The organism is Verrucosispora sp. WMMA2121, assembly GCF_027460185.1.
In the GTDB taxonomy this organism is placed as follows: domain Bacteria; phylum Actinomycetota; class Actinomycetes; order Mycobacteriales; family Micromonosporaceae; genus Micromonospora; species Micromonospora palythoicola.
In genome coordinates, this window is the sequence record NZ_JAPZBH010000006.1 from 2,877,097 (window position 1) to 2,934,767 (window position 57,671).

At 68.3% G+C, this 57,671-nt stretch carries 48 protein-coding genes and 1 pseudogene (2 of these 49 only partly in view); 32 read left to right on the forward strand and 17 right to left on the reverse strand.

What is annotated here, in order from left to right; genetic code table 11:
- The 17 genes from O7605_RS21820 to O7605_RS21900 form a co-directional block, all read left to right on the forward strand.
- Positions 1-333 carry the end of an alpha-ketoacid dehydrogenase subunit beta gene (locus O7605_RS21820; RefSeq protein ID WP_269740867.1) on the forward strand. Its footprint begins 642 nt before the window's first position, so 333 of the gene's 975 nt are visible here — the last part of the coding sequence; the start codon falls outside the window, past its left edge; the stop codon is at positions 331-333.
- Between the two features lie 16 nt (positions 334-349).
- Positions 350-1,681 carry a dihydrolipoamide acetyltransferase family protein gene (locus tag O7605_RS21825; RefSeq protein ID WP_269740868.1) on the forward strand — a complete coding sequence of 444 codons (1,332 nt, stop codon included), beginning with the start codon at positions 350-352 and terminating at the stop codon, positions 1,679-1,681.
- Positions 1,682-1,908: 227 nt separating this feature from the next.
- Entirely contained in the window at positions 1,909-2,349 is a 441-nt protein-coding gene (locus O7605_RS21830; protein ID WP_269740869.1) for a nuclear transport factor 2 family protein, read from the forward strand.
- 19 nt (positions 2,350-2,368) lie between these two features.
- Complete coding sequence (locus O7605_RS21835; RefSeq protein WP_269740870.1) at positions 2,369-3,715, forward strand: ABC transporter substrate-binding protein; 1,347 nt, start codon at positions 2,369-2,371, stop codon at positions 3,713-3,715.
- 99 nt (positions 3,716-3,814) lie between these two features.
- Positions 3,815-4,648: an ABC transporter ATP-binding protein gene (locus O7605_RS21840; RefSeq protein WP_269740871.1), complete on the forward strand. Its 834-nt coding sequence runs from the start codon at positions 3,815-3,817 to the stop codon at positions 4,646-4,648.
- The gene (locus tag O7605_RS21845; protein ID WP_269740872.1) at positions 4,645-5,352 is read left to right on the forward strand and encodes an ABC transporter ATP-binding protein; all 708 of its coding nucleotides are present in this window, start codon (positions 4,645-4,647) and stop codon (positions 5,350-5,352) included. The genes O7605_RS21840 and O7605_RS21845 overlap by 4 nt, the downstream gene beginning before the upstream one ends.
- Complete coding sequence (locus O7605_RS21850) at positions 5,312-6,235, forward strand: branched-chain amino acid ABC transporter permease (RefSeq protein WP_269740873.1); 924 nt, start codon at positions 5,312-5,314, stop codon at positions 6,233-6,235. The genes O7605_RS21845 and O7605_RS21850 overlap by 41 nt, the downstream gene beginning before the upstream one ends.
- 65 nt (positions 6,236-6,300) lie before the next feature.
- Complete coding sequence (locus O7605_RS21855; protein ID WP_269740874.1) at positions 6,301-7,278, forward strand: branched-chain amino acid ABC transporter permease; 978 nt, start codon at positions 6,301-6,303, stop codon at positions 7,276-7,278.
- Positions 7,244-8,881, forward strand: coding sequence for a class I adenylate-forming enzyme family protein (locus O7605_RS21860; protein ID WP_269740875.1), 1,638 nt, complete (start codon positions 7,244-7,246; stop codon positions 8,879-8,881). Before O7605_RS21855 ends, O7605_RS21860 begins: the two co-directional genes overlap by 35 nt.
- Before the next feature lie 131 nt (positions 8,882-9,012).
- Positions 9,013-9,552, forward strand: a complete 540-nt coding sequence (locus O7605_RS21865) for a hypothetical protein (RefSeq protein ID WP_269740876.1) — start codon at positions 9,013-9,015, stop codon at positions 9,550-9,552.
- Complete coding sequence (locus O7605_RS21870) at positions 9,549-10,391, forward strand: SDR family NAD(P)-dependent oxidoreductase (protein ID WP_269740877.1); 843 nt, start codon at positions 9,549-9,551, stop codon at positions 10,389-10,391. Before O7605_RS21865 ends, O7605_RS21870 begins: the two co-directional genes overlap by 4 nt.
- Entirely contained in the window at positions 10,388-11,410 is a 1,023-nt protein-coding gene (locus tag O7605_RS21875; RefSeq protein WP_269740878.1) for a zinc-dependent alcohol dehydrogenase, read from the forward strand. The genes O7605_RS21870 and O7605_RS21875 overlap by 4 nt, the downstream gene beginning before the upstream one ends.
- Before the next feature lie 9 nt (positions 11,411-11,419).
- Positions 11,420-12,616 (forward strand): iron-containing alcohol dehydrogenase family protein, encoded by a 1,197-nt coding sequence (locus tag O7605_RS21880; protein WP_269740879.1) that lies wholly within the window; start codon positions 11,420-11,422, stop codon positions 12,614-12,616.
- Positions 12,613-14,091: an aldehyde dehydrogenase family protein gene (locus tag O7605_RS21885; RefSeq protein WP_269740880.1), complete on the forward strand. Its 1,479-nt coding sequence runs from the start codon at positions 12,613-12,615 to the stop codon at positions 14,089-14,091. Before O7605_RS21880 ends, O7605_RS21885 begins: the two co-directional genes overlap by 4 nt.
- A complete protein-coding gene (locus O7605_RS21890) occupies positions 14,088-14,855 on the forward strand; it encodes an SDR family NAD(P)-dependent oxidoreductase (protein WP_269740881.1) in 768 nt (255 codons plus the stop codon). Before O7605_RS21885 ends, O7605_RS21890 begins: the two co-directional genes overlap by 4 nt.
- Positions 14,852-16,060 carry an L-2-hydroxyglutarate oxidase gene (gene lhgO / locus O7605_RS21895; protein ID WP_269740882.1) on the forward strand — a complete coding sequence of 403 codons (1,209 nt, stop codon included), beginning with the start codon at positions 14,852-14,854 and terminating at the stop codon, positions 16,058-16,060. The genes O7605_RS21890 and lhgO overlap by 4 nt, the downstream gene beginning before the upstream one ends.
- On the forward strand, positions 16,053-16,493 hold the full coding sequence (locus tag O7605_RS21900; RefSeq protein WP_269740883.1) for an acyl-CoA thioesterase: 441 nt from the start codon (positions 16,053-16,055) through the stop codon (positions 16,491-16,493). The genes lhgO and O7605_RS21900 overlap by 8 nt, the downstream gene beginning before the upstream one ends.
- 63 nt (positions 16,494-16,556) lie before the next feature.
- On the opposite strand, the gene O7605_RS21905 is transcribed toward O7605_RS21900, so the two are convergent.
- The 5 genes and pseudogenes from O7605_RS21905 to O7605_RS21925 form a co-directional block, all read right to left on the reverse strand.
- Entirely contained in the window at positions 16,557-18,233 is a 1,677-nt protein-coding gene (locus O7605_RS21905) for a right-handed parallel beta-helix repeat-containing protein (RefSeq protein ID WP_269740884.1), read from the reverse strand.
- Positions 18,234-18,490: 257 nt separating this feature from the next.
- Positions 18,491-18,644: pseudogene (locus tag O7605_RS21910) on the reverse strand (YdeI/OmpD-associated family protein); the annotation flags it as partial.
- Between the two features lie 197 nt (positions 18,645-18,841).
- The gene (locus O7605_RS21915; RefSeq protein WP_269740885.1) at positions 18,842-20,560 is read right to left on the reverse strand and encodes a cellulose-binding domain-containing protein; all 1,719 of its coding nucleotides are present in this window, start codon (positions 20,558-20,560) and stop codon (positions 18,842-18,844) included.
- Positions 20,561-20,777: 217 nt separating this feature from the next.
- On the reverse strand, positions 20,778-22,253 hold the full coding sequence (locus tag O7605_RS21920; protein ID WP_269740886.1) for a family 43 glycosylhydrolase: 1,476 nt from the start codon (positions 22,251-22,253) through the stop codon (positions 20,778-20,780).
- Between the two features lie 264 nt (positions 22,254-22,517).
- Positions 22,518-23,957, reverse strand: a complete 1,440-nt coding sequence (locus O7605_RS21925; RefSeq protein ID WP_269740887.1) for an RICIN domain-containing protein — start codon at positions 23,955-23,957, stop codon at positions 22,518-22,520.
- A 299-nt stretch (positions 23,958-24,256) separates the two neighbouring features.
- On the opposite strand from O7605_RS21925, the gene O7605_RS21930 reads away from it, so the two are divergent.
- Positions 24,257-24,898, forward strand: coding sequence for a ThuA domain-containing protein (locus tag O7605_RS21930; protein WP_269740888.1), 642 nt, complete (start codon positions 24,257-24,259; stop codon positions 24,896-24,898).
- Positions 24,899-24,995: 97 nt separating this feature from the next.
- Here the strand turns inward: O7605_RS21930 and O7605_RS21935 are convergent, their stop codons facing one another.
- From O7605_RS21935 to O7605_RS21965, 7 genes are all read right to left on the reverse strand, one after another.
- On the reverse strand, positions 24,996-27,398 hold the full coding sequence (locus tag O7605_RS21935; protein WP_269740889.1) for a rhamnogalacturonan lyase: 2,403 nt from the start codon (positions 27,396-27,398) through the stop codon (positions 24,996-24,998).
- A gap of 274 nt (positions 27,399-27,672) precedes the next feature.
- The gene (locus O7605_RS21940) at positions 27,673-28,227 is read right to left on the reverse strand and encodes a hypothetical protein (RefSeq protein WP_269740890.1); all 555 of its coding nucleotides are present in this window, start codon (positions 28,225-28,227) and stop codon (positions 27,673-27,675) included.
- Positions 28,224-29,060, reverse strand: a complete 837-nt coding sequence (locus O7605_RS21945) for a carbohydrate ABC transporter permease (protein ID WP_269740891.1) — start codon at positions 29,058-29,060, stop codon at positions 28,224-28,226. The genes O7605_RS21940 and O7605_RS21945 overlap by 4 nt, the downstream gene beginning before the upstream one ends.
- Positions 29,057-30,013: a carbohydrate ABC transporter permease gene (locus O7605_RS21950; RefSeq protein WP_269740892.1), complete on the reverse strand. Its 957-nt coding sequence runs from the start codon at positions 30,011-30,013 to the stop codon at positions 29,057-29,059. The genes O7605_RS21945 and O7605_RS21950 overlap by 4 nt, the downstream gene beginning before the upstream one ends.
- A gap of 2 nt (positions 30,014-30,015) precedes the next feature.
- Positions 30,016-31,179: an ABC transporter substrate-binding protein gene (locus O7605_RS21955; protein WP_269740893.1), complete on the reverse strand. Its 1,164-nt coding sequence runs from the start codon at positions 31,177-31,179 to the stop codon at positions 30,016-30,018.
- A gap of 487 nt (positions 31,180-31,666) precedes the next feature.
- Positions 31,667-32,806: a substrate-binding domain-containing protein gene (locus O7605_RS21960; protein ID WP_269740894.1), complete on the reverse strand. Its 1,140-nt coding sequence runs from the start codon at positions 32,804-32,806 to the stop codon at positions 31,667-31,669.
- Positions 32,790-34,751: a heparinase II/III domain-containing protein gene (locus tag O7605_RS21965; RefSeq protein WP_269740895.1), complete on the reverse strand. Its 1,962-nt coding sequence runs from the start codon at positions 34,749-34,751 to the stop codon at positions 32,790-32,792. The genes O7605_RS21960 and O7605_RS21965 overlap by 17 nt, the downstream gene beginning before the upstream one ends.
- A gap of 345 nt (positions 34,752-35,096) precedes the next feature.
- Between O7605_RS21965 and O7605_RS21970 the strand changes: the two genes are divergently transcribed.
- From O7605_RS21970 to O7605_RS22020, 11 genes are all read left to right on the forward strand, one after another.
- Positions 35,097-37,082, forward strand: coding sequence for a DUF2264 domain-containing protein (locus O7605_RS21970; RefSeq protein ID WP_269740896.1), 1,986 nt, complete (start codon positions 35,097-35,099; stop codon positions 37,080-37,082).
- A 56-nt stretch (positions 37,083-37,138) separates the two neighbouring features.
- On the forward strand, positions 37,139-38,440 hold the full coding sequence (locus O7605_RS21975; RefSeq protein WP_269740897.1) for an ABC transporter substrate-binding protein: 1,302 nt from the start codon (positions 37,139-37,141) through the stop codon (positions 38,438-38,440).
- Between the two features lie 170 nt (positions 38,441-38,610).
- Positions 38,611-39,519 (forward strand): carbohydrate ABC transporter permease, encoded by a 909-nt coding sequence (locus O7605_RS21980; protein ID WP_269740898.1) that lies wholly within the window; start codon positions 38,611-38,613, stop codon positions 39,517-39,519.
- Positions 39,519-40,418, forward strand: a complete 900-nt coding sequence (locus O7605_RS21985) for a carbohydrate ABC transporter permease (RefSeq protein ID WP_269740899.1) — start codon at positions 39,519-39,521, stop codon at positions 40,416-40,418. Before O7605_RS21980 ends, O7605_RS21985 begins: the two co-directional genes overlap by 1 nt.
- A gap of 3 nt (positions 40,419-40,421) precedes the next feature.
- Positions 40,422-41,090: a hypothetical protein gene (locus O7605_RS21990; protein WP_269740900.1), complete on the forward strand. Its 669-nt coding sequence runs from the start codon at positions 40,422-40,424 to the stop codon at positions 41,088-41,090.
- A 76-nt stretch (positions 41,091-41,166) separates the two neighbouring features.
- On the forward strand, positions 41,167-42,351 hold the full coding sequence (locus tag O7605_RS21995) for a glycoside hydrolase family 88 protein (protein ID WP_269740901.1): 1,185 nt from the start codon (positions 41,167-41,169) through the stop codon (positions 42,349-42,351).
- Positions 42,352-42,400: 49 nt separating this feature from the next.
- Entirely contained in the window at positions 42,401-43,225 is an 825-nt protein-coding gene (gene iolB / locus O7605_RS22000) for a 5-deoxy-glucuronate isomerase (RefSeq protein ID WP_269740902.1), read from the forward strand.
- Positions 43,226-43,227: 2 nt separating this feature from the next.
- Positions 43,228-43,992 carry an SDR family oxidoreductase gene (locus O7605_RS22005; RefSeq protein ID WP_269740903.1) on the forward strand — a complete coding sequence of 255 codons (765 nt, stop codon included), beginning with the start codon at positions 43,228-43,230 and terminating at the stop codon, positions 43,990-43,992.
- 163 nt (positions 43,993-44,155) lie between these two features.
- Entirely contained in the window at positions 44,156-45,253 is a 1,098-nt protein-coding gene (locus tag O7605_RS22010) for a LacI family DNA-binding transcriptional regulator (RefSeq protein ID WP_269740904.1), read from the forward strand.
- Positions 45,254-45,440: 187 nt separating this feature from the next.
- On the forward strand, positions 45,441-46,853 hold the full coding sequence (locus O7605_RS22015) for an RICIN domain-containing protein (protein ID WP_443083999.1): 1,413 nt from the start codon (positions 45,441-45,443) through the stop codon (positions 46,851-46,853).
- A gap of 62 nt (positions 46,854-46,915) precedes the next feature.
- On the forward strand, positions 46,916-47,806 hold the full coding sequence (locus O7605_RS22020) for a family 43 glycosylhydrolase (protein ID WP_269740905.1): 891 nt from the start codon (positions 46,916-46,918) through the stop codon (positions 47,804-47,806).
- 132 nt (positions 47,807-47,938) lie between these two features.
- Here the strand turns inward: O7605_RS22020 and O7605_RS22025 are convergent, their stop codons facing one another.
- From O7605_RS22025 to O7605_RS22040, 4 genes are all read right to left on the reverse strand, one after another.
- Positions 47,939-49,981 carry a beta-galactosidase gene (locus tag O7605_RS22025; RefSeq protein WP_269740906.1) on the reverse strand — a complete coding sequence of 681 codons (2,043 nt, stop codon included), beginning with the start codon at positions 49,979-49,981 and terminating at the stop codon, positions 47,939-47,941.
- An 88-nt stretch (positions 49,982-50,069) separates the two neighbouring features.
- Entirely contained in the window at positions 50,070-51,410 is a 1,341-nt protein-coding gene (locus O7605_RS22030; RefSeq protein ID WP_269740907.1) for an ABC transporter substrate-binding protein, read from the reverse strand.
- A 60-nt stretch (positions 51,411-51,470) separates the two neighbouring features.
- Complete coding sequence (locus tag O7605_RS22035) at positions 51,471-52,394, reverse strand: carbohydrate ABC transporter permease (RefSeq protein ID WP_269740908.1); 924 nt, start codon at positions 52,392-52,394, stop codon at positions 51,471-51,473.
- A gap of 2 nt (positions 52,395-52,396) precedes the next feature.
- The gene (locus O7605_RS22040) at positions 52,397-53,314 is read right to left on the reverse strand and encodes a carbohydrate ABC transporter permease (RefSeq protein WP_269740909.1); all 918 of its coding nucleotides are present in this window, start codon (positions 53,312-53,314) and stop codon (positions 52,397-52,399) included.
- Positions 53,315-53,519: 205 nt separating this feature from the next.
- Here O7605_RS22040 and O7605_RS22045 point away from each other — a divergent pair, with 205 nt between their 5' ends.
- Together O7605_RS22045 and O7605_RS22050 are read left to right on the forward strand one after the other, a co-directional pair.
- A complete protein-coding gene (locus O7605_RS22045; protein ID WP_269740910.1) occupies positions 53,520-54,602 on the forward strand; it encodes a LacI family DNA-binding transcriptional regulator in 1,083 nt (360 codons plus the stop codon).
- A 278-nt stretch (positions 54,603-54,880) separates the two neighbouring features.
- Positions 54,881-55,342 carry a GNAT family N-acetyltransferase gene (locus tag O7605_RS22050; protein WP_269740911.1) on the forward strand — a complete coding sequence of 154 codons (462 nt, stop codon included), beginning with the start codon at positions 54,881-54,883 and terminating at the stop codon, positions 55,340-55,342.
- Between the two features lie 88 nt (positions 55,343-55,430).
- On the opposite strand, the gene O7605_RS22055 is transcribed toward O7605_RS22050, so the two are convergent.
- Entirely contained in the window at positions 55,431-56,477 is a 1,047-nt protein-coding gene (locus O7605_RS22055) for a LacI family DNA-binding transcriptional regulator (protein ID WP_269742719.1), read from the reverse strand.
- A gap of 312 nt (positions 56,478-56,789) precedes the next feature.
- Between O7605_RS22055 and O7605_RS22060 the strand changes: the two genes are divergently transcribed.
- A protein-coding gene (locus O7605_RS22060) for an ABC transporter substrate-binding protein (protein WP_269740912.1) crosses the window boundary here: on the forward strand, positions 56,790-57,671 show its 5' portion. The gene runs 396 nt beyond the window's last position; the window shows 882 of its 1,278 coding nt (coding positions 1-882); its start codon is at positions 56,790-56,792; its stop codon lies off the right edge, out of view.

Below are 57,671 nucleotides of genomic sequence, written 5' to 3' on the forward strand. Positions count from 1 at the left end.
CGGGCGACGGCCGCCGCCGAGCAGTTGGCGGCAGAGGGCGTGGAGGTGGAAGTGATCGATCCGCGGGGTGTTCGCCCGCTGGACACCGAGACGATCCTGGCCTCGGTCCGCCGTACCGGACGGCTGGTCGTCGGTAGCGAGGCACCCGCGGCCGGGGGAGCTGCCAACGAGGTTGCCGCCTTGGTGGCCGAGGCCGCGATCGAGTACCTGGCGGCACCGGTGACCAGGGTCTGCGGCAAGGACATTCCGCTGCCGCAGAGCGCGGAGCTGGAGCAGTTGGCCATACCGACCACCGACGACTTCGTGGCGGCCTGCCGTCGCGCCATGGGCTGACGAAACGGAGGACAGGATGCACAAGCTGTTCCTGCCCCGGCTGGGGCAGACCATGGAAGAGGGGCTGCTCGTCGCGTGGCTGGTCGAGCCGGGGCAGAGCTTCGAGGCGGGCGACGACCTTTACGAGGTGGAGACCGAGAAGGTCACGGCCAGCGTGCAGGCGAGCCTGCCGGGTCGAATGCTGCGGATACTCGTGGAACCGAGCAGCACGGTGCCGGTCGGCGCGTTGATCGCCGTGGCGGCCGACCCCGCCGATCCGGACACCGTGGCCGAAACCGCTGTCGACGATCTCATCGCGGGGCGGGCGTCGGCACCGGCCACCGGTGAGCCCGGTCTGGCCGACTTGCCGTCGGCGCCGGTCGATGCCCCGCAGACGGGCCTCCCGCGTACCGGACCGGTCCGGGCGATGCCACGCACGCGGGCTCTGGCCCGTCGTCTGGAGGTGGACCTGAGCGACGTCCCGGGCACGGGCCCGGACGGTCTGGTCACCGAGCGGGATGTGGAGTCGCACGCGCCGGCATCCGTCGCGGCGCAGCCGTCTGCGTCGCCGGTCCCTGCCCCGTCGCCGGTCCCTGCTCCGCCGCCGGTCCCTGCTCCGCCGCCGGTCCCTGCGCCGTCGCCTGCCGCTGCGCCGCCCCGATCCACGAGCGTCCCTGCCCGCCCGGGTGCACCGCGCATCCGCCAGCGGATGCCGCTGGCTCCGATCGCCCGACGGATGGCGTCCGTGGTGACGCGCAGTTGGACGGAGATTCCCCAGTTCAGCCAGGGTGTCCAGGTCGACGCGACCGCCCTGCGCCGCCGCCGCGACGGGTTGCGCGAGCGTACGGGACTGCCGATCGGGTTCAACGACCTGATCCTCGATGCCCTGGTGCGCAGCGTGGGGGAGGTGCCGGAGGCGAACGCGAGTTTCGAGGGGGACGACGTCGTCATGTGGGGCGACGTGAACGTCTCCATCGCCGTGGACACGCCCTCGGGACTGCAGGTTCCGGTCCTGCGGTCGGCCCAGGAATACACGATCAGTGGTCGTGCGAGGCGGCTGCGTGAACTGGTGCAGCGGGCCCGGGCTGGTGATCTCGGCCTGGCGGACGTCAACGACGGCACGATCACCCTGTCGAACCTCGGCATGTACGGCGTCGACCACGGCACTCCGCTGGTCACGCTGCCGCAGGCATGCATCGTCTTCGCCGGTGCCGTTCGTGACGTGGTCACCGCGGTGGACGGTGCCATCGCGGTACGGCCGTCGCTCACCGTCACCTCGGCGTTCGACCATCGGGTACTCGACGGCGCTACCGCCGCGCGGTTCACCGGCGTCCTGCGTCGCAATCTGGAGTCCGAGACTGATCCCTAACCGACCGAATGGTCGATTGCAGCCCCGGGATCCCGTCACTGCCCCTACTGGCAGACACCACGCTCCACGCGGCGACAGTCATACGTCAGCCGCTGATCGTCCAGGTCAGGACGGTCGATCACGTACAGATCGTTGACGACGCCGAAACCGCGAATTTACGATCCGACACAGTTCCACCGACTGGTCAGTCGACTCGTAGCGCGGCGAGGACGAGCGGAAGGACCGCAATGGCAGACCTCAAGGCCCTGGCCACCGCACAGTGTGACGCCTGGAACGCACACGACCTGGAAGGCTACCTCTCCTACTTCAGCGACGACGCCGTCTACACCTGCCCCGGCCGCGTGATCAGGGGCAAGGACGCCATCCGTTCGTACATGCTCACCCTGACCGAGGCATTCCCCGACGAGAACCTCACGTACAAGCCGTTCGTGGCCGAGGGCGACACCGTTGTCATGCGGTTCGAGGCGCGGGCGACGCACTCGGGGGTATTCCGGGTCAGCCCACGCCGCCAGCTCGCCCCGAGCGGCCGCAGCTACCTCCTCGATGTCGTCAGCATCGCCACCTTCGACGGCGACAAGATCGTCAAGCTTGAGGACTTCTTCGACCTGTACGACTTCGCGTTCAAGCAGATGCAGTTCCCCCTCCCGACCTCCGCCGCCGCACGTTGACCTGACCTGGAGGAAGACGATGACCCGCTTCACGGAACACCGCCGCTACCGGCGTGGATCGGTCCGGATCAGGCTGGCCGGCGCGGCCACTCTCGCAGCCGCCTTGTTGCTCAGCGCCTGCTCCGGTTCGGCGGTCAGCGGCGGTAACGGCGACTCGGGGTCGGCCTACCCCGATCCCGGTATCACCGACACCGAAATCAAGATCGGCGTCACCTACCCGTTTTCCGGCCCCGTCTCCGCCTACGGTGATCAGTACAAGGGCGCGGAGGCGTACGTCAGGTACGTCAACGAGGTCCAGGGCGGTATCCAGAGCGCCGACGGCAAGACCCGCAAACTGGTCGTCGAGGCACGCGACGATCAGTACGACCCCGGCAAGTCACTTGAGCAGGTCCGCAGACTCGTGGAGTCGGACAACGTCTTTGCGATCAATGGTGTGGTGGGCACGCCGCCGAACTCGGCGATCGTGGAGTACCTGAACAACGCCGAGGTGCCGCACCTGTTCGCCGCCACCGGTGCGACGAAGTGGGGAGCCCAACCCGACGTCTGGCCGTGGACGGTCGGCTTCCAGCCGGCCTACTCGCTGGAGTCGACCGCCCTCGTGCAGCACCTTGAGCAGGCGGACCCCGACGCCACCGTGGCGATCCTGTACCAGAACGACGACTACGGCAAGGACTTCCTCGCCGGATTCGAGTGGGCTGTCGAGCAGTCCGACTCGAACATCAAGATCGTGGCGAAGGAGTCGTACGAGACGGCCGACGCGAGCGTCGACTCCCAGATGGCCCGCCTCGCCGCCAGCAACGCCACCGTCGCCAACCTGATCACCACGCCGAAGTTCGCGGCACAGGCACTGGTCAACCTTGCCCAGTCGAGCTGGGATCCGCAGACCACCCTGCTGCCCAGCCCATCCGCGTCGATCTCGGCGACGATCGAACCGGCCGGCTTCGACAAGGCCCAAGGTGTCATCACTGCGCTCTACTTCAAGGACCCTGCCGATCCGCAGTGGGAGGCCGACGAGGGGATGCGCGAGTACAAGGACATCCTGACCAACTACGGATCCGTGCAGAACCTCAGCGAGAACATGCCGGTGCACGGTTTCATGCACTTCTACGCCCTGGTGGAGGCGCTGAAACTGATGGAGGAGCCCACCCGCCAGGGGCTGATGGACGCCGCCCTGAGCATGTCCAACATCCAGCACCCGATGCTGATCCCGGGCAGCAGCATCAACACCACTCCCGACCACCGATTTCCCGTTGAATCCCTGCAACTCATGAGGTTCGAGGGGGAGAAGTGGGTCTCTCTCGGCGGGCCTCTCAATCTGCAGGGCCGCACGCCGAAACTCACCGTCGAACAGCTTTCCGGTCAGTAGACCGGGACCGGTGTGGCGCCGCAGGGCGCCGCACCGGTAGCCGGTGGCCGCACCGCCCGAACCTGTTTCCGGTCGCAACCACGACGGCGAAGGAGAGACATGACCGACCAGCTGCTCGCCCGACGAAGCGAGCCCGAGGCGGGGAAGAACACCCTGCTAGAGGTCTGCGACGTCGGTATCCGTTTCGGCGGCTTGCGTGCACTGCACGACGTCAGCTTCACCGTGGGCCGCGACCAGGTTGTCGGGCTCATCGGACCGAACGGTGCCGGCAAGACGACCCTGTTCAACGTCATCACGCGGGCCTATCGCGCCGACACCGGATCGGTCCGGTTCGACGGCGTCGATCTGCTGACCCGGCCGGCACACCAGATCGCGCAGCTCGGCGTCGCCCGTACGTTCCAGAATCTGGGACTGGTTCCCGCGCTCGACGTGCGCGGGAACGTGCTGCTCGGCGCCAACGCCCGCAGCCGACACGGCGTGATCAGCGCCGGGATCGGGTTCGCTCGTACCGCCCGGCGTGAACGTGAGGCGCGGGAGCGTACCGAGATCGTGCTCCGCGACCTCGGGCTCGCCCAGGTTGCCTCGCTGCGCCCGGACGCCCTGCCGTTCGGCACACTCAAGCGGATCGAGCTGGCTCGTGCCATCGCCGCCGAGCCGTCGCTGCTGATGCTCGACGAACCGGCGAACGGTCTGTCCGCGGCCGAGGTCGACGAGTTGTCCGACCTCATCCGAACGCTGCGGCGGACCTACCGGCTCACCATCCTGCTGGTCGAGCACAACATGCGCATGGTGATGGATCTGTCGGACCACATCGTCGTACTGAACTTCGGACAGGTGCTCGCGCAGGGGACACCGGCCGAGATTCGTAGCGACGACGCCGTCGTGTCGGCCTACCTCGGCGAGTCGTCGGCCCGGGACGGGGGTACGTCATGACTCTGCTCGAACTCAGCGACGTGACGGCCGGATACGGGGGGCGCAACGCCGTGCGGGACCTCAATGTCCGTATCGCTCCCGCCGGTCGGGTCGCCGTACTCGGCGCGAACGGGGCCGGGAAGTCCACTCTGCTCCGGGCGATCAGCGGACTGATCGACGTCACCGGCTCGATCCGCTTCAACGGCGAGGAGATTCGAGGTCGCCGACCGCAGGAGATCGTGTCCCGTGGCGTGGCGCACGTGCCGGAGGGCCGGGGCACGTTCGGCCAGCTGACGGTCGAGGAGAACCTGACGGTCGGCGCCTTCACCCGCAAGGACGGCGAGGTGGCCGAGGACATCGACAAGGTGTACGGCTACTTCCCGGTGCTGCGGGAGCGGCGGCGGCAGAAGGCAGCCGCGCTCAGCGGTGGGGAGCAGCAGATGCTCGCCATCGGCCGAGCGCTCATGCTGCGGCCGAGGCTGCTGCTGCTCGACGAACCGTCGCTCGGCCTCGCCCCCAGGGTGACCGCGGATGTGTTCGCCATCCTCCGGGAGATCCACGGCGATTCGGGCGTCGGGATTCTGGTCGTGGAGCAGAACGCCGAGCTGGCCCTCGCCTTCGTCGACCATGCGTACGTGCTGGAGACCGGGCGGGTCGTCGCCGCCGCCACATCCGACGAGCTGCGTGGCGACGCGCACCTCCGCCGCGCCTACCTGGGGTACTGACATGGAGCAACTGGCAGAGCAGATAGTGTCCGGGATCGGCAACGGAGCAATCTACGCGTCGCTGGCCGTCGCGCTCGTGCTCGTTTTCCGCTCCACCGGCGTGATCAACCTCGCCCAGGGTGAGATGGCGATGTTCTCCACCTTCGTCGCCTGGCAACTGACCGCGATCGGGCTGAACATCTGGCTCGCCTTTCTGATCACGGTCGTGCTGTCGATGGCGGCCGGCGCCGGGATCGAGCGCGTGCTGATCCGACCGTTCCGCAAGCGCGACGAGCTGACCATCATCATCGTCACACTCGGCCTGTTCCTGATATTCAACAGCCTGGCGGGCTGGATCTGGTCGTACACGATCCGGCCGTTCCCCAGCCTGCTCCCGGATGGAACCCTCGACATCGGGCCGGTACGGACCTCGATCGCCACCCTCGGGACGCTGGCAATCGTGCTCGCGGCAACATTCCTGCTCTTTCTGCTGTTTCAACGCAGCAAGGTGGGTCTGGCCATGCGCGCGGTGGTGGACAACGGCACCTCCAGCCAGCTGGTGGGCATCCCGATCGGCGCGGTGCTCAGTCTCGGCTGGGCGTTGGCTGCGGGAATGGGGGCGATGTCCGGGATTCTGATCGCTCCGAAGCTGTTCCTCGAACCCCACATGATGTTCGGCGTGCTCATCTACTCCTTCGCCGCCGCAACCCTGGGCGGCTGGGACAGTCCGATCGGCGCGGTGATCGCCGGGCTGCTGGTGGGTGTCGGCCAGAATCTCGCCGCCACCTACATCCCGTGGATCGGCTCCGATCTCACGATCGTGTTCGCCCTGGCCACCATCCTGGCCGTCCTGCTGGTGCGCCCGGCCGGACTCCTCGGTTCGAAGGAGGTGGCGCGGGTATGAGCGCCTTTCCGATCGTCGTCAGTCCACGTCGGGCGCGCCATGTCACCCGCGCGGCGGTCAGCGTCGTGCTCCTGGTCGCGCTGGCGATTCCGTTCTTCATGACGGCGTTCAGCGTGTTCCAGGTCAGCCTGATCCTCGCCCTGGCGATCGGCGTGCTGGGGCTCAACCTCCTGGTCGGCTACGGCGGGCAGGTCTCGCTCGGACACAGCTTCTTCATCGCCGTGGGTGGATACACCAGTGGGGTACTCATGGCCGACCACGGCTGGAATTTCTTCGCGACGCTCATTCCGGTCGCCCTGTTCTCGGGCGGGGCCGGCCTACTGCTCGGCTTTCCTGCACTGCGGCTGAGGGGTCTGTACCTCGCGCTGGCCACCCTGGCGTTGGCGTTGTCGACCGGGCCGCTGCTGCGGCGCTTCGAGGGGCTGACCGGCGGGGTCCAAGGTGTCATCGTGCCGACTCCTGACTGGCTGCGTGACAGCCCACTGGGCAAGGACGCGAGCGTCTACTACATCGTCCTGGCGGCGATGCTGTTGGTGACCTGGCTGGTATCGCGGATCACCAGCGGCTACAGCGGGCTGGCCCTGGCCGTCATCAAACAGAACGAGATCGTCGCGCGCAGTCAGGGCGTCGACACCGCCCGCTGGAAGACCGCCCTGTTCGGCACGAGCGGTATGCTCGCCGGCCTCGGTGGTGCCTTCTACGTGCTCGCCATCGGCTTCATCGCGCCACAGTCGGTAGGCGTGATGCTGTCGATCTTCCTACTCGCGGGTGTCGTCATGGGCGGCCTGGGTTCGGTCTGGGGTGCGCTTTTCGGCGCGGCGATCGTGCACCTCCTGCCGCAGTACGCCGCGGATGTCAACCAGGGTCTGTCCGGAATGGTGTTCGGCGTCGCCATCATCGCCGTGATGTTCCTGATGCCCGGTGGCTTCGTTCAGCTGTTCCGAACCGCGCTCGGGAAGCTCGTCCAGGTACGGGACGAGGCGAGATCCGCCGAGGAGGAGATGGGCAATGCCGGCAACCTGGCTGACGCGCGGTCCGGGTGACCTGCTGACCGCGCTCGACGACAACGCGGAGCACCGCCCCGACCACCTGGCGGTCCAGTGGCGGGGACGCAGCCTCACGTACGCCCAACTGGCCACCCGCACGCGTCAGGTCGCCGGCGCCATGGCGGCCGACGGCATCGCCGCCGGACACCGGGTGGCCGTGCTCGCACGCAACCGGGTCGAACTGGTCGAGGTCTACTTCGCCGCCCTCGTGCTGGGCGCCGTGCCGGTGGTGCTCAACTGGCGCCTGGCGACGGCGGAGCTTCGCGCCATCGTCGAGGACGCCGAGGCGAGGCTCGTCGTCGTGGATCCGCAGGTGCCGTCCGCGGACGGCCTCGTCGACCCGACGCGCGACGGTCCCGCGATCGTGCTGTTGGCCTCGACCATGGGCAACGAGATGGCGTCGACGCGCGGGCGCGACTACGACACGTGGGTGGGCGAAGCTGTGCCGATCGCGGGTCGGAGCAGCTCCGACCTCGACGACACCTGCGTGCAGCTCTACACCTCCGGCACCACCGGACGACCCAAGGGGGTCCTGCTCAGTCACCGCAACATGTGGTCATTGCTCAGCGGCGCGCACGAGGACTGGCGGGTGATGCCGGGCTCGGTCCTGCTGTGCCCGCTGCCGGCCTTCCACATCGGCGGGCTTGGCTGGATCCTTGTTTCGGTCGCCCGGGGTGCCACCGTGGTGCTCCTCGAGGAGGCTCGGCCGGATCTGATCCTACGGTCGATCTCCGCGCACGGCGTCACCCACGTCATCCTGGTGCCCGCTCTGATGGCCTCCATCGTTGAGCAGCAACTCCGGGATCGCCTGGACATCAGGGCGCTGGAGATCATCGTGTACGGCGCCTCGCCGATACCACGTAGTCAGCTGCGGGAGGCTCTTGAGGTCCTGGATGCGGACTTCATCCAGGCCTACGGGATGACGGAGAGCTGTAGCTCGATGACCCAGCTGGGACCGGAGGCGCATCGGGAGGCGGCCGGGCAGCCCGAGCCGGCCGAGGGCGAGCCTGATCTGCTGCGCTCCTGCGGGCGTCCGCGCCGAGGCATCGAGCTGTCGATCCGCGCACTGCACGACGGCACCGAGTTGCCTGTCGGTGAGGTGGGCGAGGTCTGGGTGCGTAGTGCCCAGGTCATGGCCGGTTACTGGCGGCGGCCCGAGGAGACGGCGGCGGTGCTGATGCCCGGGGGGTGGCTGCGGACGGGCGACATGGGCTACTTCGGGCCTGACGGCCATCTGTATCTCTGCGACCGCGTCAAGGACATGATCATCTCTGGTGGCGAGAACATCTTCCCCGCGGAGGTGGAGAGCGTCCTGCTCGACCACCCTGCCGTGGCGGAGGTGGCCGTGATCGGGGTCCCGAGCCAGCGTTGGGGTGAGCGGCCCAAGGCTTACCTCGTGTTGGTGCCGAGCGCGGCGACGCCCGATCTGAAGGACATCCGCGCCTTCTGCCGGGCGAGGCTCGCGAGCTTCAAGTGTCCTGACGAGATCGAGGTCGTGCCGACGCTGCCCCGCAACGCCTCCGGGAAGCTGCTCAAGAAGGAGTTGCGGAGGCTCGTCACCCCAAGCTTACCGACTGGCCAGTCGAGTAGCGTTCGGTAGCAGCTCGCCAGAAGGGCAGCGACAGTGGATTTAGTCATTGACCGTGCATGGGCTTGGCCAGTACGGTCGACCGACCAGTCGGTTGGGAGAAGATGATGAGCACTGAGGAGCTCGGCCCGTACCGTGTGCAGGTGAGCGCTGAGGGTGCCACCCTCAGCTCCGCCCAGTGCGGAGCGTGCCCCCGATGCCGGGTCGGCGATCCGGCCCACTGCACCTCGGCGAACACCGCGCGCACCGACCGCAACGGGCCACCGGTCGCGTCGGCGCCGCTGCTGCTCGACGCCATCAGCGTCGTGGACATGGTGCTCGCCAGCGGAATGCCGCTCGGCGCGGTGCAGGTACGCACCCAGGACCACCGGCACGCCGCCGCCGTGTGCGACCTCGTACGTACCGTCGTGGCGGATGTCCTGCCGGGCGAGGCGTCCCGGGACGAGTGGATCGCCCGCGGACGGCCGGGACGCGCGGACGTGGTCATCGATCTCGACGGGGATCTCGCGTGGGCCGCTGCCACGGTACGCCGTGGCGGTGCCGCCGGTGTGCCAGGCATCGCCCGGACCACGCCCACGCCGACGACGATCGTGCAGCGGGAGATTCGGCTGCTGCAGCGCCGGGACCTGATGAGCGCGTGGGAACTACTCGCCGCCGGCCTGATCGGAAGGGATGCGTCATGAGTAGGGACGAGGCGCCGGTAGCCGTCGTCACCGGTGCCGGCCGGCCGGGTGGGATCGGCCAGGAGATCGCGGCCGGATTGCTGGCCGACGGCTACCGGGTGATCGTGTCGGACCTCGCCACACCGATGAGCTCACACCCCGACTACGAGTCCGCCACCGCGACGATGCTCGACCGCACGGCCAGCGGACTCGCGCAGACGACCGGTGGCGACGTCCTAGCCGTGCCCTGTGACGTCCGGCGCGCGGCGGAGGTCGACGCGTTGTTCGCCGCCGCCGTCGACACGTTCGGGCGACTCGACGTGGCCGTGAACAACGCGGGTCTCGCGGTCGGTCTCACCGACGTGGTCGATCTCAGCGAGGCCGACTGGCGACTCAACCTCGACGTGATGGCCACGGGCACCTTCCTGTGCAGCCGGGCCGCGGCGCGCATCCTCGTCCGGCAGGGCCGCGGCGGCCGGATCATCAACATGGCGTCCCAGGCGGGCAAGACCGGCCAACCCTCGATGGCCGCCTACACGGCCGCGAAGTTCGCCGTCCTCGGGTTCACCCAGAGCCTTGCTCACGAGTTGGGGCCGCACGGTGTCACCGTCAACGCGGTCTGCCCGGGCACCGTGCTCACGCCGCTGCTCGACGTCAAGGGAGGCGTGTTCGAGACCTACCCCAAGCGGTTCGGGATCGATCCGGAGCGCTACAAGACCAAGCTGCTCCGGCAGATCCCGCTCGGACGCTTCGCGGTGCCGGGCGACATCGCCGACATGGTGCGGTTCCTTGCCTCGCCACGGGCGGCCTACGTAACGGGAGAGTCGATCAACGTGACCGGCGGTCAGGAGATGCATTGAGCGGGTATCGGCAGGCGGTGTTCCGTGCCGCAGGCGCGGTGGAGATCGTCGAGGTGCAACGGGCCGAACTCGGCCCACGGGACGTGCTGCTCCGGGTGACGGCGTGCGGGGTCTGCGGCTCCGACGTCGGGAGCTACCTGCACGGTCACTATGTGAAACCGGGCCAGGTCATGGGTCACGAGATGGCCGGGCGGGTGATCGCCGTCGGCGCCGAGGTCGAGTTGGGGCCCGGGACCCTCGTGGCGGTTCGTCCCCTGCGGACCTGCGGCAGATGCTGGTACTGCGCACGAGGTGACGCGCACCTGTGCGGCCGCAGCGCGGCCCGCAGCCTCGCCTACGGACTGGCTGGCGGCTTCGCCGAGGAGGTGCTCGTGCCGGACGCCGTCATCGGCCGCGACGTCGTGCCGGTGCCCGAGCACGTCGATCCGGAGGACCTGCTCTGGGCGGAGCCCCTGGCGGTCGCGATCCGCGCGATCACGCTCTCCGCGGCGTCCGCCGGCGATCAGGCGCTGGTGGTCGGTGCCGGATCCGTCGGACTGTGCGTGATCGGCGCGCTCATCGCCGGTGGCGTGCGCGTCGACGTTGTCGAGCCGCGGCCGGTCCGGCGCGCGGCGGCCGAGGTGCTCGGCGCGAGGACCGTTACCGCGGACGAGGTGGCCACCGGCCGTCACGACGCGGTCTTCGAGGCGTCCGGTGCCTCGGGCGGGCTGGCCACCGCGGCGCGTGCGGCCGAGCGGGCACCGCTGGTACTGCTCGGCCTGTCCGACCGGCCCATTCCGGTTGAGGCGGCACACGCCGATCTGCGCGGTGCGTTCGCCTACCTGGATCGCGACTTCCACCGCGCGATCAGCCTGATCGTCGACGGGCGCGTGTCGATGCGCGCGGCGGTGTCGCATCGGTTCCCGCTCGACGAGACCGGAGCCGCCATCCGCGCCAGTGCCACCGACGAGACAGCCGTCAAGGTGCTCGTGGTGCCCACCACCGAGCCAGCCGAACAGCCGCAGCCCTGCGCGGCGTAGGAGGCAACGATGCCCATCAGCGAGCACGCACAAATTCATGGTCACCTCGCGCCACGCGAGACGCTGGCCGGTCCCGGGACGTCCGGACAGGTCGGCTCGGTGCTGCGGGCAAGGGGTGTGGCACCCGGCCCGGTACTGGTGGTCGCGGACGCCGCCGTCACCCAGCTCGGTCTGCTTGCCGACCTGCTCACCGGTCTACATGCTGCCGACTTCGTGACCGACGTCTTCGACCAGGTCTCCGGCGAGCCCGGCGAGGCCGTTGTCGACGCCGCCGCCGCCCAGGCCCGCGAGCGGGGCGTGACAGCGGTGATCGGGATCGGCGGGGGTAGCGCCATGGACGCCGCCAAGGTCGCGGCGCTGCTCGCGACCAATTCGGGCGCCGCCGCCGACCACGTGGGGGTGGTGGAGCCGCAGCGGTCGCTGCCGCCGCTGGTGCTCGTGCCGACGACGAGCGGTACGGGTTCGGAGGCATCCCGAATTGCGATGATCACGGTCGGTGGTGTCAAGCGCGTCATCAGCTGCAGCCAGTTCGTGCCCTCGATCGCCGTGCTCGACGAGCAACTGGTGACCGGGCTGCCCAGCACGGTCGTCGCCGCCACCGGCATGGACGCGCTGGCTCACGCGATCGAGTCGATGTTGTCGACGCTCCGCACGCCCTTCACGCTGGCACTCAGCGCCCAGGCGATCACCATGCTGCGCGCGAACCTCGAACCTGCCGTCGCGGGCGACGGCGCCGCCCGCGGCCGTACGCTCTACGCCGCGCACCTGGCTGGGATCGCGCTCAACGCCGGCGTGGTGCTGGGGCACAGCCTGGCCTACGTGGTGGCGCGGCGTTCGCCGTTGCCGCACGGCACCTGCTGCGCCCTGGCGCTGCCGTACTGCCTGGCCTACAACGCGGCGGTGCCAGCCGAGATCGGTGTACACCTGGCCGAGCTGCTGACCGGCCGGGCCGGTAGCACGCTGGCGGACGCCGCCCAGGAGGTCGCCGCCCTGACCGCCCGTCTCGGACTACCCGGCCACCTGTCGGAAATCGGGATTCGACCCACGGAGGTTGCGCTGATGGCCACCGAGATCATGCGTGACTATCCGCGGCCCAACAACCCGGTGCCGCTTACCGAGACCGCCGTACGAGATCTTCTGACCCACATGGTCGAAGGAGATCTGAGCGGCGCGTGGGCCTCGTCGCCGACGGTGGTGTCCGCATGAGTACGACCGCGGCGACCGAGATCAGGAACGTCGAGACGCTGGTGGCCGGTGAGTGGCGCGGTGCCACCCAGGGCGCGGATCTGGAGGTCCGTGACCCGGCGGACCTGCGCGAGGTGGTGGCGCGGGTACCGGCCCTGACGGCTACCGACATCGACAGCGCCTATGCCGCAGCCATCCGGGGCGCGCGGGCCTGGGGGCGCACCTCGGGCCTCGACCGGGGTGCGGTCCTGCTCAGGACGGCGAGTCTGCTGCGCGACCGTAGCGCCCCGATCGTCGCCGACCTGGTGCGCGAGATGGGCAAGACGGGAGCCGAGGCGAGCATCGAGCTGACCAAGGCGGCCGACTTCTTCGAGTACTACGGCGGACTGGCTCGCTCGGCGACCGGGTACAGCCTCAACGACGGCCGGCCCGGCACGACCACCAGCGTGAGGTACGAGCCGGTCGGCGTCGTACTGGCCATCACGCCGTGGAACGACCCGCTCCTGACCCCGGCCCGCAAACTGGCCCCCGCGTTGGCCTGCGGCAACGCCGTGCTGCTGAAGCCCGCCACGGACACCCCGCTGGTGAGCGTGCGGCTGGCCCGCGCACTTGTGGACGCCGGGCTGCCCGCCGAGGTGTTGTCGGTGCTCACCGGCCGCGGTGCGGACATATCGGCCGCGCTGTTGGACGACCCGAGACTGGCCGCCGTGACCTTCACCGGCAGCAACGAGGTCGGAGCCGCCATCCACGCCTCGGTAAGCGGTCGAAACCTGCGGGTACAGACCGAACTGGGTGGCAAGAACGCCACGGTGGTGCTCGCCGACGCCGACCTGACCCTCGCCGCCGACACCATCGTGGCGGCGGCCTTCGCCCAGGCAGGCCAGAGGTGTACGGCGACAAGTCGGGTGATCGTCGACCGGCGGGTCAGCGCCGGCCTGCTCCAGTTGCTGCGTACCCGGGTCCGCGCCCTCGTGCTGGGGCCGGGCGGCGAGCCCGGAACAGCGATGGGACCTGTGATCAACGAACGGCACCGCGTCGCGGTGCTCGACCACGTCAACGCCGCGGTCGCGGCCGGAGCGACGGTCGCGGAGGGCGGTACGGCACCGGACGACGGGCGGCTGGCACACGGCTGCTTCGTCCAGCCGACGATCCTCACCGGGGTGACCGCCGACATGGACATCTGGCGCGAGGAGGTCTTCGGCCCGGTGCTCGCTCTGCTGGAGGTCGACGGCTTCGACGAGGCGGTCGCCGCGGTCAACGACTCGGAGTTCGGGCTGGCGGCGGCGCTGTTCACGCGCGACCTGTCCCACGCAAACCTCTTCCTCGACCGCGCCGACACCGGTCAGGTGGCAGTCAACCTGCCCACGTCGGGTTGGGACGTGCACCACCCGTTCGGCGGATTCAAGGCATCGGGATCTCCGTTCAAGGAGCAGGGCACCGAGGCCCTGCACTTCTACTCGCGCGTCAAGACCTGTGCGGTGCGGTTCGCGTGGTGACCTCGCCATTCGATCTGACCGGCCGTACCGTGCTGGTGACCGGCGGCGGGCGTGGCCTCGGTCGGGCGATGGTGCTGGCGGCGGCTGGCGCGGGTGCCCGCGTGGTGGCCGTCGCCCGCTCGGCCTTGGAGCTTGAGGAGACGGCCCTGGCCGGCGGCCCGAGGGTGGTGCCGCTGCGTTGGGACCTGTTAGCCGATGCCGACCAGGCCGGTCACGCGGATGCGTTGGTGGCCGAGGCCGAGCGGCTGGCCGGGCCGGTGCACGGGGTTGTCCACGCCGCGGGTGTGCAGAGCCGGTCACCGGCGGCCCACTTCCGGCCCGAGGAGTGGCGGCGGGTCCTCGCGGTCAACCTGGACACGCCGTTCTTCCTCAGCACGTCGCTGTACCGCGCCCAACGCGCCCGCTCCGCGGGCGGCAGCCACGTCTTCATCGGCTCCCTGGCCAGCGCCATCGGCCTGCGCGACGTCGCGGCGTACGCGGCGAGCAAGAGCGGCGTCCTGGGCCTCACCCGCTCGCTGGCGGCCGAGTGGGCGGCCGACGGGGTACGGGTGAACTGCCTGGCTCCTGGCTACTTCCGGACGGCGCTCACCGCCGACCTGCTCGACGACCAGGAACGGCACACGTGGATCAGGTCGCGGATCCCCATGCGCCGCCTTGGCACGCCGCAGGAACTCGGTGGCGCCGTGGTCTTTCTTCTCGCTGAGGCGTCAACGTACGTCACCGGTCAGATGATTGCCGTAGACGGAGGGTGGCTGGCCGCATGAGTAGCAGGAAGCAGACCGTCGGAGTTGTCGGCGGCGGCATACTCGGGCTGGCGGTCGCACGGGAACTGCTGCTGCGCCGGCCCGGCACCAGCGTCACGGTCTTCGAGAAGGAGGACCGACTCGCCGCACACCAGACCGGCCACAACAGCGGCGTGGTGCACGCTGGCCTCTACTACCAGCCCGGCTCCCTGAAGGCTCACCTCTGTCGCCGAGGCGCGGGCCTGCTGCGGGAGTACTGCGCCGAGCACACGCTGCCCTACCGGGAACTCGGCAAGCTCGTGGTGGCCCTGGACCGCGCGGAACTGCCGGCGTTGGACCGGATCGAGGACCGGGCGCGGAGCAACGGCGTGCCGGACCTGGCGCGGCTCGACCGCGCCGGCATCGCCGATCGCGAGCCGGCGGTGGCCGGCATCGCCGCACTGCACTCACCCCGTACCGCGGTGGTGGACTTCGCCGCGGTCTGCGAGCGTCTCGCCGCAGACGTACGGCGGCTCGGCGGTCGAGTGCTGACGTCCACCGAGGTACACCGCATCAGACCGGGGGTCGGGCATATCGAGGTGTCGGCAGGTCAGGAACGGTATCTCGTGGGCCGGCTCGTGGTGTGCGCCGGTCTCTCCGGTGACGCGGTGGCGGCGATGGTGCGTGGCCGCGGCGACGCCCGCATCATCCCGTTCCGTGGCGAGTACTACCTGTTGCGGGCTGGTCTGCGTGACCGTGTGCGAGGGCTGGTGTATCCGGTGCCGGATCCGCGCTACCCGTTCCTCGGTATTCATCTGACCCGCCATGTCGACGACGAGGTGCTGGTCGGACCGAACGCCGTTCTCGCCCTGTCCACTCAGGGATACACCTGGCGTGATGTCAGCCTTCCTGACCTGGCACGGATGGCGGTGTGGCCGGGAACGGCCAGGATGGCACGGCGGCACTGGCGTACCGGGATGTACGAACTGGCCGGCTCGCTGTCGCGCCGACGCTTCGCCGGGCGCGCCGCGCGCTACCTACCCGGGCTCACCGCAGCCGATCTGGCGCCGGCACCGGCCGGTGTCCGCGCTCAAGCGGTCGCCCGCGATGGATCTCTCGTCGACGACTTCCTGATCGAGCGGGTCGGACCGATCATGCTGGTCCGTAACGCGCCGTCGCCGGCGGCGACCTCCAGTCTTGCCATCGCCGAACACGTCGTAGCCCAGTTGGAGGACGGCGATGCCTGAGTTCGTGGTGACGGTACCGATCCGGTTCAGCGACCTGGACGTGTTTGGCCACGTCAACCATGTTCGGTACCTGACCTACTGCGAAGACCACCGTACGACGATGCTGCGCTGCCTGGAGCAGGACACGGGGGTGCGCTGGACTGAGGACGGGTTCGTCATCGCCCGGGTCGAGTGCGATTACCTGTTGCCGGCGGCGCTCAGTGACGACACGCTGGATGTCGGCCTCACCGTCGATCACGTCGGTCGAACGTCCGTCCGGGCCACCTACCGACTGCGCCGCAGTCGTGACGGGGCCGAGGCGGCCGTCAGCCGGCAGGTGCTGGTGCTCGTCGATGGCGGCAGGCCGAGACCTGTCACCGATGTCGAGCGCGAGTGGCTGATCCGGTACGGCGACGTCCCGGACACCGTGGTTTCGTACCGCGGCAAGCGTTGACCCGTTGTACCTGAGCCGATGCCGGCGTCATCTCGGCGGTGACGCCGGCGTCGGCCGCGCTCGTTACGGGGTGACGACTCGGCCGCCGAAGGTCACGACCAGCCGACCGTCGGCGGCGAAGGACCAGCCCAGAGCGCCGGTGTACGAGGAACACCGGGATCCGTTGGTGCCGGACCAGAACTGGTTCGAGCTGTCGGAGTTACCGATGATCCGGTCGTTCGAGCCGCCGTTGCACGAGGTGTTGTTGCGGAACACGGAGGAGCCGCCGTCGAAGTTGAAGTTGCGCTCGGCGTTGCCGATGTTGGCGTTGTTCGACACCGTCATCGTGCCGGGGTTGCGGTTGTAGGTGAACCCGTGCTTGCCGTTGTTGTAGGCGATGTTGCCGCGGATGGTGTGGTTCACCGCGATGTCCTCGCCGCCGAGCTTGAATCCGTTGCGGTCGCCGTTGCCGGCCTGGCCGCCGTTGCTCAGGGTGCCGTTGGTGTAGGCGAGGGAGGATTCGATGGTCACCGCGCCGATGGCGCCGGTGTCGCTCTTGGTGTAGAGGTCGTAGCCGTCGTCGATGTTGTTGTGGGCCACCGTGTAACGGAAGACGTTGCCGGGGCCGACGGTGAGCTTCGGGGCGAAACCGTCGGCGTCCTCGCCGTCGGAGTCGACGTTGTCGTGCGACACCGTGCTCACCACGAGGTTGTTGGCGGGCCACTGGTCGCGGGGCGCGTTGGCGACCAGCCGCGAGAGTTGCAGCCCCGAGTCCCGGTTGTGGCGGGTGATCGTACGCTCGATGATGTTGTTGTTGCCGGCCAGCAGGATGCCGTTGTCGCCGGCCCGCTCGACGATGATGCCGCGGATGTGCCAGTACGATCCGCCCACCGCCAGGCCCCGGTTGGCCGGGTCCTCGCTCTGCGCCGAGAAGTTGAGGATCGGGGTCTCACCCGCGTACGCGAAGATGTTCTTGCGTGCGCTCGACGTGCCGTTGTTGCCCTGGGCGATGGTGATGGTCTGCGAGTGGCGGTAGGTGCCGCCGCGCAGGAAGATCGTCCCGCCTGCGGGAATCCGGGTGATCGCGGAAGTGAGCGTCGTCGGGTTCGCAAGCGTGCCGGTCGCGCTGTCGGTGCCGGTCGGTGCCACGTACAGCGTGCCGCTCGACGGTGGGGGCGGGCTGGTCGGTGGGGGTGTGCTCGGTGGCGGGGTGGTCGGCCCGGTCGTCGGCGGCGGGGTCGTCGGCCCGGGCGTCGCACCTGAGGCGTACGTCTCGAACTCGGCGATCCTCGGCGTGCCGCTCGCGCCGGTGATCTCGAAGTTGATTTTTCTCAGCGAGGTGGCGGGGAAGTTGATGACCCCCGCCCCGGCGCCACTGGCCAGGGTGGCGCCGGTGTCGTTGTTGACGAGTCGCCAGGAGCCGACGACACCTACCGCGCCGGCCGCCTCCCGGATGTTCACCGACGCCACAGTGGTGGCGGTGCCCCACTTGACGGAGATGCGACCGGTCGTGCCGGTCGGCGACCAGTAGCTGCCCATGTCGCCGTCGATCACGTTGCCGTAGCTGGTGCCGCTGGCCTTGCTGGAGCCGTCGGCACCGGCCCCGAGACTGAGGTTCGTCGCGTTGGCGCTTACCGACGCGGCGGCGAACCCGTCAGCCGAGCCGGACGCTTGGGACACCGGCAGCGCTGAGGCAACGGCGGCTGCGGCGGCCACGGCGGTGCCGCCGGCGAGCAGCCTTTGTCGCACTGTAGTTCTCACTGTTCGTCTCCTCGGGAGTGAGCACGATGCGAGGCGTCTCCTGCACAGCCCGACACCGCAGGATGGCTACATGTTCGTGTCATCAGCCTGGCTATAGAGCGAAACATCGATGTAATACCAGGCTAGGAAAGCGCTTGCCGAGAAGACAAGGCCAGCGATGTGCAGGTTTGTTGCAGGATTCTGGGCAGCCGCTCGTCGAGTCGAGGAGACACGGGCAGCGCGGCAGTGCGAAGGAACCGGGATCGTGCCCCCACGCCTCACGGCGACTCCGGCGGCTTCGCCTTCTGCGGGTGAATCGTGTCGTGCCGGATCAGCATGGCGATGATTTCGCCGATCTTCCGCTTCCGGGTCTCCGCCCCGTTCCGCCGCGCTGAGCCGGTGGGTGAGGGCGAACCGGTTGGTCGTGGTGAGTGCCGGCCTCGTCGGGCGCACCTTGGGTCGATGTTTGGCACCGCCCGCCCGAACGGCCTGCCACATCGACCCGCTGGCGCAGGCGGCCGTCAAATGGTGACACCCCGGCTTGTCGTACCGCGGCGCTGCTGCCGGCTGGCGCGGTCCGGGCCCGCGACGGAAGTTCCGTCGCGGGCCCGGGTCATGGTTGATGGCTGTCAGTTCGGGGCGTGCACCCCGCTGGCGGACCAGTCCCTGGTGGCACCCCGGACGTACATGGAGCTGCCCTGGTTGCCGGAGAAGTACTGCTTGATGGAGCCGGCGAACGGTGTGCTGGAGGCGTTGCGGCCGTGCACGTCGGTGTAGACCGTGGTCGGGTCGCTGTTCTGCACCTGGAAGGTGCCCGGCCGGAACTCCCGCAGGGTGCCCTTGAACGGCGAGCGCGGGTCGTCCCAGGCGAGGTTCTGGCCGGCCTGGCGGGCCTGGTCGCAGTAGTCACCACCGGCGAGATTCGTGTAGCACAGGTCCACGATCCGGCCCACGTTGTTCGGCTTGGACGGGTCGTAGTAGCGCGACGGGTTGACCACGTAGAACAGCGGCGCCAGGCGGAAGTTCAGCCCCGGACCGGTGACCTGGAAGTCGGAGAACCAGAAGTCGTCCATGTCGGAGACGGTGAACGGCACGGGATTGGGGTAGAGCGGGTCGTAGTGGGTGCGGCCTTCCCGGATTGCCTGCACGCAGCCCGGCTCGGTGATCAGTCGGCCGAGTGAGCGGGTGTCCGACGGCGAGTCCGCCGGCACCGCCGGAGCGACGTTGATGAACTGGCCGCCGAAGCCCGGGCATTCGCTGGGGCTGAACCCGCCGGGCCGGCCGAGTGGGATCATCGCGCTGTACCGGGCCTCGGTGACCTGACCGCCGTTGCTGGCGGCGCAGCGCTGGTTGAACAGCAGTTCGTGCAGGTTGTTGCTGAACGCGTCCGGCGAGTGGGTGCCCTGGTGGAACTTGAGCAGAGTGTCGCAGGTCGCGATCGTGGTGCCCTGCGGCGGGAAGAAGCTGCTGCCGTTGTCGCCCTGGATCACGTTGACGTTGTTGACCGTGAGGACCTTGTGCCCGACGTGGTCCTCATGCCGGTGGCTGTGCTCGGGCATGTGGTCCAGCATCACCTCGCTTGTGTAGCCGAAGGCGGGCCAGCCCGCGGTGCTGAACAGGTCGGACGGTCTGGGGTCGTCACCGTGTTCGTGGCCGAAGTTGCAACCGCTGGGGTCGCGCGGCGGGTGCCAGGTCGGGTAGACCTTGCCATCCGGACCGTACGTCCAGTACCGGGCGTGGATTTCGACCGAACACTCGCCGGAGCGGGGCAGGTAGCCCTTCTCGTTCGCGGTGGCGATCAGATCATACGCCCGGCTGGTCTCCGCTCCTGCGGGCGGCAGTGCGGTCCCCCAGGTGGGGTTGCCGGGTGGCGGTGTGGTGGGCGGCGGTGTGGTGGGGGGCGGCGTCGTGGGGTTGGGGTCGGGCGACCCGGTGCAGGGAGTGCCGTTGACGGCGAAGTTGGTCGGCGCGGGGTTGCTGCCGCTCCAGGACCCGTTGAAGCCGAACGAGGTGCTGGCCCCGGTCGCGATGCTGCCGTTGTAACTGGCGTTGCGTGCGCTGACCTGGCTCCCGTTCTGCGTCACGGTGGCGTTCCATGCCTGCGTGACGCGTTGGCCTGCGTCATAGCTCCAGGTAAGGGTCCAGGAACTGACCGGGTCGCCGACGTTGTTGATGGTGACTGTCGTGGTGAAACCGCCCTGCCACTGCGAGCCGACCGTGTAGGTGACTCTGCAGCCGGGTGCGGCCACTGCGGGTCCGGCGAGGGTGATAGCCGCTCCGCTGGCGACGACCACGGCCGCCACGGTCCCGGCTGCCCACAGCCGGGACCGGGGACGATGTACGCGCATTACCGATCCTCCGAACGGTGGTGGAGTGGATCGACGGAGGATCTGAACCCAGCAGGCGGGTGCGCCTGACCGGCGGGGCCGGAGCGTGCCTCACCGATCACCGGGGCGGCCGAGCGGAACCCGACTGGGCGTCCACCCATCGACTCATGTAAATCTATGCTATGCGATGGACTGGGGCTGTCAACGCGGCTTAGATCAACAAAGCTGATGCTGAGGATCAGGAGATCCGGCGGAACGTGGCGTCGGCGCGGCCCGTGGCGTTGTTGATCGGGTCGACCCGCAACATGTAGTTGCTGTGCCTGACGTGTCGGTCGGGGAAGTTGTAGGACTGGAACGACGACCACGACGAGTCGGCCAGTCCGGCTACCTGACGGAAGGTGGCGTCCTCGCTGAACACTACCGAGCCGTTGTTGGGACTCAACCTGAGGACGTAGTCGGCGTGCCGCAGGTAGTACCCGGGGAAGTTCACCGACTCGAACGACACGTACCCGGCTGAGTTGTTCGCCAGTCCGGGGACCACCCGGAACTGCCCGTCCAACGCCGGGTTGACGTTCGAGTCGATCCGGACGGCGTAGTCCTGGTGCCGTACGTAGCGGTCCTGGAAGTTGAACGACTGCAACCGCTGGATGGGCACCGCGCCCGCGTTGTCGAGCTCGCCCGACGGACCGGCCAGCACTGTCGAGGTGGAGACGGGCATGCCCAGGTTCGGCGTGCCATCCGGGTTCCAGGAGATTCGCTGGGCCCGGCTGGTGCGGGTGGTACCGCATCCCTGCGAGGACGAGGAGTTGGCGTGGTAGACGATCCAGTCTTCGGTGCCGTCGGGCGATGTGAAGAAGGAGTGGTGGGCGGGACCGTAGACCCCGTTTGCGTCGGCGCGCTGGAAGAGCGGGTTGGCCAGCTTGGTCCACGAACTGCGGCTCAGTGGGTTGGAGCCGGTCAGCTCCAGTGCCCCGATCTTGTAGTCGGGTGTGCCGCAGTAGCTGGCCGAGTAGGTGAGGAAGGTGCGACCGCCGCGCTGCAGCACGTAGGGGCCTTCGTTGACGGGGTTGCCCTGGAGTTCCCACGGGTGGCTCGGCTCGGAGATCAGCGTGCCCAAGGCCGCGGGTGTCCACGGGTTGGTCAGGCGGGTGATGTACAGGCTCTGTAGGCCGCCGTTGTCGAACCCGCTGTTGTTGTTGAACGCGGAGAACACGAAGTAGTTCACCCCGTTGACCGTCATGACACTACCGTCGATCGACCAGCCGTTGTTCGGCATCAGGTTGAGTTGGCCCCGATACGTGTAGGGGCCCATCGGGTCGGTTCCCGCGCTCTCCAGCACATGCTGGCGCTGCCCGCCGCAGCACGCGCTCGGGCCGGCCGAGTAGTACAGGTACCAGCGCTGCCCGTTCGGGCCGTTGAGTAGGTGCATGCTGGGCGCCCACATGTTCGATGTCGCGTTCGCCTGCGACATCGTGAAGACACGGGTCTCCGGTGCGGTCCGCAGGCCGCCAAGAGTGGACGCCTTGCGGATGTAGATGTTCCCGGTCCAGGTGGTGGCCGTGTAGTAGTAGTTGCCGTTGTGATAGCCGAGCCACGGGTCGGCGCTGTTGGGCGTACCGACGATGGGGTTTCGGAACGATGCTCCGGGAGCCGCGCTGCTCGGGGTGGAAGAAACCACCAGGCCCACGCCGACGGTGACAGCGGTGACCAACACGGTGGCAATGGTTTGCCTACGTATGCGCATGGTGCGGTCCTTTCGACGGTCGCACGTGCGTGGTGCGACGCTTCAGGCGGGTGGACCTGACCACGACTGGACCGGTATTCGCCCGGACAGCGTGGGCGAGGGCCGGCGACCTTCCCTTCCGCAATGATCGGGACGACGGGCCCCGGCGCCGCGCAGGAACTCGGCACCGGGGCTGAGACCAGACCGCGGATCGCGGTCACGTCGAGGCGGATCGCGGTCACGTCGAGGCGGCCGTCAGACGGCTGTGCGCGACCACTGCTGGTTGGTGCCGGTGTTGCACGGATACTGCTTGAGGATCGCGCCGTTGGCGGTCGACGCGGACGGTACGTCCACGCACTTGTTGCTGTGCCGCGCCCGGAGCTGGAAGTAACTGCCGTTGGTGACCATCTGGAACTGCTGGTTGGTGCCGGTGCCGCAGGTGTACTGGATGAGTTCGGCACCGTCGGCGGTGGACGCGCTCACCACGTCGAGACACTTTCCGCTGTGCCGGCTGATGATGCGCCAGTAGCCACCGCCGGCATCCTCGAACCGCCACTGCTGCCAGGCGTTGCCACCGTAGGTGTACTGGCCGACGCGCGCACCGTTGTCGGTGTTCGGTGATTGGACGTCCATGGCCTTACTGCTGTGACGTACGTCGATTCGGTAGAACGTGCCCGTCGTCGGCGGAGGCGTCGTGGGGCCGCCGCCGACGGTGTCACCCCAGGCGTACCGGATCCGGTCGGCGCCGGAGCTGTTGCGGATTGTCAGGTTGAGGTTGGTGCCGCTGCCGCTGAGGGCGTACATCGAGTACCAGTCGTAGCCGATGTTGCCGGGCTTGCCGCCGAGGGCCGGCCAGTAGGTGCCGCCCATCTGGTTGTCCCGCATGACCTGGGCCATCGCGCGGATGTGGCGCACGAAGTTGTCGGTGCTGTTCGGGTCGCCGTAGTTGAGACCGTTGTCCATGGGTGCGCCGAACTCGGTCGCGACCGCGCGGGAGGCGCAGTTGCCGAGGCGGGTCTGGATGTGGCTCCGGAAGGCGTCGTAGGTCATCGCGCTGTAGAAGAAGGCGTAGTGGTGGAAGGACAGTAGCGTCGAGTTGAAGCGACTGTCGTTGCAAATGTCCCGCAGGTCCTGGCTGTAGCCGGTGCCGCCGATGAGCACCCGGCTGGGCGCCGCCGAGTAGTGGTAGCTGAGCCAGTTGGCCGCCACGTTGCGCCACTCCGTCGAGCTGTACCCGTGCGGCTCGTTCATCGGTTCGAAGTACACGTTGGGGTTCGAGCCGTACGTGTTGGTCACGGTGGACCACATCGTGTTCCACGCGGCGAGGTTCGTGATCCTGCCGCCGGAGGCGGCGCCGTCCTCCCAGTAGGCGAGGATGACTTTGAATCCGCGGTCGGTGGCGGCGTCGATGGTGCCCCGGTAGGCATTCCACCACGTCGTCCCCACCGTGTGGGTGTTGATCGGCAGCCGGACTGTGTTGACCCCCATGGTGGCGGCCATGTCGTCGTAGAGGGCGTTGGCCTTGGCCCGCACCGTCGCGTTGCTGTCGGACTGGCTCAGACCGTGCAGGACGAGCGGTCCGGTGCTGAAGTTGTCTCCCAGTACCGCCCAGTTCATGCCTCGGAACTGGCGGGTGGCGGCAGAGGCCGGCGACGAGACGGCGACGACGCTACCCAGGGCTGTCAGAGCGGTCACCAGGGCGATCAGCAGCCGGCGCGACGATCGAGTGCTGCGCGAGGGCCCTGATGCATGACCATCAGATGAGGTAATCCGTGTCATCGAATGTCCAATCACTGAACTGGGCCTCCGGCTCGGACATCAGGCTGATGTCGTATGAGTTACATCGGTAACGGAAACGACAACGAGAAACCAGAACCCGAACCGACACGTTCAGGAACATTCAGGCTCGAACACCGGGGTCCGGTAAGACCGATGACGACCCGGAGCGCAGGTGGCATCATGCAGGTGGTGAGCGGTCCCGGGATCGGTGTCGGATGAAGCGCGTCTTGGTCTTCTCCCGTACGACAGGGTTCCGGCACGATTCGATCCCGGCCGGCGTACGCACCATCCGCGAGCTACGGTCCGATGTTGAGGCCACTGAGGACCCGGACGCCTTCACGCAGAGTAATCTGGCGCGATTCGCCGCGGTCGTCTTCATGAACACCAACGGCCGCGTGCTCACCGACGCCAGCCGGAGCGCGTTGGAGGCGTACGTGCGCGGCGGCGGCGGCTTCCTCGGCGTGCACTCCGCCGCTGCCACCGAGTACGGCTGGCCGTTCTACGGCGAACTGGTCGGCGCCTGGTTCGACAGGCATCCGGAGGTGCAACCGGCCACGGTCACCGTGGTCGACCCGGATCATCCGGCCACCGCCCACCTGCCAGCGTCCTGGCCACGCGTCGACGAGTGGTACGACTTTCGCTCGTACCCCGACGCCCGGATCCTGCTGCGCGTCGACGAGTCCACGTACGCCGGTGGCGGTATGGGCGTCGACCATCCAGTGGCCTGGTGTCACGAACGGCTCGGGGGTCGGGTCTTCTACACCGCGCTCGGACACACGATCGAGGCGTACGCCGAGCATGCCTTCCGTGACCATCTGGCCCACGCGCTGCGTTGGGTGACCGGCGACGCCGTTTGAGTTCAACCTCAAGCTGCTGGGCGGCGGCATCCGAAGCGCACCGGGACGCGCCCCGGCGGGTCGTCGCGTTCTCCGGCTGGGCCGTCAGCGTGGCGAGTCATGCGCTGGGGCCGGGCACCTCCTCCGCACGGATCTGCGCGTCGAGCCGGTCGCCGGGCCTGGCGACGCTGCCCGGTGCCCACATCCGCGGCAGTGGTACCTGCGACCAGTCGATATCCGAGCCGAGGTAGAAGCCCGGGTATGACGGCTGGTTGTAGGTGGTCTGCTGGCGAGCCACCTCCGCGCGGTACTGCGGATCATGCATGAGGGTGTACAGCTTGCGGTCGGTCACCTCGGTGCTCAGGTAGATCCGCAGCGCCGAACTGTCCGCGGTCCGGACGAGCATCTCCTCCCGCCAGTCACCGAAGACGTCGGCGATCAGGCCCGGGTTCCCCTTCGTGTGGTTGTTGGTGCGGGTGCCCTCCGCGGTGAGGAGAGTGCCGCGCCGCCAGTCGTCGATGGTCGGCGTGACGTCGATCGCCCCGTTGACGATCTGGGTGGTCATGTCGGCGGCCCACTTGATGCTCTGGTTCGTACCGGGCACCCGGTCACCGAGCCGTGCACCGTCCGCGCCGCGCAGCCCGAGTCCGTCGATCGACCCGGCGGGCTGCGAGCACCAGGTTTCCAGCCCCGGATGCTCGGCGACGACGTCTCCGATCATACCCCGACCGGTGTCGACGCCGGTGTAGCCTCCGTAGATCAATTCACCGGTGGCGCCGTCGCGCAGAGTGAAGCCGTAAGGGGCCCACTGTCCTCCCTCGTGCACTTGGTAAATCTCCAGCCCCGGACGGTTCGGATCGATGTCGGTCACATGCATCGCGTCACCGTGACCGATCCGGGCCGAGGCGCCCGGGTCGGCGCTTTCCGGCGGCATGGTGCCGTACGAGCTGTACAACAAAGAACCGTCATGGTCGATGGTGGCTCCGCCGTAGACGATTTCCTGCTTGCCGTCGCCGTCCACGTCGGCCGCGCTCAGCGAGTGCTGACCCTGGGTGGTGATCGTGCCGAACTGGGGGTCGGTGCCGTCCCGGCCGTGCGGGCTGTCGTTGAACGGGTTCGTCATCGGTGTCCAGCCACTGTCGACGTACCAGTTCCGGGTCAATCGCGCGCCGTCCCAGCGGTAGGCCGCGAGTGTCGAACGCGTGTAGTAGCCGCGGGCGAAAACCGCCGACGGACGCCGGCCGTCCAGGTACGCCACCCCGGCGAGGAACCGGTCGACCCGGTTTCCCGGCTCGATGCGCCCCATCGCGTAGTCGCCCCACATCAGGCCGTCGTCATGCCGTCCGGGCTGGTAGTGGACGGTCTCCAGGTCTCGTCCGGTGGCACCGTCGAAAACGGTGAGGTACTCGGGGCCGTGCAGGATGAAGCCCTCGAACGCCCGCAGGTTGTTGCGGCTGCTGCGTCCGGGGGCGTAGACGTCCATGAAGTGGTCCGCGAGTGCCAGCGCGTCCTCCTGCGAAAGCGGGTACGGGTAGCGCGGCTCGATACCGAACGCCTGCTCCAGCGTGGCGGGCCACCGCCCGGCCACCACCTCGGGGTGACGGTGCCACTGCCGGAACATCCGCACGACGTGCGCGTGGTAGTCGGTGGCGCTGAGGCGGTAGTCGTCGGTGTGCGCCACGCCCGCCCTGGCGTCCTTCTTGGGCAGCTTGATGTACCGCTCGGCGACGACGTTGCCCCTCTTCCCGTACCTGGTGATCTTCGTGCCCGGCGCGGTCTTGAACATCAGCTCCGACCGGCCGTCACCGTCGAAGTCGTAGACCAGGAACTGGGTGTAGTGCGCGCCCGCGCGGATGTTGACACCGAGGTCGACGCGGTACAGCAGCGTGCCGTCGAACCGGTACGCGTCGATGAAGACGTTGCCGGTGTAGCCGACCTGGGATACGTCCTTGGCGTTCGACGGATCCCACTTGACGATGTACTCGTACTCGCCGTCGCCGTCGAGGTCACCGACGCTGACATCACCCGCCGAGTAGGTGTGGCTCTCCCCGGCCGGGGTGACACCGTCCGCTGGTTTGCGCAGCGGGAGGTCGTGGAAGGCCTCGGACCACGCGGTCACCGTCGCGCCCCGGTCGATCTCGTGCCGGCCGACGACCGCCGCCACGCGGTACCTGGCCGTCGAGGTGCCGTCCCGGTCCAGATAGTTGGTGCTGTCGGCGACCGTGGCGATCCGCCTGCCGTCGCGGTACACGTGGAAGTTCGCCCCTGTCATGCCGGTGGCGGCCGAACCGGTGACCTCGTGGCCGAGCAGGCGCCAGCTGAGGAACACCCCTGCGTCGGTGGTCGCGGCCACCAGCCCACGGTTGAGGCGCTCCAGCTGGACGACGCCGACGCGATTGGTGTCGCCGGGCTCGGCGGACACTGGCGTGCCTGCCACGGCAACGGCGGTGACGCAGACGGCCGCGAGCAGTCCGGCTGGGGTTGCGGCGAGCCGGGGACGAGGTCTGTAGCGAGGACTCATCTGGTCTCCTGGGTCGATGTCGGCCCGGCCGGGCACGGAGCGTGGCCGATGCCGCCTAACTGCTCCCGCGTCGGCTGGCCTATGGGCCGGACGGCGGCGCGACCATGAAACGTTTTAATAGAAGCTTGTCGATATACTATCCAGTCGTCGGCTTGAGGGCCAGAGCCTGCCGACGCCACCTGAACTGGTCGCTGACCGCCCCGCCGGCCGCTGGTGCCGGCCGCCACCTCGCCTTCGGCCGAACCCGGGGCGGCCCGGTGAACGCTCCTGGGGGCTAGACCGGCCCGGCGCGGCGGCGCTCGACCGCCACGGCGGCCATGAGCAGGCAACCGAGCATCGGCACCACGAGCGGCAGCAGTTGCCAGGTGACGACAACGAGGACGGCGAGGGCCATGACCAGGAGCAGAGAGCCGGACGGATCGCCCCTGACGGCGAGGTGGGCGGCCTGCCGTACCAGCTGGGTCCACCGCGTGTCCGGCGACCAGCCGGCCGCGGCACGTAGAACGACCACCGACAGCGCCACGGCCACGACGGCGCAGACGGCGACGACGACGCCACCACCGGGCACGCCGGCACGGAGGATGAGCACGTCGGTGGCGAGGACCGCGTAACCGGCGGCGACGCCGAGCGACAGCGGGAGACTCCCCGGGTACGCCGCGCCGACCCGTGCGAAAAACGTACGGATCGCGGTGCTCTCACCGTCGACGTGCGCCCGGATGTGCGCGCAGCCGGCCGCCAGCGCCGGCAGCAGCGTGACGACCGGGAGGACCGCGAGTGCGACCAGTAGGCCGGCTGTCAGGCACTCCCCGAAGAGCGCGAAGCGCCTCATCCCTTGAGGCCCGAGGTGGAGACGCCCTCGACCAGGAAGCGCTGGAAGAACAGAAAGAACAGGATCACGGGTACCAGCGCGAGCATCGACATCGCCATGAGCGCGCCGAAGTTGGAGCCGGCGGTCTCGTCGATGAAGAGCTGGAGCGCCAGCGGCAGCGGGTACTTGTCCGGGGTGCTGAGGTAGATGAGGGGGCCGAAGAAGTCGTTCCAGGTCCAGATGAACGTGAAGATCGCCGTGGTGATGATGGCGGGGCGGGACAGCGGCAGCACGATGTGCCAGAAGATGCCCCAGTGGCCGGCACCGTCGATCTTCGCGGAATCGTCAAGCTCGTGCGGGATCGCCCGCATGAACTGCACCATGAGGAACACGAAGAACGCCTCGGTGGCGAGGAACTTGCCCAGCAGCAGCGGGGCGTACGTGTCGACGAGTTCGAGCTTCTGGAAGACCACGTACTGCGGGATGATCAGCACGTGGAACGGCAGCAGCAGCGTGGAGATCATGAGGACGAACATGAGGCTGCGACCGCGGAACCGCAGTCGGGCGAACGCGTAAGCCGCCATGGCTGAGGTTGCCACCGTGCCGACGACGGACAGCACCGCCAAGACCGTCGAGTTCCAGAAGAAGCGGACCACGCTGATGCCGGCGATGCCGTCGAGCGCACGGTCGTAGTTGGCCGTCGTGACGCGGGTGGGCAGCAACTGAAGGCTGCCGATGATGTCCTCGGTGGGCTTGAAGGTCGCCGCCAGCACCCACCCGATCGGGTACAACACGACGGCGAGCAACGCGATGGCGCCAGCGTGCCAGGCCACGGTCGAAAGCTTCGGTCTCATTGCCTGTCCCCCGAGTAGTAGACCCAGCCCCGGGCGGTGCGGAAGAGAAGGAGCGTCACCAGCCCGACCCCGGCCAGCAGCATCCACGCCATGGCCGAGGCGTAACCCATGCGGTAGTCGCCGAAGCCACGGTCGAAGAGGTAGACGGTGTAGAACAGCGTGGTGCCGGCCGGTTGGCCGTTGGGCCCGCCGACGATGTACGCGGACGTGAAGACCTGGAACGAGTTGATCGTCTCCAGCAGCAGGTTGAAGAAGATCACCGGCGAGATCATCGGTAGCGTGATGGACCGGAACCGTCGCCACGCGCCGGCACCGTCCACCTCGGCCGCCTCGTGCAACTCCCTGGGCACCTGCTTGAGCCCGGCGAGGAAGATCACCATTGGGGCGCCAAGCTGCCATGCGGCCAGCAGCACCAGCATGAGCAGTGAGAAGTCGGGGTTGCCGGCCCAGCCGCCGACGTTGACGCCGACCGTTTGCAGCAGCCGGTCGACCACGGCGTCGTCGCTGAACATCGCCTTCCAGACGATCGCCAGACTGACGCTGGCGCCGATCAACGAGGGACCGTAGAACGCGGCGCGATAGAAGGACCGGCCCCGCCGATCATTGTTGAGCAGCATGGCGACGGCAAGCGCGCAGGCCAGCTTGATCGGCACGGCGAGCACCACGTACAGCGCGGTGACCCGCACCGACGTGAGCCACCGGGCGTCGGTGAGCATCCGCTGGTAGTTGTCGAGGCCGATCCACTGCGGGCGGTTGAAGAGGTCGTAGTCGGTGAACGACAGATACAGCGAGGCCAGCATAGGGCCGAGGGTGAGCAGCAGGATGCCGATGATCCACGGCGAGAGGAAAAGATAGCCCGCCACCCCGTCGCCGGACCGTCGGCTACTCCTACTGCGACCCGACGGTGCGGGGCTGTCGACCCCGGTACGCCGGCTCGGCGTGACTGTTGTCATCGTCAGGGCTCAAGGGTCTCTTCGGCCTCGGTGAAGAACTGGTTGACCGCCTCGTCGACGGTGATCCGGCCGTACTGGAACTCCTCAGCGATCCGGATGAACGCCTGCTCCAGGGTGCCGGCACCCTTCGGCGGCGCGGGCGGCGCCTTGGTCAGCTGGTCCTTCAGCTCGTCCTCGTATGCGGCGACGGCGGCGAGTGGGCCTTCGAGCTGGGCTGCGGCGCGCTGCGCGTTGGTGGCCGGCAGTCCTCGGTTGGCACCGAAGATCCTGCCCACCTCCGGGTCGTTGACCATGAAGGAGATGAACTGGGCCGCCACCTCCGGGTGTTTCGACTTCGTCGAGACGCTGAGCAGCATGGCGGGCTTGAGGTACTGGCCCTGGCTGCCTGGGACGTCCGACGGGACCGGCCCCAGCTCGAGCTGCTCCTGCGTGCTGGCGGCGTACCGGGCCATGAAGTTGTCCCAGCTCAGGTCGCTGGCGATCAGGTCGAGCTCCAGCGCGTGCTGCGGCTTGATCTGAACCCCCTTCTCCACCGGCAGCACAACCTTGGCGTCGGCGAGCGCCTTGCCCTCGTTGAGGAACCTCGCCAGCCGGGCCTTGTCGAAGCCGAGCTTGCCGTCCTCGGTGTACAGCAGCCCGCCCTCCTGTCGCAGCTGCAGTTCCAGGTTGTAGTAGCTGCCGATGTAGTTGGCCCCGCCGAACACCTTGCCGCCGGTGGACTGGGTGATGTTGGCGAGCGCGGCTCGGTAGTCGTTCCAGGTCCAGCCGAGTTTCGGCTCCGGCACACCGGCCTGCTCGAACACCGCGGGGTTGTAGATGTACCCCCAGGTGTTGCCGCCCACCGGCACGCCGTACAGGCCGTCGCCGACCTCGCCGGCACCCTTGAGCCCGTCGAGGAGGTCGTCGAGCTTGAGCGCGTCGCCCTCCTGCTTCTTCAGGTCGTAGAGGGCGTTGCGGTCGGCGTACTCGCGCAGGTACGAGAAGTCCATCTGGAACACGTCGGGCGGGTTGTTGCCGGCGGTCTCCGTCGCGATCTTCTGCCAGTACGCCTCGTACTCCTGGAAGCTTGGCGTGATCTTGATGTTCGGGTTCCGGTCCTGGAACAGGTCGATCGCCTGCTGCATCAACTCGGCACGGTCGGCGTTGCCCCACCACGAGTACCGCAACGTGACGGAGTCCGACCCGGCGTCATCGCCCCCGCAACCAACCGCGCCCAGCGTGAGGGACGCGACAGCAGCGACAGCTATGAATCGTTTCAAAATTTGCATCGGATCCTCCATGTGCAGCATGCGGTGGCACCCGTCCCGGGCGACGCGGCGGCTCGCGCGGTGCTGATCGTCGGGTCGTAGGTGCGAGCATGAAGCGACGCACCCTCGGAAGGGCCAGTTTTCCCGCCGGACATTCGACTGTCAATTGATCTGCATCGAATCGTCGTCGGGGCCTGGCCTGCTGGCACCGGCCGAATCTGATCGGGGCGGGTGTGCGTCGTCGGAACCGCGCCAGCCCCGGCCAGCATTGGCCTCCGGCCGGTTGCACAGCGATCGAGCCACCCCCGCGACGGCTACCGCGTCGGATGACGTCGTCAACTGCCCGGGCGGCATGGCGCGGCCATCACCTCGGCCGCCGGACCCGGTGCCGATGAACGTGGGAAGGCTAGGCCCGTGGTGCTGCGGTCGACTCACGAATCCGCAGCGAGGGGCTGATGACGACCCGATGGGTGGGCCGGTCGGGATCGGCGAGCCGATCGGCGACGAGGCGTACCGCGGCGCGGCCGATGGAACGTCTCGGAGGGCGGACCGCCGTCAGCGGTGGGCTGAAGAGCCCCACGATCTCGTCGTCGTAGGCCACGATGGACAGATCGCCGGGTACGGTGACGTGCCGTTCCTCGCAGCGCTGCACCAGCGCGATGGCCTCCGCGTCGGCGTGCACCAGCAGCGCGGTGGTTGCGGTTTCCCGGCAGCGGTCGAGGACCTGGTCGAGGAGCGCGTCGCGGTCGGGTGAGCGGATGTCGGGTATCACCGCCTCGAGGGTGTCGTGAGGGTTCATGTCGCACTCGGCCGCCGCATCGAGCCAACCGCGGCGCACGTGTGGCCGGGTGGGGCTGTTGGCGTCGAGAACGAGGCCGACCCGGCGATGCCCGAGGGCGGTGAGATGTCGTACCGCCATGGCGGCGCCCAGTGCGTGGTCTGTCACCACCGACTCCATCACCGCGTGGTGTGCACCGACCGCGGCGGACCGTTCCAGCAGCACCACCGGAACGCCGATGTGGGCGAGCCAGTCGATGGTGCGTCCGGCGGTCGGAGTGTCCATGCGGGGAACGACGATCAGTGCATCGACGCCCATCCGGTCGACAAGGCGGGTCAGCTGCGGCTTGTCGTCCTCCGTGTCGTAGGACGAGCCACGCAGGACCACCCGCATGTCGAGTTCGCGAGCTGCCTCCTCGGCGCCGCGGGCCACGTCCGGCCAGTAGTAGTCGAGGGAGGGCACGAGCATGCCGAGGGTACGCCCGCTGAGGGAATCCAGCCCGGTGGCGGGCTCCTCCTCGGGTGTCTGCGGATCGCCCGGCTCGATCAGGGCCACTCCGCCGTGGACCCGCTGCACCAGGCCCTCAGCGGCCAACTGTGCCAGGTCACGGCGAATGGTGACCGGCGCGGCGCCGAGCCGCCGGGACAGGTCGGAGATGCGCATCCATCCGTCGCGTTGCAGTGCCTCGAGCAGGTGCTGGCGACGCGCGGCCTGCAATGGTCCCCGGTGGGCCGCTGGCGGGCTGACGGCGTTACCTCTCCTGGGCATTGGGCACCTCCGAGGAAGACACTTCACGGGTTGGGGACTCCTCGACGGTGAGGATGAACGTGCCGGTCGCCGTGGCCGCGCCGACGTCGATCTCCAGGCGGGTGAGTGTCCGTCCCCACACGCTGACGAGCATAGGATCATCAAGTGGTCGGGTGGTCGCGGTGCCGGGGGCGGACGCGGGATGCCAGGTCAGCGTCAGGTGGCCGGCGCCGTGACGTGCGCTGATGTCGGCCCGGCCCGCGCTGAGCCGCACGTCACCGGCAACGAGCAGGTGGACGCGGGCCGGCGCGGCGGAGTCGGTCGGAGCGAGGTCCCAGGCGTCGGTCACCACGATCCGCCCACTGTCGCGCTCCAGCCGTGCGTTGCGCCGCCAGTGGCGTACGTCAGTGCGCGGATAGGCGGCGGCGATGTCCAGGGACAACTCGGCCCTCGTCTCGTCGATGAGGGCCGCCACGTCGCGGGCGCGGTAGGCGTGGCCGGGGGCCTGAGCGGTACCTCGGATGTGGGGGACGTTGTGCCACGCGCTCTGCATCGTCCAGATGTCGTAGCGGGCGGGTCCGAAGGTTTGTGCGGTGTAGGTGGGGCGGCCGGCGTCGACGAGCACGGGTACGCCGTTGAGGGCGACCACGAACGCGCCGACGTCGTTGTGGTTGTGGTGTTCGCCGTTGTGCCCGCCCTTGATCGCCAGGGTCAGACCTGCTGGGCTGCCCTGGCGACGGCGGGCCAGCAGGACCTGGGTGGAGGGGAGCCACACGTCGCGTGGTAGCGGCGGTGTGCCGGGGGAGGCGTTGATCCATTCCTGGTGGCTCAGCGCACGCAGTAACCGGCCGAGCCCCTGATCCTCGTCGGCCACGGGCGCGTCGCGGTCGCGGTGGGCAGCGGCGTGTGCCAGCGCGTCCTGGTCGCCAACGCGTCGTGCGGCCCGGTAGAGGGCGTCCCAGGGTTGGCTTGCCGGTGGCCGCGCCACCCCGTCCGCGTGGTTGAGATACCAGGCGCCGCCGAGGTGCATGCGATGAGGGAAGGCGACGGTGTGCCGCAGGGCCTCGCCCGGCACGCCATCGAGCCTCCCGCCGGTGGCGTGAGCGAGGACGTCGAGTGCCTCGAGTGCCCGGCACGCGCCCTGCCACCAGTATCCGTAGCCCTCGTCGACGGCACCGTCGACCGGCAGAGAGGCCACGTACCGATCCAGGCCTTCGATGATCAGATCGACGATCGCCGCTCGGCGCGGTGGGTCGTCGACCAGGCGCAGCGCGGCGACGAGGACGTTGGCGTGGATCCACGCACTCCAGTTGTGTACGTCGCCGTCGAGGCCGAGCCAGTGCCAGTCGCGGCGCCGGGTGAACGGGGTCAGCACGCGTCTGTCGACCTCGTGCCGGATGCGCGGGCGCAGGCCCGGTGCGTGCTTGTCGAGTGGCCCGCCGAGCAGGTGGTCGATCCAGGCGAGCTGCGCGGCGACCTCGCCCGCGCCGAGGTCGAGGACCGGATCGGTCACGGTCGGCAGCACCGCGTCGTGGCGAGTGTGCGTGTCGTCGTGGGCGGGCCAACACCAGGAACTCTGCTCGCACAGCAACACGACGCCGTCGACCACCTCGTCCAGCCAGTCCGGGGCGAGCGTCGCGGCGGCGAGGACGCTGGCCCGGCTCAACCGCCGCTGCCGGGCGAAGACCAGCTGTTCGTAGATGTCCCGGTCGCCGTCGCGGAAGTATCTGGCGTAGTGACGAGCCAGCAACGAAGGCCAGGGCCGGCCCAGGTCCTCTTCCGCGTGGGTCCGCAGACGCCTCAGCGTGGGCACGTCCACATGCGACTCGGCCCAGACGGCACGCTCCTCTGCCGGCGGGACGGGCAGCGACTTTTCGGCCGGCTCAAGCACCTGCTCGAGCAGGGTAGCTCCGACACCCGGCCAGGCGGCGGCGAGAGGACCGGTGAAGCGGTCGTTGACGGGCATGGTTCCTCGGTGATCGGCAGAGCGGACGTGAACCATTGCGACCGTATCAGGCGCGATCCTGATCGATCAGCACTGGATCGGCGGCGATAGGTCCTAAAAGAGTAGTTCCATCCTCCGGAGTGGACTGTCATAAGCTCACTTTTCCACACCAACAACTCATATCGAGGTGTTGGCGTGCGCACGTTCTTGATCGAACGTGTCCGTCTGAGTTTGTTGATGGCATTGACTTGTTCGGTTGTGAGCGCTTTACTTCGGAAACCCAGCCGTCACCCTGCTGACACAGAGCTGGCGACATCTTCCGTTCGCCTACTTCCCCTGACGTGGGCCGATGCGACAGGACCGCCGATGATGTCCGGCACGCCGAACGATCTGGTTCCCACCACAACGGTCCCGCAGACCGCCGGGACATGGAGCCGTAGTGACTGGCTTGTCCTCGCCGACCGGCTGCTCGTCGCCGCTCGGGCGCACGCCTCACCGGGGCACGCCCTCATCACCTTTCCCGGCCCGCCCGGCGGGTACGGCAGAGCCGTCGACGGGTTTGAGGGGTTCGCCCGGACGTTCCTGCTGGCCGGTTTTCGGATAGCGGGTGCGCGGGGGAAGGGTGTCGACGAACTCCTCGACTGGTACGCGGCCGGGATCGCCGCCGGCACCGATCCAACCTCCGCTGATCGGTGGATCCGGCTGGACGAGCACCCTCAGGCGAAAGTGGAGGCCGCCTCGCTGGCCCTGATCCTCGACCTGACCCGGCCGTGGCTCTGGGACCGGTTGCCGGCCGACGTGCAGGAGCGCGTGGTGCGGTACCTCGCCCCGGCCGTCGGCGACGACACGTATCCGAGGATCAACTGGGTCTGGTTCCGGCTTCTCGTGCAGACGTTCCTGCGATCGGTGGGCGGGCCGTACTCGCTGGACGAGATGGCCGAGGACCTCGCCACCCACGACAGCTTCGCGCGTCCCGCCGGCTGGATGGCCGACGGCCCGGACCGCGCCTACGACCACTATGTCGGCTGGGCGCTGCACCTGTATCCCACGCTGTGGGCGAGGATGGCCGGCGCGGGCGACCTCGCCGCCGGCCGTCGGGACCGGGACCGGTCGCACCTCGACCGCTTCCTGCGCGACGCGGTCGCCCTGGTGGGCGCTGACGGGTCACCGCTCATCCAGGGGCGGAGCCTGATCTACCGGTTCGCCGCCGCGGCGCCGTTCTGGGTCGGCGCCATCGCCGGGGTACCGTCGATCAGCCTCGGGCAGCTGCGTCGGGCCGCCACGCAGACCGTACGCCACTTCGTCACTCACGGCGCTCCCGACTCGGATGACCTGCTCACCATCGGCTGGCATCGGCCCTGGCCACGGCTCGCCCAGCACTACTCCGGGCCCGGATCCCCCTACTGGGCCGGCAAGGGCCTGCTCGGTATAGCGCTGCCCGACGATCATCCGGTGTGGCTGACGCCGGAGCAGCCGCTGCCGATCGAGGAGCGCGACACCGTGCGGGCCGTACGCGCACCGGGTTGGTTGATCTCGGCCACCCGGTCCGACGGCATTGTGCGGGTGGTCAATCACGGCACCGACCACGCGGAGGAGGGCGCCAGCGTCGGCGACTCACCCCTGTACACCCGCCTCGGCTACTCGACCGCGACCAGCCCGGTGCTCGACGAGTGTGGCTGGCTGAACCCGCTCGACCAGTCTGTCACCCTGGTCGACAGCGAGGGTCGCGCCACTCACCGCGCCGGCATGCGGCTGCTGACACTGCGAGCTGGCGACGACGGCATCGGCGTGGCCGGATCGCGCACCCTCGCCCACTGGGTCGACCCGGACCCCGGCCAGCGCGACCATGGAAGCGGACGCGACGGCCACTCGTGGCCGGCCGGGCACCTCACCGTCTACTCGCTGGTCCGCGGCCCCTGGGAGCTGCGTCTGGCTCGCATTGAGGACCTCGCCGAGGGGATCGACGCGACAGGTCTGCGGCTGGTCGTCGGCGGCTGGGCGGTGCCGGACGGGGTGCCCTCCACAGGCTGCGGTGATGTGCTCAGCGTGACCGGAGCGGGCCTGACCAGCCGGCTGGAGAGTGTCCTCGGCACCGGTTCCCCCGGTACCACCTCAGTCCCCGACGGTGGGCCGTTGGGCGGCTCGCTGACCGTGCCGTGGCTCCGGTACCCCGCCCGAACCGGCACCTGGACCGCGTGCCTCGTCGAACTGTCCGGTGGTGAGGCGAGCGTAGAACGACAGGCCTGTCGGGCGGTCCTCGATGTCGCCGAGGCACACGTGACTGTCGACTGGCCGGACGGACTCAGCACCACGATCCGTCTCGACACGGAACCGACCGGGCCAACCGAATGACCGACCTGGCGCCAGCGTGGACCCACCCTCAGGGCCCCTGATCCGAAGGAGAAGGTATGAAACGCGCGATACCAGCCGTTGTCAGCACCGCGATGGCGCTGACGCTCGTCCTCGCCGGTTGCGGCGGCGAGGACGAGCCAGTCGACCCCAACGCCCCGGTAACGATCACTCTGGCGGGTTGGAGCCTGTCCTCCACGCCGGAGTTCAAGACACTCGCCGATGGGTTCAAGGCGACGCACTCCAACGTGACTGTCGAACTCAAGGAGTACGACGCCGCGAACTACGACACCCAGATGATCGCTGACCTCGCTGCTGGTACGGCGCCGGACGTGTACGTGTTGAAGAACCTGAAGAACTTCTACACCTACCAGAGTGGCGGTCAGCTTCTCGACGTGTCCGACGCCGGGTCCGCGCTCGGCGAGCTGCCCGCGCTGGCCTCATACCAGGTCGACGGCAAGATCTACGCGGTCCCGTACCGGCAGGACTCGTGGGTGCTGTACTACAACAAGGAACTGTTCGACAAGGCGAAGGTGGCCCATCCGACCGGGACCTGGACCTGGGACGAGTACGCCGCCGCGGCGAAGCAGCTCACCGCTGGGCTGAAGGCCGCCGGATCCAGCGCTACCGGTGCCTACCAGCACGTCTGGCAGTCGACAGTGCAGGGCTTCGCGCTCGCCCAGACACCCGGCGCCGATTTGCTCTCCGGCGATTTCGCTTACCTGAAGCCGTACTACCAGCGGTCGCTCGACCTGCAGGCTGCCGGCGCCCAGCCGACCTTCGGCACCGCGAACACCAACAAGCTCACCTACCAGGCGCAGTTCGGCAAGCAGCAGTCGGCGATGCTGCTCATGGGCACCTGGTATGTGGCCACCCTGCTCAACCAGCGCAAGAGTGGCGAAGCCGACACGTTCGATTGGGGCCTCGCCCCCGCACCGCAGTACGACAAGTCCACCGCGGGCACCTCCGCCACACCTGTGACCTTCGGTGATCCGACGGGCATGGGAATCAACCCGAAGATCAGCAAGTCGAAGGTCGCGGCGGCCCAGGCATTCCTCGCATACGTGGCCAGTGAGGACGCCGGCAAGGCGCTGGCGGGCATCGGCATCACTCCCGCCCGGGTCTCCGACCCGATCACCACGACGCTGTTCGCCCTCGACGGCGTGCCCAGCGACGACCTGTCGAAGTTCGCCTACGGCACGCACGAGATCCGTCCGGAGAACCCGGTTTCGAAGCACACGGCCGGCATGCAGAACGTGCTCAACGACCTGCACTCGGCGGTCATGTCCGACAGCAAGGGCCTGGACGAGACCATCGCGGAGGCGCAGACCCGCGCCAAGAACGAGGTTCTCAATCAGTGACCTCCTCCACCCACCCCCCGGCGGTCGGCCACGGCCGGCGCGCGGTGCCGGTTGAGAAAGGTCCGGCGACAGGTCGCCGTTGAGCGCGATCGGCGGGTCCGGCGTACGACGCGAGCCGGGCGCCGGGCCCGCCACCTGACCCGAAAACGCCTCCCCCGGAGAGTCCCCTGATGGCAGCAACACTGACGCAGCCGCGCCCCAGACGCAGCCGCCTGGTATGGCGCAACACCGTCGCGGGTTTGTCGTTCATTCTGCCGAACTTCGTCGGCTTCGCCCTGCTCACGCTGGTGCCGGTGGTGGCGCTGTTCTACCTGGCCTTCACCGACTGGAACGTGTTCGGGGCGGCCGAGTGGACCGGTAGCGCGAACTTCCGGCGGATGTGGGGGGACTCGAGTTTCTGGACCGCACTGCAGAACACCCTCTACTACTCGGTCCTGCACATTCCGCTGACCATGGCGGCGGCCCTCGGCCTGGCGCTGCTGCTCAACCGCAGGCTACGGGGTGTCGGGTTCTTCCGGACCGTCGCGTTCTTCCCCTACATCACCTCGATCGTGGCGATCGCGGTGGTGTGGAACCAGTTGTTCAGCCCGGAGTACGGGCCGGTCAACGCGTTCCTGCGGGCCATCGGCGTCGACAGCCCGCCCGGCTGGACGACATCCGCGGACTGGTCGATGCCGGCGGTCATCATCGTCGGAACCTGGCGGGAGATGGGCTACTACATGCTGCTGTTCCTGGCCGGCCTGCAGACCATCCCCGCCCAGTTGTACGAGGCCGCCAAGATCGACAGCGCGACCGCCTGGCAACGGTTCCGGCACGTCACGATCCCAGGGCTGAGGCACACCACGTTCTTCGTCGTCGTGATGCTGACCATCGGCAGCTTCAAGGTGTTCGACCTCATCCTCGTGATGACCGAGGGCGGTCCCGGCCAGTCCACGCTGGTGCTGTCGCAGTACATCTACCAGAAGGGCTTCGTCGAGAACCAGTTCGGTTACGCCTCGGCGGTATCCGTCGTGTTGTTCGCGATCTGCTTCGGGGTCACAGCCATCCAGTTCTGGATCAACAACCGGAGGGATGGCTGATGACCGCGACCCGCTTCACCACAACGCCCGTACCCGTCTCCATCACCGGGCCGGTCAACTCCGCACCCGGTCGCCGCGTCACCTCCTGCGGTTGGCGGGTGGCGGGATACCTCGGTTTCGTCCTCGCGGTGGCCGCGCTGCTGCTGCCGTTCTACTGGATGGTGATGTCTTCACTGAAGACCAACAGCGACGTGTTCACCATCCCGATCAAGTGGATCCCGGACACGCTGGTATGGCGAAACTACGTCGACATCTGGCAACGGTCAGACATGACGACGTGGCTGAAGAACACCCTGCTGCTGTCGGTCATCGTCACCATGCTCCAGGTGTTCACCGGCAGCTTCGCCGCGTACGGCTTCGCCCGGATCCGCTTCCCGGGCCGCAACCTGCTGTTCCTGGCCTACATCGGGACCATCGCCGTGCCGTGGCAGTCGTACATGATCCCGCAGTTCATCCTCATGTCCAAGCTGCACCTGTCCAACACGTTGTGGGCGATCGTGGCACTCCAGGCGTTCGGCGCCTTCGGCGTGTTTCTGATGAAGCAGTTCTACGAGACGATCCCCGAGGAACTCAGCGAGTCGGCCCGGGTGGACGGCCTCTCCGAGTTCGGCATCTACCGGCGGATCATGCTGCCGCTGTCCCGCCCGGCACTGGCGAGCCTGACGCTACTCACGTTCGTCACCACCTGGAACGACTACCTCGGCCCGCTGATCTACCTGCGAAGTCCCGAGCTACGCACCATCCAGCTGGGGCTGCGCACGTTCATCACCCAGTACAACGCCGAGTACGCGCTGATCATGACGGGCTCCGTGCTGTCCGTGCTGCCAGTGGCGGTCATCTTCCTGCTCGGACAGCGGCACTTCGTCGAAGGCATAGCCACCACCGGGCTGAAGGGCTGACCGATGCGGCACGACACCATCCAGGCCATCTTCGACGGGGTGTACACCGCACTGGTCACCAACATGCTGCTGGTGGCCGGCGGCCTTCCGCTGGTGCTGCTCGCGGTCACCACCGACAGCACCCGGGCCTGGCCGCTGTACGCGTTGGCGGCCCCGCTGTGTGCACCGGGGCTCTGCGGGATCTTCGCGGTGATGTCCGCCTACTCGGCCGGTCGGGCCGACGGCCCGCTGCGCATCTTCGGCCGTGCCTGGCGAGCCACCGCCTGGCCGGCGACGCTCTGGGCCGCCGCGGCGACCGCCGTCCTGGTCGTGCTCGGCGTGGACGCGTACGCCCTCTGGGGACACCGGGCCGGAGCGGTCGCGCTGCCGATTCTGGCCATGCTGGCCGTCCTCACCGTCGCCACCACACTGCTCGGACTGGTGGCCATCGCGGAACAGCCCGGCGCGCGGCTGCACCGGGTGGCGCGGGCCTGCCTCTATCTGGCGGTGCGCCGCTGGTACCTCACAGTTGCGTCGCTGCTGACGCTCGCCCTGTTGGCGCAGCTCGTCGCGCTGCGTCCGGCGATCGCCCTGGGCATCGCCGCCGCGCCGCTGCTGTACGTGATCTGGGCAAACAGTCGCTTCAGCCTACGCGTGGCACTCGATCCGCCGACCGAATCCCGAACCGCCTGATCGCCCGTCACCACAGTTCGACAACCCGGTCGGGCCGATGGTGATCCGACCGCAGACCCGAGGGAGAACAACCTTCATGACGGCAATCAGTGCCCGTCCCAGTCCTGACGCCGAGACGATCCCCACGGCCGTGTCCGCAGCGCTGCGCACCGTGGACGCGAACATCGACACCTTCGGCGACCGGTATCCGGCGGACACCACCGTCGACAACCGCTACCCGGTGCGCGCACCGGCCAGCGGGCAACCGGCGGGTGCCAACGTGGGTTGGACCACGAGCTTCTGGCCGGGCATGTTGTGGCTGGCGCACGATCTGACCGGAGCGGAACGCTACCGCCGTGCCGGCGTGTCACACGTGGACAGCTTCGTCGCCCGGGTGGTCAACCGGATCGACCTGGACACCCATGATCTGGGATTCCTCTACACCCTCGCCTGCGTCATCCCGGCGCGGCGTGTTGGTGACGCATCAGCCAGGCAGGCCGCCCTCGCGGCCGCCGACCACCTGATGACCCGCGTCCTGGAACCGGCCGGAATCATCCAGGCCTGGGGCGACCTGCGGGACCCACGCCAGCGTGGGCGAACCATCATCGACAGCCTGATGAACACGCCGCTGCTGTACTGGGCGAGTCACACCACCGGAGACGAACGCTACGCAACCGCCGCCCACCGGCACAGCAGCCAACTACGCCGACACATCCTGCGCGCGGACGGCACGACCTTCCACACCTTCTACTGGGACCCGGCCACCGGGGTGCCACTACGCGGAGAGACCGAACAGGGCCAGGCCGACGACTCCTGCTGGGCGCGGGGGCAGGCCTGGGGCATCTACGGTTTCAGCCTCAACCACCGCTACACACGGGATCCATCGCTGCTCGTGGCCGCCCAGATCTGCGCCGACCACTTCCTCGCCCGGCTGCCCGCCGACCAGGTGCCGTTCTGGGATCTGGAGTTCACCGACGGCAGCGACCAGGAGCGCGACAGTTCGGCGGCGGCCATCGCCGTCTGCGGCCTGATCGAGCTGGCCGACAACCTCACGGACACCGCGCGCGCCGACAGCTACCGCGAGGCGGCCGACCGGATCCTCCGCTCGCTCATCGACCACTACGCCGCCAGCCACCAGCCGACCTCGAACGCGCTGATCCTGCACGGCGTCTACGACAAGCCGAAAGGCATCGGCGTCGACGAGGGCAACCTGTGGGGCGACTACTTCTACCTCGAAGCCCTGGTTCGGGCGACCGATCCGGACTGGACCAGCCCCTGGTAGCCGCCGCCGGTGTCTACTGCCAGACCCCACCCGACAGAGAGGCCAACTCATGGACTACCGCTACCACTGCTATCTCCCGGCCGAGAACGGCCACAACAAGCTGCCCTTCAACCCGTGCGAGCTGCTGGACTTCACGCTGCTGAAGCTGGCGGCGGGCCAGAGCTGGGCCGGTGAGTCCGGTGATCGGGAGATCCTCGCGGTCGTCCTCGGCGGAACCGCGAGCTTCACCGTCGCCGGGCACCACTTCGCGCAGGTCGGCGAGCGGGCGGACGTCTTCTCCGGAAAACCCCACTCCGTCTTCATTCCCGCCGGCGCCGACGTCGCCGTCGTGGCGGACAGCGCGGTGGAGATCGCGCTCCCGAGCGCACCGAGCGACCTTGCCGTCGATCCGTACGTCATCGAACCGGCCCGGGTCGCGAGTGGCCGCTGGGGTGCCGCCAACTTCGGCCGGACGTATCACCAGATCCTCACCGAGATCGCGCAGCCGGATCTGCCGGCCGGCCGGCTCATCGTGGGGGAGACGTACACACCCTCCGGCAACTGGAGCACCTATCCGCCGCACCGGCACAAGGTCGACGACCTGCCGGCGGAGGCCGCCCACGAGGAGATGTACTACTTCCGGGTCAACCCGTCCGACGGGTTCGGCATCTGCCGGATGTACACCGACGACGGGTACGAGGAGAACTTCACCGTCCGCGACCACGGCATGCACATGATGCCGGAGGGCTACCACACGGTGGTGAGCGCACCCGGGTACACCACCTACTATCTGTGGTTCCTTGCCGGCTCCCAGCGCACCCAGGGCGCCCGGGAGGACACCGACCTCGCCTGGGTCGGCGGTACCGTGCCCACCCTGCGCAGCGTGGGGCTGTAGCCGTGATTCTGGACAGATTCCGGCTGGACGGGCGGGTTGCCCTGGTTACCGGCGGCAACCGGGGCATCGGCCGGGCACTCGCGATCGCCCTGGCCCAGGCGGGTGCCGACATCGCCCTGCTGGATCGTACCCACCCCACCGGGACGGTGGCCGACATCGAAGCGACGGGCCGGCGAGCCCTGGTGGTGCCTGGCGATTTGGCCGCTGCCGGACCGGACGAACTCGCCGACGCCGTGCACACGGTCGTCTCCGGCCTTGGTGGCGTGCACATCCTGGTGAACAACGCCGGCATCATCCGCCGCGCGGCCGCCGCAGCGCACCCGGCAGAGGACTGGGACGCCGTGCTGCGGGTCGACCTCGACGCGGTGTTCCACCTCAGTCAGGCGGCCGGGCGGGTGATGCTGGACCACGGCCACGGAAAGATCATCAACATCGCCTCCATGCTGTCCTACCAGGGCGGCATCCGGGTTCCGTCCTACACCGCGGCGAAGCACGCCGTGGTGGGTCTGACCAGGGCACTGGCAAACGAGTGGGCCGCCGGCGGGGTCAACGTCAACGCGATCGCGCCCGGCTACATCGCCACCGACAACACCTCGCCACTACGCGAGGACCCCGACCGGGAGCGCGCCATCCGGGAGCGGATTCCCGCCGGTCACTGGGGGGCAGCGGACGACCTGGCGGGCACCATCGTCTTCCTCGCCTCCGACGCCGCCCGCTACGTGCACGGCGTCGTCGTACCGGTGGACGGCGGCTGGCTCGCCCGCTAGAAACACCCCTGGCGTCCCTCTCGGGTGGACGGCGTAGCCGCCGGACGACGTGAACGGAGACGGGACGTGACATCAGCGAAACCGGCTTTCGTGGGTTCGTGACAGGCGTCGAGGCCGCCCGACCGCTGCCGGCGATCGCCGGGCGGCCTCAGGTGAGGCGGGCATGATGGAAGGGCGGCTGTTCGGTACGCAGCGGCAGGAGCGACTGCTCGCCGCACTTCGCGGGAACGGAGCCGTGCGGGTTCGCGATCTCGCCCGCGAGTTCGGCGTGAGTGAACTGACCATTCGTCGGGACATCGCCGCCCTGGCGCAGCGTGGCTTGGTGTCCAAGGTGCACGGTGGGGCGACCCTGCCCCTGCGGGGCGGTACGGACAAACAGCCGCGACGCACACCGATGCGGTTCACCATCGGCATGGTCGTACCATCGCTGGACTTCTACTGGCCGTCGATTGTGGGCGGGGCGCGAGCCGCCGCCGCCGCCCTCGGCGTCAACATCCAGTTGCGCGGCTCCAGTTACGACCCGAACGAGGACCGCCGCCAGATCGGCCTGCTGGTCGCCGCTCAAGAGGTCCAGGGTCTGCTCCTCGCTCCCAGCCTTGATGACGACCGCGCGGAGGACATGCTCGACTGGATCGGGCACCTACAGGTGCCGACGATTCTCGTCGAGCGCCAGCCGCGGCGATGGACGCCCCTCACCCGGCAGATCGAGTGGGTACGCAGCGACCACGCACTCGGCCTGGAGATCGCTATCCACCACCTGCGGCAACAGAGGCACCGCCGGGTGGGTCTCGTCGTGTCCCACGGCAGCCCGACCTCCGCCCACCTGCTGAGCGCCTGGCAGGCGGCGACCGCCGATCCCGCCGTGTCCGACCTGCTCGTGCTGCGAGAGCGGGTGACGCTCGGCACGAGCGACGACCGGGACGTCATCGGTCGGCTGGTTCGGCGGTGCCGGCACGCCGAGATCACCGCCCTGATCATCCACAGCGATTCGCACGCGATAGCTATTGCGCAGGTCTGCGCCGAGCACGGCCTCAGGATCCCCGACGACCTGGCGATCGTCTCCTACGACGACGAGCTTGCCCACCTCGCCGATCCGCCACTTACGGCCATCCGGCCACCGAAGAGTCACGTCGGCCGGCTCGCGGTGGAGTTGATGGTCTCGCGTCTGCTCGACGGCGAACGCCGCCCGGCATACCGGGTGCTTCTCGCCCCCGAGCTTGTCGTACGCGACTCGTCGTGGCCGCGGTCGCCGATTCGCTAGCGAGGACGACAACCCTGGTGACGTTCGTTTACGTATGTTCGTGAATGAATTGGTGCGATCTGTGGCGTGCCTGGGACCGCGTCGATTACCAAGAAGTTACCCAAGTGTGAATCGTGCTGGACCGGACGCGCCGGCGGCAGAAGGGGGTAGCACAGTGAGATCGAGCAGAGGGCTCCTGTCGCTCGCGATGGCGCTCGTGGTCACAACTGGAATGGTCGCAGCAGCGGTCGCCAGCGACGGCCGACCCGCCCAGGCGGTAGCGGTGACCATCACCAACGGCACCCAGTTCACCGACACCAGCGGAAACGCCCTGCACGCACACGGCGGTGGCGTACTCCAGGTCGGCTCCTACTACTACTGGTTCGGCGAGAACCGCAACCCGAACAATACGTTCCGAGCGGTGTCGGTCTACCGCTCCACCGACCTGCGTAACTGGGAGTTCCGCAACAACGTCCTCACCCAGTCTTCGGCCGCTGAGTTGCAGTCCGCCAACATCGAGCGGCCGAAGGTCATCTACAACGCCAGGACCGGGCGCTACGTCATGTGGATGCACAAGGAGAACGGCACGAACTACAGCGAGGCGCGCGCTGCCGTGGCCTCGTCGGCCACGGTCGACGGCAACTACACCTACCACGGCAGCTTTCGCCCGCTCGGGCACATGTCGCGGGACATCACGCTCTACGACGACGGCGGCACCGGCTACATGATCTCGGCCGCCGACGAGAACTACGACCTGCACATCTACCGGCTCACCTCGGACTACCTCAACGTCGCCAGCCTCGTCGGCAACTTCTGGAACGACGCCCACCGGGAGGCTCCCGCCCTGTTCAAGCGGGGCAGTACTTATTTCATGCTGACCTCGGGCGCGACCGGCTGGAGCCCGAACCAGGCCAGGTACGCGACCGCGTCGAGTATCTCCGGTCCGTGGACCGGCTGGAGCAACGTTGGTGATTCCACCACCTTCCGCTCCCAGCCGGCGTTCGTGCTGCCCATCCAGGGCACCAACACGACGAGCTATCTCTACCTGGGCGACCGCTGGGCCGGTGCCTGGGGCGGGCCGGTCAACGACTCCCAGTACGTCTGGCTGCCGATCACCTTCCCGTCCAGCACCAGCATGAGCCTGAACTGGGCGCCGTCGATCACCATCGACACGGTCACTGGCACGATCACCGCTAACTCTCCGACGTACTACCGGGTGACGAACCGCAACAGCGGCCGGGTGATGGACGTGGTGAGCAACTCCACGACCAACAACGCCGAGGTCAAGCAGTACGGCTGGAATGGTGGCGGGAACCAGCGCTGGGAGTTCCAGGACGCCGGTGGCGGTTACTTCCGCCTCGTCAACCAGAACAGCGGCAAGTGCCTCGACGTCGCCTCCGGCTCCACCGCCGACGGTGCCAACATCATCCAGTACACCTGCGGCACGGGCACCAACCAGCAATGGCAGTGGACGGCGATCGGCAGCTACCACCAGCTCCGCGCTCGCCACAGCGGCAAGTGCCTCGACGTCGTCAACGCCGGCACGGGCGACGGCGCCGACATCCAGCAGTACACCTGTGGCAGCGGTACCAACCAGCAATGGTCCCGCACGGTGGCGTGAGCGCGGTGACCAACGCACGGCTCCCGAACAGCCGAGGCGTCAGCAGAGCCAACGGAGGCAGCATGACAACGTCGAGAAACCCAAAGAGCAGACGGTTACGTTGGCTGGCCGCACTGGTCAGCGCGTGCGCCGTCCTCGCCGGTGCCGTCGTCGCGCCGCAGCCGGCCTCGGCCGCCACGACACTGGTCTACACCACGTTCAAGGGTGACGGTGCGGCGGACCAGGAGCTGTGGGTCTACCGGTCGACGAACGGCGGCACGAGCTACAGCGTGCTGTCGGACACCAACTTCCGGGGCCCCACCGGCGTGCTCCGCGACCCGAGCATCATCCGGCACAACGGCAGGTACTACATCGCGTACACCGTCCAGTCCTGGACCACCAACTCGACCTACTTCAACATCGCGTCCAGCACCAACCTCACGTCCTGGACGCACGTGGCCAGCGTCAACTCCGGGATCGCCAATACCAGGTTCACCTGGGCCCCCGAGTTCTACGTCGAGGGCGGCACCGTACGGATCATCGCGAGCGTCGCAGCCACCACCTGCTCCAACTGCTTCCGTCCCTACGTCTACACCGCACAGAACACGGCCCTGACCTCATGGAGTGGCCCCGCCCAGATGTGGGGTCTGGGCACCAACTACATCGACACCTTTGTGGTGAAGTCGGGCAACACGTGGCACGCGTTCGTGAAGAACGAGACGACCAAGTACATCGAGCACTGGATCACGACCGCGAATCTCTTCGAGGGCTGGACCAACCGGGGCCGGCTGTGGAGTTCCGGTTACGAGGGGCCGTCCCTGGTCCGGTTGGACGACGGCAGGTGGCGGATCTACGTCGACAGGTACACCAACGGCGGGATGTGGACCGCGACGAGTTCCGACCTCAACACCTGGACCGGGTTGAGCGCGGTCGGCTGCTCCGGATGCCGGCACGGCACGGCCCTTCCGGTGTAGCCACTGCTCCTGATCCGGTCGCCGTGCTGTCCGGCCTGGCACACGTCGCCGGGGCCGGACGGCGTCGGGTAGCAGGGTCTGGTCCGGACACCGGTGTCCGGACCAGACCCGACGTCGCCGGGTTGTCCCGTGTCAGGTTCGCGGCACGGGATCCTCGGCCGGTAGGTGCATGACCGTCACGTCGCTGAGCTGCAGCAGGAGCGTGCCGCCGGGCACGGCCCTGTCCTTGTCGAGCTCCTCGCCGGAGACGTGTCCAGGTGGCGTTCTGCTGATCAGGAACCGGTAGCGTCCCCGTACGGTCAGTTCGACGCGACCGCGCAGGTCCTCGGGTAGTTCGCTGTGCACGCCGGCGAGGTCGGCCAGTTCCGCCAGGACGGTCGACAGGCCCGCCGGCCCGAGCCGGGTCGAGACGTAGGCGGCCGAGCCGTCGCCCGCAGCCCGACGGGTGACGGCCGGTTGCCCGGCCAGGTCCCCGCCCGTGTAGCGGGCCAGGACCTGGGTCTTGGAGTCGGTGAGGTCGATCCGCTCGGTCCACAGCGTGCCGGTGGTGCCGTTGTCGAGCGCGACGGTCTGTTCGTCGTTGAGTGGGGCGAACTCCTGGACGCGGATGCCGAGCACGTCCCGGAGGGCACCGGGGTAGCCGCCGAGCCAGACGTGGTTGTGCTCGTCCACGGTGCCGGAGAAGTAGGTGGTGACCAGGTGACCGCCGGTCGCGACGTAGGCCCCGAGCCGATCGGCCAGGAACCTCGGGACGACGTGCAGGATGGGGGCGACGAGCAGGTCGTATTCCTCCAGTGGAGCATTCAGGGGTACGACGTCGACGCGGAGGCCCAGGTCGAGGAAGGCCGTGTACCAGTCCAGCGCCTCCTGACGGTAGCGGAGGCGGTCGGTGGGGCTGGAGTCGAGCTCGGCGGCCCACCAGGACTCCCAGTCGAAGACGATGGCAGCTCGGGCACGGCTTCGCGTCGCGCCGGCCACAGGTGCCAGGGTGTGCAGGGCGGCGCCGAGGTCGGTGACGGCACGGAACACGTCGCTGTCCTCACCGGCGTGCGGAACCATTGCGGAGTGGTACTTCTCGGCACCGGCCGCCGACTGCCGCCACTGGAAGAAGCAGACCGCGTCCGCACCGTGGGCGACGTGCGTCAGCGAGTCGCGGATCATCTGGCCCGGCCGTTTGGGAAGGTTCACCGGTCGCCAGTTGACGGCGCTGGTGGAGTGCTCCATCAGAAACCAAGGCCGCCCACCGGCCAGGTTGGCGGTGAGGTTGGCGGAGAACGACAGCTCGTCGTACGCCTGGGGGCCCGGGGCGAGGTAGTGGTCGTTGGCGACGAAGTCGACTTCGGAGGCCCAGTCGGCGTAGTTCATCGCGTTGCTCTCTCCGGTCACCATGAAGTTGGTGGTCACCGGGATGTCCGGGGTCAGCTCGACCAGCAGGTCACGTTCGGCGCGCAGATGATCCTTGAGGGCGTCGGAGGAGAAACGCCGGAAGTCCAGTTGCTGGGTGGGATTCGGGTAGGTGGCGGCCAGCCGGGGCGGCAGGATCTGCTCCCAGTCGCTGTAGTGCTGTGACCAGAACGCGGTGGCCCACGCCTGGTTCAGCGCCTCCAGCGTGCCGTAGCGGGCGCGCAGCCAGGCGCGGAAGGCGGACGCGGCGTCGTCGGAGTAGTCGTGGACGTTGTGGCAACCCAGCTCGTTGGAGACGTGCCACGCGGCCAGCGCGGGATGCGGACCGTAGCGCTGCGCGAGCTCGCGCGTCAGACGCAGCGCATGACGCCGGAAGACGGGCGAGGTCGGTCGCCAGTGCTGCCGGCCGCCGGGCCAAAGCCGGCGACCGTCGCGATCGACAGGCAGGATCTCCGGATGTTTGGTGGTGAGCCAGGGCGGCGGGGAGGCGGTGGCGGTGGCGAGGTCCACCGCTATGCCGTTCTCGTGCATCAGATCCATGACCTCGTCGAGCCAGGCGAAATCCCACTCGTCCTCGCGGGGCTGTAGCCGGGCCCAGGAGAAGATCGCCAGCGAGACGATGTTCACCCCGGCGGTCCGCATCGCCCGCACGTCCTCGCGCCACACGTGGCGCGGCCACTGCTCCGGGTTGTAGTCGGCGCCGTACCCCAGGCGGGCCCGGTCCGGCTCCGAGGGCCAACGTAGCCATCGGTGATCACGGTTTACTCCCACGACGAGCTCCCAACGAAGACGGCGATCTTTACCTCGAGCGGGCGACCGTGCGGACACCGCCTGGCGGGCGGCCGGACGGCGCGGTGGGTCACCGGAGAGTGAAGCCCTGTTCCTTGCCGTACCTGACCGAGATGTCCTGCCAGGCGACAAGTCCGTCCTGGAGGGTGATGGCGCCGAGGTACGCCTTGCCGACGGTGTCGCCGAAGACACTGTTGGCGTAGACCTGGAACGGCAGGTAGGACCAGCCCGGGGCGACCTGTTTCGCGGACTCGGCGAGGACCTGGTTGACCTGCTGGCCACCGAAGTAGGGGAATTCCCTCTCGAGGAACCGCGGCGAGCTCAGCTGTCCGGTGGTGGCGGGAAAGGCCCCGTGGTCGGTTCGGGTCTGGGCGCCCTCGGCGACGGTGGCGTACCTGAGAAAGGCGTAGGCGAGGGCCTGGTTGGTGCCCTGGTCAGGGATCGCCAGTGAGCTGCCGCCGTTCTCGGCGGTGACCGAACCTCCCGCGTCCCACTGCGGCATGGGGGCGACGCGCCACTTGCCGTGGGCGGACTGCACACCCGATTCCAGGTTCGCGGGCATCCAGGCGCCGATGACCAGCGTGGCGATGGTGCCGTCGCCCAGGCCCTTGTACCAGGCGTCACTCCAGCTCGTGACCGGCGCGAGCAGCTTGCCGTCGATGAGTCGTTGCCAGGTGGCGGTGAACCGCTGGGTTCCGGGGTCGGCGAAGTCGATGCCGACAGTGGTGCCGTCGACGCGGTACGGTCTGCCGCCGGCCTGCCAGATCATGCTGGTGGTGAAGCCGGCGTCCCCGGTGTCGTTGGTGATGTACGCATCGGGGTCGGCCCGGCGCAGCTTCTCAGCTTCGGCGACGTACTCGTCCCAGGTGGTGGGGACCGTCAACCCGTGCTTGTCGAAGACCTCCTTGTTGTAGAACAGGGCCATCGGGCCGGAGTCCATCGGCAGACCGTAGACGCCGTCGCCGGATCGCACGGCGTTCCACGGGCCCGGGGTGAAGGTGGCTTCGAGCTTGTCGGCGCCGTATCCGTTCAGGTTGGTCAGCGACTTGGAGAGCACGAACTGCGGCAGCGCGTAGTACTCGACCTGGGCGATGTCGGGCACGCCGGAGCGCGCCGCCACGGCGTTCTGCAGCGCCGTGTACTGGTCGTTGCCGGTGCCGGCATTGACCAGATTGACGGTGACCTTCGGGTACCTGCCCTGAAAGTCGGCGACGACCTGCTTGAGGGTCGGCTCCCAGGCCCACACGGTGATGGTGCCGCCGGCCTCCAGGGCGGCCTCGATGTCGGCGTCGGACACGACGGCCGGCGGCCCGCCGGAGTCGCCGTCGTCACCGGAGCCGCAGCCGGTTACCAGGAGGGAGACGCACAGGACCGCGCTCACCAGTAGCGTTCGGCGGGGTAGGACCATCATGATCGTTCCCTTCGTGGGCTGTCGGTGTGGGATCGGTGGAGGGCGGGTGTGGAGCGCGTGCTACTCCTTGACGCTTCCGGTCGCCAGGCCGGACTGCCAGTACCGCTGAAGCAGTAGGAACGCCGCGATCAGGGGCACGATGGTCAGCAGCGAACCGGTGATCACGAGGTGGAAGACCGCTTCACCGCCCGCGGTGCCGGCCTGCTGGCTCCAGGTCTTGAGTCCGATGGTGAGCGGATACCAGTCCGGGTTCTTCAACATGATCAACGGCAGGAAGTAGTTGTTCCAGGTGGCGACCAGGTTGAACAGCAGCACGGTGACCGTCCCGGGGGCCAGCAGTGGCGTGCCGATGGAGAAGAAGGTCCGGAACTCGCCAGCGCCGTCGACCCGTGCTGCTTCGATCAGCTCGTCCGGCACCGCGTCGGCGGTGAAAATCCACATCAGGTAGAGGCCGAACGGGGAGACCAGCGACGGGATGATGATCGCCCACGGGGTGTTGGTCAGACCCATTCTGGAAAACATCAGGAAGGTCGGTACCGCCAGCGCGGTGCCCGGAATCGCCACCGCACCGATGACCACCGCGAAGATGGTCTTGCGGCCGCGGAAGTCGTACTTCGCCAGTCCGTAACCGGCAAGCGCGGCCAGCAGGGTAGCGCCACAGGCCCCGACGCACACATAGAGCAGGGTGTTGAGCAGCCAGCGGAGGAAGATGCCGTCGTCGTAGGCGAGGGTGTCGGCGATGTTGTCGAACAACGCGAAGTCCTCGGCGAGGGCCAGCCCGAAGGAGTCGAAAAGCCCCTGCTGCGTCTTGGTCGCGTTGATCAGCAGCCAGGCCAGCGGCAACAGCGCGTAGATCAGCACGAGACCGGTCAGCGCGGTCAGCGTGACGCTGCCGCGGCGGCGGGTGGCGCGCCGTCGCACCCGGGGCGGACGTCGACCGGCCGCCCGGGCGGCGGTCCGGGTGGCAGCTGAGGTCAGGGCCATGCTCAGGCCGCCTTCCGGATGCCCTGGAGCTGGACCAGGTAGGCGACGACCATCGTGATCACGCCCATGACGATGGCGACCGTGGCGGCGTAGTTGACCTGCTGGCCGGCGAAGGACAACGAGTACGCGTAGAGGTTCGGCGTGAAGTATGTGGTGATCGAGTTCGGTGCCAGGGTCTGGAGGATGCTCGGTTCGTTGAACAGGTGGAAGCTACCGATGATCGAGAAGATTGTGGCGATCAGCAGGGGGCCGCGTAGTGCCGGCAACTTGATCGCGCTGATGATCCTCAGCTGTCCGGCCCCGTCGATCGCCGCGGCCTCATACAGCGCGGGGTTCACCACCCGGAGGGCGGAATAGAGGATCAGCATGTTGTAACCGACGAACTCCCACGTGACGATGTTGCCTATCGACGCGAGGATCAGCTCCGGCGCGAGCGGATCCGGCAGCGACGTCGCGAGCGCCTCGTTGACGTTACCGACCAGGCCGAACTGACTGCCGTACATGAAGCCCCACATGAGCGTGGCGACAACGGCGGGCACCGCGTACGGCAGGAACACCGCGATCCGGAAGAACGACGCCCCGTACAGCCGTCCACTGTCGAGGGCCAGGGCGATCAGCAGGGCCAGGAACAACATGATCGGGACCTGCACGGCCAGGAACAGCGTGACCCTGCCCAACGCCGACCAGAACTGCGGGTCGGTCAGCGCCTTGGAGTAGTTGTCCAGGCCGACGAACGCGGTACCGCCGACCAACCGCGTTCGGAACACGCTCAGGTACAGCGAGTATGCGATCGGCGCGAGGAAGACCAGCGCGAAGACGGCCAGGAACGGGCCGGTGAACTGCCAGCCGGCCCGCGATCTCCGGGCGGCGGCCGTTGCCGGCCGGCGGGGTGGGCGGCGGGTGGGCCGGGCCGAAGCCATCGACGCCCTCCTTCCCGCCAGATCGCCGGACGGTCATGGTTACGTAAACATCGGTGTCGAAGTCCGGCCCACGGGCGGGGGAGCGAAAGGGACGTGAGCGATGTTTACGTAAACTCGCGTGGCGGTCATGGTGGCACCGCTCACCATGACCGTCAAGGGACCGCCGGTCGGCGCGACCGATGGTGCGCGACAGTCAGGAGCAACGATGGATACGGATGCCCCAGGTCGCCGGCCCCAGGCCGCACCTGTCGCGCAGCGCGCCACTGCGGGCATCCCCGGAGGACGCCGTAAGCAGCGGGTCTCCATGGCGGACGTGGCCCAGCTCGCGGGCGTGTCGTCCCAGACCGTGTCCCGGGTCTCCAACGGCCATCCCGCTGTCGTCGAGGCGACCCGCCAGCAGGTGCTGGCGGCGATGCGGCAGCTGGGCTACCGCCCCAACAGCGCCGCCCGAGCCTTGCGCTACGGGCAGTTCAACACCATCGGCGTGATCCTGTTCAACCTGTCCTCGACGGGCAACAGTCGTACGGTCGAGGCGATCGCGACGCACGCCGCGATGGAGGGCTACGCGATCACCCTGATTCCGCTCGATGCTCCCACTCAGGACAATGTGCTCGGTGCGTTCACCCGGATGGGCGAGCTGGCGGTCGACGGAGTCATCGTCATCATCGAGGTCCACCTGCTCGACACCAACACCGTGGTCCTGCCACCCGGGGTACACGCCGTGGTGGTGGACTCCGACGCCGGTGACCGCTACCCGGTCGTCGACACCGATCAGGCCGACGGTGCCCGGAAGGCGGTGTTCCATCTACTCGACCTCGGTCATCGCACCGTGTGGCACGTCGCCGGTCCAGTCGAGTCGTTCGCCGGCGAAAGGCGTGCCAGGGCATGGCGCGCCGCGATCGAGGCGTACGGCCGCCCGACGCCGCCGGTCGAGCGCGGTGACTGGTCCGCAGAGTCCGGCTACCGGGCTGGCCTGCGGCTGGCCGAGCAGCCTGACTGCACCGCGGTCTTCACGGCGAACGACCAGATGGCCCTCGGGGTGTTGCGAGCCCTGCACGAGCGGGGCCGGCAGGTGCCGGCGCAGGTAAGCGTGGTCGGCTTCGACGACGTCGCGGACGCGTCGTCCTACCTCCCGCCGTTGACCACGGTGCACCAGGACTTCGCCGAGGTGGGTCGCCGCTGCGTGCGGGCACTCCTGGGGCAGATCCGCAACGGACCCGCCGACCCAGGCACGGACCTGGTGCCCACCCGACTCGTCGTCCGCGCCAGCACCGCACCACCGCCGTGACACCTCCTTGGGCGTGCGGGCCGGACACCGGCCTGGCGGCGGGTGGTGGTCGCTGGAGTCCCGGATCATCAACTCCACGCAGCTGAGAGGTGTCGACGATCCGGCGTACGGTGGTGTGCGGCGTTCATTGGTAGCGTCGCGGGGGCGGCCATCCACCCGTCGACACCGTTCATCCGGGAGAATGGCTCGGCACGCAGCCGGGCTATCCTGACGTTGCGAGGCCTGGGAACGGCCGGCAAGTCGTCGCCAGGCTGCGAGCAAAGCGGAGGGTCGCGGCGATGCAGATCAGCATGAGGCCGGCGCGCGCTGAAGAGGCCGATGTGCTGAGCCGCCTGGCGCTCAGGTCTAAGGCGCAATGGGGCTACGCCGCGCAGTTCCTTGAGGCATGTCGGCCGGGTCTGACGCTCCGATCGCACGAGATCAGCGCTCGACGTGCGGTGGTGGCGGAGACGTCCGGACGCATCGTCGGCTTCTACACGTTGGACGGCGTGCCACCCGAGGGTGAACTGGGCAATCTTTGGATCGATCCGACGCAGATGCGTCGTGGGATCGGCCGCCGCCTCTGGGAACACGCCATGGCCGCCGCGCGCGCCGTCGGGTTCACGGCGGTGCTGATCGACGCCGAGCCGCACGCCGAGGGCTTCTACGCGGCGATGGGCGCGGAGCGCATCGGCACCGTCCCGTCAACCGCTGTCGCTGGCCGCCTACTACCCCGGCTGCGTTTCCGCATCTCCTCGTAGACTTCGTGAGTCTCCGCCGGCACGCGGCCCTGCGACACGAGGTGGCGGTGCCGCTCCGCCAGGTCGGGATCGTCACTCCGACGAACTGCTAACCGGCACCAGGCCGGCTCGCTGCGGCTCGACCAACCGTGCTCTCGCGTACGACGAGCCGGTGTGGTGCGCGCAGTTCCACGCCGGGCACCGGCGTGGGGCTGGCGATGCGCAGCAGGACACGCTCCACGGCGACCGTCGCGATTCCCTCCTTGTCGGGGGAGATCGTGCTCACCGGCGGGTTCGCATAGGCGCCGTCCTCAATGTCGTCGTAGCCGATCACGGCGACGTCCTCGGGCACCCGTATCCCGCGTGAGGCCAGCACGTGCATCGCGCCCAGCGCCACGAGATCGCTGTAGCAGAACACGGCGTCCGGCGGTTCCGGCAGGTCGAGCAGGTGTCGCATGGCGCCCGCACCATCGGCCCGGTTGAACCGTGGAGTCGCGATGATGAGCTCCTCATGCACGGCCGCGCTGCGGTGATCGTGTGCCTCGCGGAATCCGCGTGTCCGCAGCTGCGCCGCCTCACCGGTGGGGTAGGGCTGGTCGCCGATGGCGGCGACCCGCTGACGGCCGAGATCGAGCAGGTGTTCGGTGGCCAGGCGGGACGCCGCGACATCGTCGATGCCGACGTGGTCGAATGTCCCCTGACTGACCCGCTCGCCGAGGATCACCAGTGGGAGGCTGGGATCGTGGTCGGCCAGGGCCTGCTGGTCGAGCCCGAGGGGACTGAAGATGACGCCGTCGAACAACAACCGGCTGCGGCCGTGGCGGATGAACATCCGCTCGTGATCGGGATCGCCGTCAGTCTGGTCGATGAGCACGTTGTACCCCTGGACCCGGGCGGCGCGGATGATGCCCTGCAACAGCTCGGCGAAGTATGGCGTGTCGAGGTACGGCACGACGACGGCGAGCTGCCCCGAGCGGCCCTGGGCGAGGTTGCGGGCCAGCACATTGGGCCGGTAGCCGAGCTGCTCGACAGCATGCATGACGCGGGCGCGAGTGCGCTCGGTGACGTTGGCGTAACCGTTCACGACGTTGGACACCGTCCGGCTGGAGACACCTGCCAGCTCGGCGACTTCGCGTAACGTGACATCTCGCCGCATTCCGGCCCCCCTTTTCCGATGCCGAGGGCAGCCGCGAGTTTCCGGCAGGTTACCTCTTGCCGTCCATCGATGCTCCAGGCATGCTGTCTTTGCAGCGCTGCAAAGGAAGATACCAGGACGTGCCACGGGCGTAGGGGTGCGGCGTGTGCCAGGGAGGACCGCCGTGTCTCCGAGCGGCCGGTCGCGGTGTGCCAGCACCGCGACCGGCCTTTGTGGCACATACACATCGGCTACGTAGGTAACGATCTCCGGTGGAGGAGTTCAGTGAGTGCCAGGAGTTCCAGTCTAGGACGTAGGCCGCTGGCCGCAGCGGTGGCGGTCGTCACCGCCCTGCTGCTGGTGGCCTGTAGTTCGGGTAGCGGTGACAAGCAGGACGGACCGGTCACGATCAAGGTGTGGGCCTGGTATCCGGCCTTCCAGGGCGTGGTTGACCATTTCAACCGCACGCACACCGATATCAAGATCGAGTGGACCAACGCGGGAACTGGCCAGGATCAGTACACGAAATTGCAGACTGCGCTGAAAGCCGGCAAGGGCGCCCCCGACGTGGTGATGCTCGAGTTCCAGGAACTGCCGACCTTCCAGCTCACCAACCACCTTGTCGACATGGGCAAGTACGGGGCCAACGATCTCAAGGGCAACTACGTCGACTGGGCGTGGAAGCAGGTCAGCAACGGTGATGCCGTCTATGCGATCCCGGTCGATGCCGGGCCGATGGCGATGCTGTATCGGCAGGACATTTTCGAGCAGTACGAGCTGACTGTTCCGAAGACCTGGGCGGAATTCAAGGAGCAGGCGCAGAAACTGAAGACCGCGGCGCCCGACAAGTTCATGACCGACTTCGGGGCGAACGACGGCGGTTTCATGACGGGGTTGATGTGGCAGGCCGGCGCCCGGCCGTTCAGCTACAACGTGGCAGATCCGCACACCATCGGTGTTAACGTTAACAGCGAGCCTGCAAAGAATGTGTTCGCCTACTGGCAGGACATGGTCGACACCGGCTTGGTCGATACCACAGCGTACGGGACGACGGATTTCTACAACGGGCTCGGCAGTGGGAAGTACGCGACCTACCTGGCAGCGGGGTGGGGTCCCGGTTACCTGGCGAGTGTGGCGAAGACGACCGCCGGCAAGTGGCGCGCGGCGCCGCTGCCCCAGTGGAACGCGGGCGAGAACGCGCAGGGCGACTGGGGC

Excerpts from the sequence above, each read along its gene's own strand:
- O7605_RS21825 (WP_269740868.1), top strand. The coding sequence starts at position 350 with ATGCACAAGCTGTTCCTGCCCCGGCTGGGGCAGACCATGGAAGAGGGG.
- O7605_RS21830 (WP_269740869.1), top strand. The coding sequence starts at position 1,909 with ATGGCAGACCTCAAGGCCCTGGCCACCGCACAGTGTGACGCCTGGAAC.
- O7605_RS21835 (WP_269740870.1), top strand. The coding sequence starts at position 2,369 with ATGACCCGCTTCACGGAACACCGCCGCTACCGGCGTGGATCGGTCCGG.
- O7605_RS21840 (WP_269740871.1), top strand. The coding sequence starts at position 3,815 with ATGACCGACCAGCTGCTCGCCCGACGAAGCGAGCCCGAGGCGGGGAAG.
- O7605_RS21845 (WP_269740872.1), top strand. The coding sequence starts at position 4,645 with ATGACTCTGCTCGAACTCAGCGACGTGACGGCCGGATACGGGGGGCGC.
- O7605_RS21860 (WP_269740875.1), top strand. The coding sequence starts at position 7,244 with ATGCCGGCAACCTGGCTGACGCGCGGTCCGGGTGACCTGCTGACCGCG.
- O7605_RS21870 (WP_269740877.1), top strand. The coding sequence starts at position 9,549 with ATGAGTAGGGACGAGGCGCCGGTAGCCGTCGTCACCGGTGCCGGCCGG.
- O7605_RS21880 (WP_269740879.1), top strand. The coding sequence starts at position 11,420 with ATGCCCATCAGCGAGCACGCACAAATTCATGGTCACCTCGCGCCACGC.
- O7605_RS21885 (WP_269740880.1), top strand. The coding sequence starts at position 12,613 with ATGAGTACGACCGCGGCGACCGAGATCAGGAACGTCGAGACGCTGGTG.
- lhgO (WP_269740882.1), top strand. The coding sequence starts at position 14,852 with ATGAGTAGCAGGAAGCAGACCGTCGGAGTTGTCGGCGGCGGCATACTC.
- O7605_RS21900 (WP_269740883.1), top strand. The coding sequence starts at position 16,053 with ATGCCTGAGTTCGTGGTGACGGTACCGATCCGGTTCAGCGACCTGGAC.
- O7605_RS21915 (WP_269740885.1), bottom strand. The coding sequence starts at position 20,560 with ATGCGCGTACATCGTCCCCGGTCCCGGCTGTGGGCAGCCGGGACCGTG.
- O7605_RS21930 (WP_269740888.1), top strand. The coding sequence starts at position 24,257 with ATGAAGCGCGTCTTGGTCTTCTCCCGTACGACAGGGTTCCGGCACGAT.
- O7605_RS21935 (WP_269740889.1), bottom strand. The coding sequence starts at position 27,398 with ATGAGTCCTCGCTACAGACCTCGTCCCCGGCTCGCCGCAACCCCAGCC.
- O7605_RS21940 (WP_269740890.1), bottom strand. The coding sequence starts at position 28,227 with ATGAGGCGCTTCGCGCTCTTCGGGGAGTGCCTGACAGCCGGCCTACTG.
- O7605_RS21945 (WP_269740891.1), bottom strand. The coding sequence starts at position 29,060 with ATGAGACCGAAGCTTTCGACCGTGGCCTGGCACGCTGGCGCCATCGCG.
- O7605_RS21950 (WP_269740892.1), bottom strand. The coding sequence starts at position 30,013 with ATGACAACAGTCACGCCGAGCCGGCGTACCGGGGTCGACAGCCCCGCA.
- O7605_RS21960 (WP_269740894.1), bottom strand. The coding sequence starts at position 32,806 with ATGCCCAGGAGAGGTAACGCCGTCAGCCCGCCAGCGGCCCACCGGGGA.
- O7605_RS21965 (WP_269740895.1), bottom strand. The coding sequence starts at position 34,751 with ATGCCCGTCAACGACCGCTTCACCGGTCCTCTCGCCGCCGCCTGGCCG.
- O7605_RS21970 (WP_269740896.1), top strand. The coding sequence starts at position 35,097 with ATGATGTCCGGCACGCCGAACGATCTGGTTCCCACCACAACGGTCCCG.
- O7605_RS21975 (WP_269740897.1), top strand. The coding sequence starts at position 37,139 with ATGAAACGCGCGATACCAGCCGTTGTCAGCACCGCGATGGCGCTGACG.
- O7605_RS21980 (WP_269740898.1), top strand. The coding sequence starts at position 38,611 with ATGGCAGCAACACTGACGCAGCCGCGCCCCAGACGCAGCCGCCTGGTA.
- O7605_RS21985 (WP_269740899.1), top strand. The coding sequence starts at position 39,519 with ATGACCGCGACCCGCTTCACCACAACGCCCGTACCCGTCTCCATCACC.
- O7605_RS21990 (WP_269740900.1), top strand. The coding sequence starts at position 40,422 with ATGCGGCACGACACCATCCAGGCCATCTTCGACGGGGTGTACACCGCA.
- O7605_RS21995 (WP_269740901.1), top strand. The coding sequence starts at position 41,167 with ATGACGGCAATCAGTGCCCGTCCCAGTCCTGACGCCGAGACGATCCCC.
- iolB (WP_269740902.1), top strand. The coding sequence starts at position 42,401 with ATGGACTACCGCTACCACTGCTATCTCCCGGCCGAGAACGGCCACAAC.
- O7605_RS22010 (WP_269740904.1), top strand. The coding sequence starts at position 44,156 with ATGATGGAAGGGCGGCTGTTCGGTACGCAGCGGCAGGAGCGACTGCTC.
- O7605_RS22015 (WP_443083999.1), top strand. The coding sequence starts at position 45,441 with ATGGCGCTCGTGGTCACAACTGGAATGGTCGCAGCAGCGGTCGCCAGC.
- O7605_RS22020 (WP_269740905.1), top strand. The coding sequence starts at position 46,916 with ATGACAACGTCGAGAAACCCAAAGAGCAGACGGTTACGTTGGCTGGCC.
- O7605_RS22030 (WP_269740907.1), bottom strand. The coding sequence starts at position 51,410 with ATGATGGTCCTACCCCGCCGAACGCTACTGGTGAGCGCGGTCCTGTGC.
- O7605_RS22035 (WP_269740908.1), bottom strand. The coding sequence starts at position 52,394 with ATGGCCCTGACCTCAGCTGCCACCCGGACCGCCGCCCGGGCGGCCGGT.
- O7605_RS22040 (WP_269740909.1), bottom strand. The coding sequence starts at position 53,314 with ATGGCTTCGGCCCGGCCCACCCGCCGCCCACCCCGCCGGCCGGCAACG.
- O7605_RS22045 (WP_269740910.1), top strand. The coding sequence starts at position 53,520 with ATGGATACGGATGCCCCAGGTCGCCGGCCCCAGGCCGCACCTGTCGCG.
- O7605_RS22050 (WP_269740911.1), top strand. The coding sequence starts at position 54,881 with ATGCAGATCAGCATGAGGCCGGCGCGCGCTGAAGAGGCCGATGTGCTG.
- O7605_RS22055 (WP_269742719.1), bottom strand. The coding sequence starts at position 56,477 with ATGCGGCGAGATGTCACGTTACGCGAAGTCGCCGAGCTGGCAGGTGTC.